Below are 57,671 nucleotides of genomic sequence, written 5' to 3' on the forward strand. Positions count from 1 at the left end.
GTGGCCGACCGGTGTTGACGCCGTACTCGCCGGAACTCTTGCGGAGCAGGTCGGCCCACTCCCCGGACTCCTCGGTGACGAAGGGGCCCTCGCCGACGCAGGTGGAGAACGCCTTCATGACGCCGGTGACCAGGTTCAGCGGCCGGCCCGGCAGCCCCGCCCCCACCGGCGCGTATCCGGCCAGTGAGCTGGAGGAGGTGGTGTAGGGGTAGATGCCGAGCAGGATGTCGCGGAGCGCGCCGAGCTGGGCTTCGAAGATGACATGCCGGCCGGCCCGGTCCGCCTCGGCGAGTACGGGGGTCACATCGCAGATGTGAGGGCGCAGCCGCTCGGCGTAGTCCAGCGCCCACTCGGTCATCGCGTCGAGCGAGATCTCCGGCCGGCCCGGGTAGAGAGCCCGATTGGCCAGGTTCTTCCACTCGACGACGTCTGCCAGCCGGCCGCGCAGGTGGTCCGGGTCGAGCAACTCGCCCAGCTGGAGGGCCTTCTTGAGGTAGCGGTCGCCGTAGACCGGTGCGATACCGCGCCGGGTACTGCCGTACGACTGGTCGGCGAGCCGGTCCTCCTCCCAGGCGTCCTGGTCGCGGTGGAAGGGGAAGCAGACCGTCGCCCGCTCGGAGAGCAACAAACCGGACGTGTCCACGCCACGCTTCCGCAGCTCGGTGAGCTCGGCGTCGAGTGATTCCAGGTCCAGGACGGTCCCGGGGCCGATCACGTTCACCGTTCCCGGGTTCAGGATTCCGGAGGGGATCAGCCGGAGCTTGAAGGTGCCGAGATGATTGATGACGGTGTGACCGGCGTTGTTGCCGCCCTGGTATCTGACCACCAGGTCCGCTTCCTGGGCCAGATAGTCGATCATCCGGCCCTTCCCCTCGTCACCCCAGTTGATGCCGACGACGGCGTGCAGCGCCATATGTCTGATTCCTCGTGTTCATCGTGCTCGCTCGGATTGCGGGGCATGCGCGGTACGGGCGCCGCGAAGGCTGTCAGGCCCGGTCGACCCCGTCCCGGCGGGCGGCGTCCGCGACCGCACGGGTGACGGCGGGGGCGACACGTGCGTCGAAGGAGTCGGGCAGGATGCGCTCCACGGTCAGCTCGTCCGCCACCACGTCGGCCAGCGCGCGTGCGGCGGCCAGCTTCATGCCCTCCGTGATCCGCGACGCGCGGACCTTGAGAGCACCGGCGAAAATGCCCGGGAACGCCAGGACGTTGTTGATCTGATTGGGGAAGTCCGACCGGCCGGTGCCGACGACCGTGGCGTAGCGGCGGGCCGCGTCGGGCAGGATCTCGGGGTCGGGATTGGACAGCGCGAAGATGATCGCGTCCGGGGCCATGTGTGCGAACGCGGGCTCCGGGACCGTACTGCCGGACAGGCCGATGAACACATCGGCACCGTGCAGGGCATCGGTGAGGTCCCCGGTCAGCCCGGCGCGATTGCTGTCGCGGGCCAGGGCGGTCTTCGCGGTGTTGAGGTCGGTGCGTCCCTCATGGACGACGCCCTTGCTGTCGCCGACCACGACGTCGCCGATCCCTGCCTCCAGCAGGATCCGTGCCACCGCGATGCCGGACGCGCCCGCGCCGGCCACCACCGCGCGCAGATCGGCCAGCCGCCGTCCGGTGACCGTGGCAGCGTTCCACAGGGCGGCCAGGGTGACGACGGCGGTGCCGTGCTGGTCGTCGTGGAAGACCGGGATGTCCAGCCGCTCCTGCAACCGGCGCTCGATCTCGAAGCAGCGCGGTGCGGAGATGTCCTCCAGATTGATACCGCCGAAGGCCGGTGCGATCCGCACCACGGTTTCGACGATCTCGTCGACATCGGTGCAGTCCAGCGCAATCGGGACAGCGTCGACGTCCGCGAGCTGTTTGAAGAGGATCGCCTTGCCCTCCATCACCGGCAGGGAGGCCTGCGGGCCGATGTTCCCCAGGCCGAGCACCGCCGTCCCGTCGGTGACGACCGCGACCGAGGACGACTTCCAGGTGTAGTCGAACACCAGTTCAGGCCGCTCGGCGATGGCAGTGCACACGCGTGCGACGCCTGGCGTGTAGGCCAGGGACAGCTCGTCGGGACCGGTGAGCGGGACCGTCGCGCGGATCTCCAGCTTTCCGCCCCGGTGGTAGGTCAGCGCCCGCTCACGGGCACCCTGCCGGTTCGTCATGTTGCCTCTCTCCCCCATTCCCACCATGGCGTGACGCCTAGTGGGCCGCAGAGAAGCTAAGCGGAATTGCCAAATCTTGTCAAGTATTACCAAGCTGGTGAAGCTGACCTGCGGTCCTGCCGCGCCCAGCGTCGTTCCAGTCGCCGACCACCCCGGTTCGCGCCCAGCGAGGCAACGTCACGAGAACCGGACTTCCCGTGGTCGCATTCACCACACCCACCCTGTTCTGCATCTATTCGCGATCAACTCGACCACTACCGACCTCGGCACGCATCCGATCGCCATCGCCGGCGCGGCGACCGGCGCCGCGACCGTAACCGTGACGCCAGTCGTCGACAGGCCGTCACTCCTTCGGTCCGCAGTCCGGCGAAGTCAACTCCACATCTGCCGTTTGCCAGATATTTGCCAGCTGTAGGCAATGTTTGCCACGCTCCGCAGACGCACCGGACCGGTGCGGGGGAAGCGTGAGGCTCCGCCCCCGCGCGCCTTCCTTCGACGACCGCGAGGACGCTCGGGAGCCACTTGACGGACCCGAGGAAGAGCGACTGCCTGGCCACGGGCTGCCGGTCGGCGCCCACGAGGTCGATCTCGACGCCGTTGCCACGGGTCCGGTACCCGCCGGTCGCCGGGGCGGCGGGCAGGGGCCCGACCGGCAGGAGGCGCGCCAGGGATTCCCGTACCAGGGGCTCGATCGCGCGGCCCCGCCGGCTCGTCCACCGCTCCTTGATCCGGCTCGGCGTGAGAGCTTCACTCCTACGAACGCCGTCAGGGGCCGATCTCCGAGCACGAGCAGGAGCGGGCACGCCGGGTCTTCGGCGAGGTGTTCGCCGAGGTGTTCGCCGAGGAGGGGCAGTGGCCCGCCGCAGGCTGAGCCACGAGGGCACCCTCGTTCTCGACTGGGAGGGCCTGTCGAAGTTCGTCGGCGATCACGAGCCCGTCGTCGCCCTCGTCTCCGAAGCCCGCAGGCGGGGCATGGAGGTGGTCATCAGCGCGCTCACCATCATCGAAGCGGTGCATCGCCGGACCGACAGGGCGCGGCTCGCCCGGGTCCTGTCGGTCCGGCGTACGGATCGTGCACATCGGCGACGAGGAGGCCAAGGCCGCCTCAGCCATGCTGATCAACGCTCGACCGCATGGTCACAAGTACGCCATCGACGCCGCCGTGGCCGAGACGGCGCTGCGCCGGCGCCGCCCGCCTCACCCCGAGGCAGACGTTCGGCCCGCAGCCGTACCCGCGATCATCCCGCCCAGACCACCGCCTGCACCTCCCCGTACGCGTGCAGCGCGTACGACCCCACATCGCGCCCGACGCCGCTCCGCTTGAAGCCGCCGAACGGTGCCTCCATGTTCCGCCCGACGGTGTTCACGCCGACCCCGCCCGCCCGTAGTCGGCGTGCGACCCGGAAGGCGCGGGCCACATCGCCCGACCAGACGTAGTCGATGAGGCCGTACTCGCTGTCGTTGGCCAGCGCGACGCCCTCCTCCTCGTCGTCGAAGGGGATGACGGTCACCACCGGCCCGAAGATCTCCTCCCGGGCCACCCGCATGTCGTTCGTGCAGTCGGCCAGCAGGGTCGGGGCGACATAGAACCCCCGGTCGTACGGAGGCCGTTCGCCACCGGCGACCACCACCGCGCCCTCTTTCCGGCCCAGTTCGACGTACGCCTCGACCCTGTCGCGGTGCGCCGCCGAGATCACCGGCCCGACCACCGTGCCCTCCGCACGCGGGTCGCCCACCTTCAAGTGACCGGCATACGCGGCGAGTTGCTCCACGAGCCGTCCGTACACGCCCCGTTGGGCCAGCACCCGGGTCGGTGCCGTGCAGATCTGGCCGCTGTAGAACGAGAACGTCGTGCCGATGCCCGCGACCGCCGAGCGGATGTCCGCGTCGTCGAAGACGAGTGCCGCGCCCTTTCCGCCCAGTTCCATCAACTGGCGTTTCATGCTCCGGCCGCACACCTCGGCGATCCGTTGCCCGACCGCCGTCGAACCGGTGAAGCTGACCATGTCGACGTCCGGGGAGCCCACGACCGCCTCGCCGACACCGACGCCCAGCCCGCTGACCACGTTGACGGTTCCCGGCGGCGCGCCCGCCTCCTCCAGTGCCTCCGCCATCCTGTACACCGACAGCGGGTCCTGCGGAGCGGGCTTCACGACCACCGTGTTGCCCATCGCCAGGGCGGGCGCGATCTTGCCGGCCGGGTTGGCCCAGGGGTTGTTGTACGAGGTGATGCAGGCGACCACGCCCACGGGCTGGCGTATCGCCAGCGCACCCATCACCGCGGCCTTCCCGAACGGGCCCCCCTCGTTGACCTGCGGCGCGATCGCCCACTCGGCCGGCTCCACCTTCGCGTACCGGCGGAAACGGGCCGCGCCCACGCCCACCTGCATCCCGCGCGCCGTTCCCGTCGTGGCGCCGGTCTCCGCCTGGGCGAGGGCGGCGTACGGCACCAGGTGGCTCTGGATGATGTCCGCGGCGCGGGCCAGGACGGCGGCCCGTTCCTCCGGTGACGTGCGCGACCACGGTCCGAAGGCCTCGCGGGCCGCCGCGGCGGCGGCGTACGCCTGCTCCCGTGAAGCCTCCGGCGCATACCCGACGACTTCCTCCGTCGCCGGGTCGATCACCTCGTAGTGCCCGTCGGCCGGTTCCACCCACGAACCGCCGACGAACAGCCGCTGTGCGTCGCTCACTTGGTGCTCACCGTCGCCGTGTCCCGGCCCGAACGAAGCACCCTGCCCGGTACCGCACCCGTCACCGTGTCGTCCCGGATCGTCTCGACGCCGTTGACCCACACGGCTGTTACGCCGATCGCCTTCGAGTCGAGACGCGGGCTGTCACCCGGCAGGTCGTGCACCAGGGTGGCCTTGTCGGCGGCGATCCGCTCCGGGTCGAAGAGGACCAGGTCGGCGTGGAAGCCCTCCTGGACACGCCCCCTCTCGCGCAGGCCGAACAGTCGCGCCGGGTCGTCGGTCAGCATCTGCACCGCCCGCTCCAGCGGCACCAGTTTCCGGCCGCGCAGACAGTCGCCGAGGAAACGGGTCGTGTACGGGGCCCCACACATCCGGTCCAGGTGCGCGCCGGCGTCGGAGCCGCCGAGCAGTACGTCCTCGTGCCGCCAGGTCTCGGCGCGCAGCGCCCAGGACGCCGGGTCGTTGTCGGTGGGCATGGGCCACAGGACCGTACGCAGATCGTCGGCCACGCAGATCTCGACGAGGCAACTGAAGGGGTCGAGGCCGCGTTCGGCGGCGATGTCCTCCACCACCCTCCCGGTCAGGCCCTCGTTCGCCGCGCTGTACGTGTCCCCGATGACATAACGCCCGAAGTCCGTCAGCCGCCGGAAGACTCCGGCCTCCTCGCTCTGCCCCTGGCGGACCATCTCGGCCCGTACCGCCGGGTCGCCGAGCCGGGTGATCCGCTCGGCGACCGGCAGGCCGAGCACCGGTCCCCAACCGGGGATCAGGTTCAGCGCGCAGAAGGTGCCGAGGGACATGTTCATCGGCGTGAGGATGGGCATGGTGAGGGCCACGACCCGGCCACCCGCCTTACGGGCACGCTCACTTGCCTCCAACTGGCGGGGTACGCGGGCCGGCACGGACGCGTCGATCGTGAGCACGTTCCAGTTCAGCGGGCGTCCGGCAGCCGCGCTCATCTCGACGAACAGATCGATCTCGGCGTCGCTGAACTGGTCGAGGCAGCCCGCGACGATCGCCTCGATCTGGGTGCCCTCGTGCTCGCCGACCGCCTGGGAGAGGGCGAGGAGTTCGGCGGGCAGCGCATGCCGGGACGCCACCGGCTCACCGTCCCCGTCGGAGTGGGAGGACGACTGCGTGGTGGAGAATCCCCAGGCGCCGGCGTCCATGGCCTCGTGCAACAGCCGCAGCATGTCGTCGAGTTGCTGTTCCGTCGGCTGTCCGCCCACCGCGTCCGGCCCCATGACGTACCGGCGCAGCGCGCAATGCCCCACCATGAAACCGGCGTTGACCGCGATCCGCCCCTCCAGCGCGTCCAGGTACTCCCCGAAACCGTTCCAGGTCCAGGGCGCCCCCTCCTCCAGCGCGACCAGGGACATCCCCTCGACCTTGGACATCATCCGGCGCGTGTAGTCGGCGTCGTCCGGCCGGTCCGGGTTCAACGGGGCCAGCGTGAAACCGCAGTTGCCGGCGGCGACCGTCGTGACCCCGTGATTGAGGGACGGCGTGGCATACGGGTCCCAGAAGAGCTGGGCGTCGTAATGCGTGTGCGGATCGACGAACCCGGGGGCGAGGACCAGCCCGGACGCGTCCTCGGTCGTCCGGGCGTCCTCGGTGATCCGGGTACCGATGGCCGCGATGCGACCGTCCCGTATCCCCACATCGGCGACGTAGGCGGGCGCGCCGGTCCCGTCGACGACGGTGACGCCCGCGATCAGATGGTCAAGCACGACTGCACCTCTTCCCAAGGCCCGCAGGGACGCGCCCCTCTTTTAGGGGCGCGGGACTGTATCGATTTGCGGCTCCGCCGCGTGGGCGCGAACAACCACGACGGCCCCGCGCCCGCCAACGAACCTCAAGCCGCCCCCCGGAACCGCGAAGTCCGATGCACAGGGTCGGTGTCGATCTTCGGAATCACATGCTCACCGACCAACCGGATCGTCTGCAGCGTGTCCTCCCTGGAGATCCCGATCGGCATACCGAAGCTCAGCTGATCCGCCCCGGCCTGCTCCCACCGCTTGCACTGCGTGAGCACCTCGTCCGGGTCCCCGCAGATCAACAGCTCCTCGGCGATGAGCAGTTCGATGATCTCCTCATTGAACTCGGGCAGCGTCTCCGGCCACACCGGGAACCCCTCGGGACGAGGGAACGTGTCGTGGTACCGGAAGAGCAGCGACTGCAGATAGTGCAGCCCACCGCCCGCCGCGATCCGTACCGCCTCCGCGTGTGTCGGCGCGCAGATCGCCGTCGACGTCACCATCACGTTGTCGTTGACGTAGTCCCCGACCGGTTCGGCGTCCACGATCGCCGTCTTGTACTGCTCCAGCACCCACTCCATGTCGGAGACCCTCTGCACGCTGAAGCCGAGAACTCCGAGCCCCTTGCGGGCGGCCATGGCGTACGAGGGCGGCGAGCCGGCGGCGTACCACATCGCGGGGTGCGAGGGACCGTACGGCTTGGGCAGGATCTTGCGGGGCGGCAACGACCAGTGTTTGCCCTGGAAGCCGACGTACTCGTCCTGCATCCACATCTTCGGGAACTCGGCGATCGTCTCCTCCCACAGCTCCTTCGTGTGGTTCATGTCGGTGATGCCGGGCATGAAGCCGAGGATCTCGTGGGAGCCGGCGCCCCGGCCGGAGCCGAACTCGAAGCGGTTGCCGGTGAGATGGTCGAGCATGGCGACCTTCTCGGCCACCTTCACCGGGTGGTTGACCGGGGCGAGCGGGTTGAAGATGCCGGAGCCGAGGTGGATGCGCTCGGTGGCGTGGGCGAGGTAGCCGAGGTAGACGTCACTGGCCGAGATGTGCGAGTACTCCTCCAGGAAGTGGTGCTCGGACACCCAGGCGTACTTGAAGTTCGACTTGTCCGCCTGAATGACGTACTCGGTCTCCTCCATCAGCGCCTTGTGCTCCGCGAGCGGATCGGTCTCGGCCCGCTTGCCCACGTATCCCTGTACAAAGAGCCCGAATTCCAAGGAGGTTCACCGTCCCCAGTAACCGTTGCTGACGTTCCCGATGTTTCTGACGCAGCGTCAGATTTGATGAGTCGACTGTTCCACCGGCCCCTGGGACCGTCAATAGCTGACGGTCAGTCAGGTACGGAAGTCGGGTCGCTCAGACGACGGAGACGCCCGCGAGCCAGCCCCCGTCGATCACGAACGGCTGTCCGGTGATGTACGAGGAGTCCTCCGAGGTGAGGAACAGCGCGAGCCGCGCCACCTCGTCCGGCCGCCCGATCCGCCCCAGCGGCACGAGCTTGCGGTACAGCTTGTCCAGCCCCTGCGAGGCACCCTCGGCGTCGGCGTCCGGGTCGAGTACGGCCGGGTTGGACATCGCGGTGTCGATCGCGCCCGGGCACACGGCGTTGACCCGGATCTTCCGGCGCGCCAGTTCCAGCGCGGCGACCCGGGTGAGCCCGACGATGGCGTGCTTGCTCGCCGCGTACGCCCCGACCGCCGCCATCCCGGTGAGCCCGGTGTACGAGGCGGTGTTGACGATCGTCCCGCCGCCGGCGTCGGCGATGCGCGGCGCGACCGCCCTGATCCCGAGGAAGCAGCCGACCTGGTTGACCTGCACGACCTGCATGAACTCGTCGAGGGGTGTGTCGAGAAGGGTGTTGAAGCGGAGGATGCCGGCGTTGTTGACCAGTCCGTCGATCCGGCCGTACGCCTTCTCGGCGGCGGCTACGGCAGCCTGCCAGCCCGCCTCCTCGCGCACGTCGAGATGGACATACAGGGCGCCCAACTCCTTTGCCAGCTTTTCCCCTTGGTCGTCGAGCACATCCGCTACGACCACTCGCGCACCCTCCGCCACGAAGAGCCGGGCCTCCTGCTCCCCCTGACCGCGTGCCGCGCCGGTGACGATGACGACCCGTCCGTCGAGCTTGCCCATGCGGAACCCCTTCGCAGCGTTCACATCGGTGGAGGTCAGCATCGTACCGCCGCATCTGACGATGCGTCAGACTCGACGGCGAGTGTGCTGTGTGTGCGATAGCACACCTTAAGTGACTGGGGAGTAGGGATATTTGACCCTGTCGCGCACCCACAGGTGACACCAATAATTCTCCACGAACAGGTAAAGCGAACACCAAGGAATCCCAGGGACGGAGCGGCATGGCCAAGAGGCGCCTGAAGAACAAGAAGGTCCGGATCGTGGCGATCGGATCGGCGCTCGCGACCGGCGGCGTGATCATCACTCTCCTTCCGTCGGCGAACGCGGCCGAGGAGAAGACACCCGAGCAGATCATCACGATGTGCGAACGGGCCAAGGTACTCAACGGTAAACAGCAGGACATTTTCGACTTCGGCGGACACCCCATCGCCGGCCCGAGTTTCGAGTCCGACAACTGCAACTACGTCGAGACGAATTTCGAGTTGTTCGACGGCCCCACCGAGAAGGCCTCGATCGACTTCCCGAACTGCGAGCCGAACGCCACCGAACCGTCGAAGGTCTCGATCACCTGGAAATCGACCGTGGCCCAGGGGTCGGGCAAGTACACCGCGACCCAACAGGGCGCCGGCGGAGGGCTCTTCGGCTTTCTCAGCGGGTCCTGGCTCAAGCACAAGGGAACGACCGACATGACCGTCAAGTCGGTGACCGCCGGCGACACGGAGAACCGGGAGGTTCCGGTCGGCAAGGTCCTGCACATGGAGTTCACGCCGAAAATGCAGCGCATGACCGGCGAATGGCGGGTACGGATCGACGCCAACCCCGGCAGCTTCGCGGTGAACCCCTCACCGGAGAAGAACTTCGTCGCGTCGGAACTCGTCGAGGGACCCGCGGTCCTGCCGGGCGCCGCCGGAGCCGCGGGCATCGCGGACGGGGTCGCCAAGCCCGTCCTGACCGACTGCTGACGACGCCCTCCCATGTCCCGCGCATCCCCCCACCCCACTCCCCCCACCTCCTCATCACTCGTCCCACCTGGCCGAATGCCCTCAACTCCCCCCTTCCCCGCAAGGAGACGCACGATGACCCGCACCAGCCGCAAGGGCAGTCACCGGAGCAAGAAGAAGCGCATCGTCATGGCCATGGCTCCGGTGGTGGCCATCGCGGTGGCCGTTCCGCTGATGAACCAGGCGGGTGCCGCGACCCCCTCCGAAGTGACCAGGGACTGCGCGGAGAACTCCCCGAAGCTGGACGACTGCGCATTCGTCGACGTCCAGTTCAAGAGGGACAACCTCGGGCCCAACAAGCGCGTTTCCACCATCAGCGACAACTGCGGTTCCACAAGCCCCCTGACGAAGACCTTCAGCGTGTCCGCGTCGGTGACGAGGTCCATCACACTGGAGGACGGATTCACCGCCTCCGCCGACTCGAAGCTGGGAAACTCGTTCTTCGAGATCGGCGCCAAGTTCAACACCACGGAGATCGACCTAAAGCGTGACGACACGGGAACCGGATTCGACTTCTCCCGGACCGACACCGTGAAAGCCGACCACATCGGTTTCTTCATGTGGTCGGAGAAGCGAACCGACGTGAGCGGATTCCTCAGGGCCACGTACAAGGACGAGCAGGACGGCCAGAAGGTGTTCTTCTCGCCGAGCGAGGGCGGCACGAGCGTGCACGTCTTCTATCCGCAGCTCCTGAAGAACGGCACCCCGGACGGCCGCCTCTGGCTGCGCAACGTCGAGTGCGAAACCCCCCAGGCAAACGGACTTCAGAACTCGGAGAACAGCAGCAGGGCGGAGCCCGGATTCGGCGAGGGCGGCGCGAACGTCACGGACGTCGAAATCCCGGTGTCGGAGATTCCCGCACCGTAGCGAGATCCGGGACCGAATTCAGCGAACAGAGCACAGCGGAAAACGGCGGCACCGGTTGTTCTCACACTTCTCATGTGCGAACAGCCGGAGTCGCCCCCAGCCATCTCAGGACCGCGTCCGTACTCCCCCGAGCGTTCAGCTTGGCGTAGATGTTGCTGAGGTTGTTGCGGACGGTCTTCTCGCTCAGCCTCAACCGCAGCCCGATCTCCTGGGCGCCCAGGCCGGTCGACAGCAACTCCATGATCTGCCGCTCGCGCGGTGAGAGCAGACTGCGCAGCCGCTCCATCGCCGCCCCCGCGACGGACGCGCTCTTCGTCCCCTCCCCCGAGACCCGCTGGGCCCCCTCCCGGAGGGCTGCGCACGCGACCGGCGAGAGGTAGGTGTGCCCGACCGTGGCCGCCATGACCGCCGAGGCCAGCATGCAGGTGCAGTAGTCGCCCTCGACGAGATAGCCGGCGCCGCCCCGGAACACCTCCACCACGGTCTCGGTGTCCCGGCGCGGACTGACGACGATCACCGGAACGCTCACGGCACCCATGGCCTTCAACAGCACCGGAAAGTCGGCCGTCGGCTCGTCGCACCGCAGGACGACGACGTCCACCGCGCCCTGCTCCCCCAGCTCACGGTAGGGCGGGGTCACGTGCAATGCCCGTCCCACGTACGGGTCGTCGGGGTCCGGCCAGTCCTGGTGCGGCCACTCGCCCTCAGCGCAGGCGAGGGCGACGGACAGCCTGGGTGAGGGGTGGTCGACGAGCCGGGAAGCGTGCACCGCGCATGTCCTTCCGCCGGAACGATGACGTCCGTACGTCCCTACGTACGCGCCCCAGCATGGACATGTTCAAAGGTTCAAAGAGATCCAGGAAAGCTGTCAGACAGGTCCCCCAGCAGCGGGCCCACTTCCGCCCCGAACGCGCTTATTTGGTCGGTTAGTTCAGTGAGACCCCGGCTCCGGAACCGCACCTGGATCTGGTCCACCCCCATCTCGCCGTACGCCCGCAGCGACTCGGCGAGCACCTCGGGCGGCCCGCTGATCGTCCGCCGCCCGACATCCCACCCGGGCTCACCGACGTACAGCGGCTCGGTGATGGCACCGACGGTGAACGGCCCCTGGACGGCGGCCTCTTCGCGCAGTCGCCGGATGCGGGCGATCTGGTCCGGGAGGCGGTCGCGGGGGTCGCCCTGCGGCAGCCAGCCGTCGCCCTTGAGCGCGGCCCGGCGTACGGCGGCGGGGGACGACCCGCCGACCCAGAGGGGTACGCGTTCCTGGGCGGGCCGTGGCCGCTGGCCGAGCCCTTCGAAGTCGTACAACTTGCCGTGATGCTCCGGGAACTCGTCCGGGCCGAGCGCGGCGCGCAACGCGTCGATCGTCTCGTCGAGCACGGCACCCCGGCGTTCGAAGTCGACCCCCAGCGCCTCGAACTCCTCCTGTACGTGGCCCGCCCCGACCCCGAGGATCAGGCGCCCGCCGGAGAGGTGGTCGAGGGTGGCGTACTGCTTGGCGGTGAGGAGGGGGTGACGGAGGCCGACGACGGCCACATGGCTGAGGAGCCGTACGCGCTCGGTGACGGCGGCGAGGTGGGCGAGGGTGGCCACGGGGTCGTACCAGACGGTGCTCATCGCGGGGGCGAGACGGCGCGGGATGGCGACGTGGTCGCAGCCCGCGAGGTAGGCGAAGCCGGCGCGGTCCGCGGTGCGGGCGATGTCGACGAGGTCGGCGGGGGTGGCCGAGGTTTCCCAGGGTTCGGTGTAGAGGGTGGACTGGGACTGGATGGGGAGTTGCATGCCGTAGGTCATGGGGGGCTTCCCTCTCCCTGGCTGGTCATATCTGACGATCCGTCACTTCAGGCCGCGATGGCCATCGTTGCGGCTGACGCATCGTCAGGCAAGGGGTTGCGGACCTTCCTTCCGCGTCCCCGCCGGTGACATGTCCTCTTACCGTCCGGTCAGCAGGAACCGTACGTACCTGCCCGCCCCCAGTGGCCCCCGCGTCTCCCTCCGCGCGACGCCCAGCTCCGCCTCCACCCTGACCCGTTCCGCCTCCGCGCCCGCCAACTGCTTCTGCCGTTGGAGGAGTTCCGCGCGCTTGCGCTGCGTGTCCATCGCTCGCTGCTGGCGTTGCGTGGTGAGGCGGGCTCGTTCGTCGGTGATCCGTTGCTGCAGGGCGGCCTTCTTCTGCAGGGCCTCGGCCTCCGCCTGCTTGATCTCCGCCTTGTGGGTCCGCCGGAGCACCGCGATGTCCGCCTTGATCTGGGCCTTGGCCGCCGGCGGCACCGTGGTGGGCGCCGATGCCCTGGCCCGGCGTTCCAGTCCCTGGCGCCAGTCGCTGAGGGCGGTGGCCCGGGCCTCGCCGATGCCGGGCACCCGTATCCGCTGGCCACTGGGACGCACCAGGTACACGACGGACGGGTTGTTCGAGAAGTCGACGCCGATGAAGTCCGCCGCGGTACGGATCCCCGCGTCCTGGAGCGCCTGCACCATCTTGTTGCCCATGTTGCTGAGCGACCGCGCCTCCTGGATCGACGTCCTGCGCAGCTTGTCCTGGATGTACGCCCTGATCGCGGGCTCCAGCGCCTTGGCGACCCGGCGCTGCTCCTGCGCCGCCAGCCCCGCCAACTGCTGCTGGGCCTGGTCCGTACGCCGGTTGAGGTCCATGGTGATACGGGCCTGGGCGTCGCGCAGTTCGAGCTGCAGGGCCTGGATGCGCTGGTCGGAGGCCGTGTTGTCCTTGGCGAGGGCGTCGTCGAGGAAGTGGATCTCCTTCTCCAGGCGCTGATGGGCGCTCGCCGGGTCGGCCAGCTCGCGGGAGCGCCGTTTCAGGTCGCGCATCCGCTTGCGCGCCGCCCGGTACTCGGGGCGCCGGCGTCGGCCGAACCCGATCACGGCGACGGAGGTGAGCAGGGCCACGCCCTGTGCCGCGGGCAGGACGTCCAGCGGCTGCGCCGCGGCGAGGACCAGCGCACCCGGCACGGACGTACTGAGCAGCGCGCCGAGACCCGCGAACAGGTCACCGGCGCTGCGCCCGCCGAAGCCGGAGAGCCCGGAGAACGCGGCGAGTCCGGCAGCGGGCTGCTGTGCCGAGGGCTGGGCGGCGGCGGAGGGAGCGGTCGACGCGGCCATGCGTCCCGCCATCCAGGCCGGCACCCCCGACGTGGACGCCCCGGACGCGGCCGGCGTCCAGGACGTGACCGTAGGACGGCCGCCGCCCAGGCCGCCCCCGGCCGCGTAACCCCCCGCACCCGTACCCGACGCCGACGCCGATGCGGTCCGTTGCGCGGGGAGCTTCACGGCGCCGGCGGTCAGGGGCGGCAGGGCGGACGCCGGTTTGCCGAGGAAGCCCTTGACCCGGCCGGCGACGGCTCGTACCCGCTTGTCCGGGTGGCTCAGCAGGACCGGCCAGGCCAGTGAGGTCGCCGGTTCCTTGAAGTCCGCCTCGGAGAGGATCAGGAACTCGCCGTGTCTGTCATGGAGTTGGGTCCACAGGCCGGGGTCCGTGGCGACGGCGAGCAGGGCCAGTTCGATGCTCCAGGCGGAGAAGCGGTCCATGGCGGGGCCGAAGTCGGCGGCCGTACGGGAGGGCGACTGGTAGTTGCGGTGGCCGTTCTCGGTCGGCTGTTCTCCGCGCAGAGCGGGGACGTACATGCCGTCGTAGTCGACGAGCCGGAAGGTCGCGTCGGCGGCGACGAGGAGGTTGCCGTGCTGGAGGTCGCCGTGGGCGATGCCGTTCCTCTCCAGGTCGACGGTCATGGCCAGGAACCTGTCGGCGAGCGTGTGCAGGGCGGCCGGGTCGTGGAGGTTGCGTTCGATCCAGTTGATGAGGCCGGTGCCCTGGACCCAGGTCATCTTGACCGCCGGGTACCACTCCCGGCCGACCAGAACGCCCTGCTCCAGGAAGTCGAAGCCCACCGGCCACGGCTGGGACAGCCCACCGGTGCCGACACCACCGAGTCCGCCGAGCGCCGAGCTGATGGCCGAGTAGCGCTTGCCGAGCGTCGCGCTGTCCCGGGTGAAGCACTTCAGCGCGTACCGCTGCCCGTTCGTCGCCGTGACGGAGAAGACGCTGGCGAAGTTCCCGGAGATCGCCTTCGGGCCGAGTACCGGGCTCTGTTGGACCGTGCCGTGCTTCAGGTCCGGGTCGCTGAAGCACAGTTCGGGGTGCTGCAACGCCTCCGCGTAGTTCGCTCCCGTCGGGAACTTCCTGGTCGATCCGGTGCCGGGACCTTGAGCGGGTCCTTGAGCAGGCCCTTGACCGGGACCGTGACCGGGGCGACCGCCGCGGGACACCGCCATTCCTGTCTCCCCTCTCGCTCTCGCTCTCGCCACCGTCCGGAAGAACGCCGCATCGTGACACGGCTACACAGGTATACGGATGAACGTCACACTCCCGCTCGGACGAGGGTCACATCGTCGTTGCGCATCCGGGCGCGCGCCCGCTGGTCGTCCACCCACTCGGCGAAGTCCTGCTGGTCGAACGCGGCGAAGGCCGGGAAGGCCGCGGCCTCGCCCCCTGCCTCCCGTGTCTCGCGGGACAGCAACCAGGCCGCCAACGCGTCGGTGGTGAGCAGGAGTTCGTCGCCCGGCAGCAGTTCCCCGTGAGCCACCCGCATCCGGTCCGCGACCAGCCGTACGTCATGGTTACGGCTGCCCAGCAGCTGGGGCGTGATCCCGAACTCCTCGACCGTGCGCAACGGAAAGGAGTCGAGGAGGCGCCCGTCGCGCAGCTGGAACAGACAACTGTCGCCGAGGGCGAAGGAGTACCAGAACCAGCGGGTCGTGCCGTCCTCCAGGACGGTGGCCCGGATCTCGGCCCCCAGAACCGTGGCGAACGCCCCTTTTTCCAGGCCAGGTTGCTCGTACCAGGTGATGGGCCTGCCCTGGGCGGCGCGCTCGGCCTGGTAGCGGGTGAGGAAGGCGTCCCAGTGCAGTGCGGAGCGTTCCATCAAGTCCCGTACGAACGTGTCGAGTTCCTCCCACCAGTCACCGGCGAGCCGCATGGACTCGACGGCGTCGGCGACGAGGAGCATGGCCCAGTCGCGGGCGAGCAGGCTCTCCGAGGCGCCGTCGGACACGGCGGCGTACAGCGACGCGACGGCCCGTCCGGCGCTGTCGACGCCCGCCTCTCCGGACTGCCAGCAGTACGCGGCGTCCTCGCACTCCCGCTCGCTGCTGCCCGACTTCTGCGTCCACAACCACTGCGCCTGCGGCAGCGCCGGGATGTCCCCCATGGTCAGCGCAGCTCCGTCGCACGGGTGCCGATGTCGAGGAACTCCACTATGGAGACGATGTCGGCGTTGTACACGAAACCCCGGGTCGTGTCGCTGACGCGGTGGCCCTGCGAGGCGGCGTACGAACGCATGTGGCCGGGCAGGACGCTGGACATCTGGAACAGCAGCTTGGCGTACGTGTCCGGCAGCGCTTCCTCGGCGTCCGGGAATGTGATGGGGGCGCCGCCGCTGCCGGAGACGTGCAGGTTGAAGAGGAGGACCGGGCCGTCGGCGGTGGCGTGCGAGGCCAGGTTGATGGCGGCGCTGGTCGGGTCGCCGTCGGTGGACTCGCCGTCGGTGAGGTTGAGGACGATGGGCGGGAAGCCGCCGGGGTGCATGTCGACCCAGTGCCCCACCAGGGTGTTCGCGTAACCGAGGGCCCGGGTCATGGGCGTACCGCCGTTGGTGACCGGGTCCATCCACACCGGGAACTGGACGGACGTCTCGACGAGACCGCCGGCGCCGTCCGACACCTTTTTGGTACGGCTCTCCACCCGCGCCGGGTTGTTGGCGACCTCGCTCAGCGGAACGAGGTCGCGGCCGGCGAGGGTGCCCTGATAGGCGGAGCCGACGCGGTTGTGGCCGTAGCCGATCACCGCGACGTGGAAGTAGTCGCGTACGCCTTCTTCCTTGGCGCACTTGACCGACAGTTCCGTCAGCAGCCGGTTGATGGCGTTGGACACGACCTCGGCCCGCGGCTGTGTCGTCTCACCGTTCTCCATGGGGTCGCCCATGGAGGCGGACTGGTCGACGAGGAAGATGAAGCATCCTGGGTTGGTCCGGCTGATCTCTGCGGTGTACGGCAACGGACGTCCCCCGATTTTCCCTGCGCGGTCGCTGTACAGCAGCGGTGCGGTCGCCGGGGGACAGTCGCGTTCGGCAGTGCGTCTTCACCATCCGACCACTTGGCCCCCCAAGGGAGTTCACGGTACCGGATGACCAGCCGTTCTACGGGGGGCTACGGGGGAATCCACTGATACGTGCCCCGTACTGCCCGCGCACCGTTCAACTCCCGGGATTCCACAGCCCGTCCGGCGTCAGCCCCAGCAGGTCGATCGCGTTGCCCCGTACGATCCGCTCCACGACCTCCGGGTCCAGATGCCCCATCTGCGCCTCGCCGACCTCGCGCGAGCCGGGCCAGGTGGAGTCGGAGTGGGGGTAGTCGGTCTCGTAGAGGACGTTGCCGACGCCGATCGAGTCGAGGTTGCGCAGCCCGAAGGCGTCGTCGAAGAAGCAGCCGTAGACGTGCTCGGCGAACAGCTCGGAGGGCGGCCGGTGGACCTTGTCGGCGACTCCGCCCCAGCCCCGGTTCTCCTCCCAGACGATGTCCGCGCGCTCCAGGATGTACGGGATCCAGCCGATCTGGCCCTCCGCGTACATGATCTTCAGCTGCGGGAAGCGTTCGAACTTGCCGCTCATCAGCCAGTCGACCATCGAGAAGCAGCAGTTGGCGAAGGTGATGGTGGAGCCGACGGCGGGCGGGGCGTCGGCGGAGGTGGACGGCATCCGGCTGCTGGAGCCGATGTGCATCGCGATGACCGTGCCCGTCTCGGCGCAGGCGGCGAGGAACGGGTCCCAGTCGTCGCCGTGGATCGAGGGCAGGCCGAGGTGCGGGGGGATCTCGGAGAAGGCGACCGCGCGGACGCCCCGGGCCGCGTTGCGCCGGACCTCGGCCGCCGCCAACTCCGCGTCCCAGAGCGGGATGAGGGTGAGCGGGATGAGACGGCCCTGCGCGGCCGGGCCGCACCACTCGTCCACCGTCCAGTCGTTGTAGGCGCGTACGCAGAGCAGTCCGAGTTCGCGGTCCTTGGCCTCGGTGAAGGTCTGGCCGCAGAAGCGCGGGAAGGTCGGGAAGCAGACGGCGGACTGGACGTGGTTGATGTCCATGTCCGCCAGCCGCTGCGGGACGTCGTACGAACCCGGGCGCATCTGCTCGTAGGTGATGACTTCGAGCTTGATCTCGTCCCGGTCGTAGCCGACGGCGGTGTCGAGGCGGGTGAGGGGGCGGTGCAGGTTCTCGTAGATCCACCAGTCGCCGATCGGGCCGTCGTCGCCGGGTTCGCCCATGACGGGCTTGAACCGGCCGCCGAGGAAGGACATCGACTTCAGCGGCGCCCGGACTATGCGCGGGCCGATGTCCAGGTACTTCTTCGGCAGCCGGTCCTGCCAGACGCCCGGCGGCTCCACCGTGTGGTCGTCCACCGAGATGATCTTCGGGAAGGTGTCGGTCGTCTCCGTACCCTCCACTGCACTCTCCACAGTCGTCTCCATAAAGGGCACGGTAGCGCTGATCTGACGAACCGTCAGCTACGCGTCCGCACGTCCCTTTCGCTCCCAGGTCTGTGATCGCTGTCCCCGGAGCTGACGCACATGCCATGGACAAGGCAAACTGCTGTTCTAGTCATGATGTTCGGCAGGGAGCGGTGATGGGTGACATACCGGCTGTACCGCGGGTGCCGGCACAGCGGGATCCCAGGGATACGCCGGTGAGATCCCCGGCGGAGACCTCGGCTGATTCCCCGGCGGCGCTGCGCTTCAGCGTGCTCGGGCCGGTACGGGCCTGGCGCGACGACGAGCTGCTGCCCACCGGTTCCCCGCAGCAACGGGCACTGCTGGCCGCGCTGTTGCTGCGCGAGGGCCGGACGGCGACGGCGGCCGAGCTGATCGACGCGCTGTGGGGCGACGAGCCGCCGCCGCAGGCACTGGCGGCGGTACGGACATACGCGTCGCGGCTGCGCAAGGTGCTGGGCGCCTGGGTGCTGGTGAGCGAGTCGGGCGGGTACGCGATCCGTTCGCTCGCGGAGGGCGCGCTGGATCTGACGGTGGCGCAGGAACTGGCCGCGGAGGCGGAGAAGTCCAGGAGCACCGGGGATCTGTGCCATGCCCGGAGTGTCCTCAACCAGGCGCTGGACCTGTGGGACGGAAAGCCCCTGGCGAGCCTCCCGGGTCCGTACGCGGAGGCGCAGCGCGTCCGGTTGGAGGAGTGGCTGCTCCAACTCCTGGAATCCCGCCTCGACATGGACCTCGAACAGGGCTGCCACGCGGAGTCGGTCAGCGAGTTGACCGCCCTCACCGCCGAACACCCCCTCCGCGAGCGCCTGCGCGAGCTGCTGATGCTGGCGCTGTACCGCAGCGGCCGGCAGGCCGAGGCGCTGGCGGTGTACGCGGACACGCGCCGCCTCCTAGCCGACGAACTCGGCGTCGATCCCCGGCCCGGTCTCAGGGAGTTGCAGCAGCGCATCCTCCAGGCGGACCCGGGGCTCGCCGAGCCCTCCGCCCCGCTCGCCCCGGAACCGGCCCCCGCGCCCGTCCGTCCCGCACAACTCCCCGCCACGGTCTCGGACTTCACGGGTCGCGCCGCCTTCGTCTCCGAGCTGAGCGGGGTCCTGGCGTCCGCGTCGTCGGCGCAGGGCCGGGTGATGGCCGTGTCCGCGCTGGCCGGTATCGGCGGCGTGGGCAAGACGACCCTCGCCGTACATGTGGCCCACCAGGCCCGGTCCGCCTTCCCCGACGGCCAGTTGTACGTCGACCTCCAGGGCGCCGGCACGCAGGCGGCCGAGCCCGAGACGGTCCTCGGCGCGTTCCTGCGTGCCCTCGGCACGGCCGACCCGGCGATCCCGGACTCGCTGGAGGAGCGTGCGGCCCTGTACCGCTCGGTGCTGGACGGCCGCCGGGTCCTGGTCCTGCTGGACAACGCCCGCGACGCCGCTCAGGTACGTCCGCTGCTGCCGGGCACGGAGGGCTGCGCGGCCCTGGTCACCTCCCGGGTACGGATGGTGGACCTGGCCGGCGCCCACCTCGTCGACCTGGACGTCATGTCCCCCGAGGAGGCCCTCCAGCTCTTCACCAAGATCGTGGGCGAGGAGCGGGTCGCCGCCGAGCGCAAGGCCGCCCTGGACGTGGTGGCGGCCTGCGGTTTCCTGCCGCTGGCGATCAGGATCGCGGCGTCCCGGCTGTCGGCACGCAGGACGTGGACGGTGTCCGTCCTGGCGGAGAAGCTGGGCGACGAACGCCGCCGCCTGGACGAACTCCAGGCCGGCGACCTGGCCGTGAAGGCGACCTTCGAACTCGGCTACGGCGCCCTGGACCGCCAACAGGCGCGCGCGTTCCGCCTGTTGGGGCTGGCGGACGGCCCCGACATCTCGCTCGCGGCGGCAGCGGCCGTACTGGGCCTGCCGGTCGACGAAGCGGAGGAGGTCCTGGAGTCCCTCGTGGACACCTCACTCCTGGAATCGGCGGCGCCGGGCCGCTACCGCTACCACGACCTCGTACGCCTCTACGCGCGTTCCTGCGCGAAGCGGGACGAACACCCGCCCGGCGAACGGGCGTCGGCCATGTCGCGCCTCCTCGACTTCTACCTCGCGACGGTCGCCGCGACCTACCGGATCCAGCGCCCCGAGGACAGGCTCGTCGACCATCTGGAGCACGCGGAGTACCCCGGGCTGACGTTCGCCGACAGCCACGCCGCGCAGGACTGGGTGCACGCGGAGGCGGTGTGCGTACTGGCCTGCGTCCGGCAGTCCGCGACCCGGCCGGACACACTGCGCCGCGCCGCCGATGTGCTGTGGGCGGCGGTCGAGCTGGCCGAGTCCGGCACCAACTCCAAGGAGTACGAGGCGGTCGCGGCGATCGTGCGCGACGCGGCGCGGGCCGCCGGTGATCACCGCACGGAGGCCCGCATCCTGACCGCGCTGGCCTTCGTGCACTGCTTCTCCAGCAGCCGTTTCGATGTCGCCATCCAGGAGTCGGAACGCGCAACGGAGTTGGCGCTCGCGGCCGACGACCGCCTCACCGCCTGCTGGTCGTCCAACATCAGCGGTGTCGTGGCCCTCTACCAGAACCGGCACGACTCGGGCGAGGCACACCTCACCCGGGCGATCGAGAGCTTCCGCGACTGCGCGGACCGCCCCGGCGAGGCCAGCGCCCTGTGCAACCTCTCCCGCATCCACCTCGCCACGGGCCGCACCGACAGCGCGGTCGCCCTGGCCGAGCAGGGCACGGCGATGTACGACGCGATGGGCCACGCCCTGCGGGGAGCGAACGGCCGCTACGCACTCGGCCTGGCGCTCACCCAGAGCGGCCGGTTGACGGAGGCCGCCGGCCATCTCGACGAGGCCCTGCGGGTGTTCCAGGACAGCAGGCAGCGCCTGTGGGAGGGCATGACCCTGTTCCGCCTCGCCGAGGTCGATCTCGCGGCGGCCCGTTCGGCACGGGCGGCGACCAACGCCGAGCTCGCGCTGACGGTGCTGCGCGGCATCGGCGGCGAGTGGCGGCGCGGCAACGTCCTCACGGTCCTCGGCCGCGCCCTGCACGGCATCGGCCAGCTGGACCGCGCCCAGGTGTGCTGGCAGGACGCGCTCGGCATCTTCGAGTCACTGGAGGCACCGGAGGCGGACGCGGTGCGGGAGCTGCTGGGGCGGGCGACGCGTACGAACTGCTGAGGGTCGCCCGGACGCGGCCGGGGACGAGGGGCATGAGCGGCGTTCATCATTCGTTTATCGCGCTCCGGCAGGCTCGTCCCTGTCGAGCCGTCGCGTCGGGGGGCAGGCGGAACGACAGAGGGCCGGACCTTTATGGTGAACCGGCCCAGGGCCCGCCCCACAGTCCGCGGGGGAGTCGCGGGGCGGGCCCTCCGTACACCGGTCACCATCACAGGGGAGACAGCAAGATGAGCGACGAGACCAAGACGAACGACATCCACGCGACGAGCGAGCCGGTCACCGCCACCACCCTGGGCGACATCCACGCGACGACCGAACCGGCCAAGCAGACCAAGGCCACGGCGACGATCCTGGGCGACATCCACGCCACGACGGAACCGGCCACGGCCAAGACGGACGACATCCACGCGACGGACGAGCCGGTCTGAGCCACTGGCTCCGGCTCCCACAGACGTACACCTGCACACGGGGAACGACCGCGGCGGCGCGGAGGGGGAGCCGCCGCGGTCGTGGTGTGTCCGGGGCTCTCATACCGCCCTGATCGACACGCGCCCCCCGCACAGCTTCTTCATGTCGTCCACGTCGGACGTGTAGAGCGCCACGTTTCCGAGCTGGCGCTGCGCGATAACCGCCAGGGCGGCATCGATCGCGTACTTGTGGCCGTGCAGCCCAGTTTCCTCCAACAGCGTGACCGCCGCGTCGGCGACCTCGCGTGTCACCGGCTCCACGACGACGCGGGACATCGCCCATGCCCAGGCCGGTCGCCGCACTTGGCCGTGAAACGCCTCGATCAAGGTCATCGAGCTGGTCACCACATGGATGCCCTTGCTCTGGGCGGTCGTCAACAGAGCCGTCATCGTGCGCTCGCGGAGCGCCGCTCGCGACAGTCCTTCGCTGTCCAGCACCAGAGAGTCGATCACCATTTCAGCCCGCCAGAGGAAGATCGCCGCCAGCAGCGGCTCGGGGTTCGGCGAAGTGCTGTCCTGCCTCGCGCAGCTCGGCCTCCGCCGCCGCCAGTTCCTCCTCCGTCAGCGGCCCGCCCTCCTCCTGCATCCACGCCACCAGCTCCCCCAGCCGGTCCTGTTCTCGCTGACGCTCTATGGCCCGCGTGACATAGGCACTGAACTCGCCGGGACCGACCTCGCTCCGGATCTCCTCGGCGAGCTCCTCCGGCAGTGTCACGGTGTACTTCTTCGTTGCCATACCAATCACCATACCGCCCCTTTCCGCGCCTGGCCGGTCACCCGCCACCTCGCACCACACCGTCTTGCCCACGCCCCTCACGTCCACGCCCCACCGCACAGCGAGGGCGCCGAGCAGGGCCAGCCCACGCCCTGACTCATCAGCCCCCGTGGCGCTGAGCAGCACCGGAAGAGCGCGCGGGTCGGGATCACCCACCTCCACCCGGATACGGGCACCGTCCACGCAGCCCACCCGCACGGAAACGGGCGTCCCCTCGCCCACATGCCGGATCACGTTGCCGACCAGCTCGGTGACGCACAGCTCGACGTCCGCACCCACTCGCCCGTACGCCTCCTCCCCGAACCACTCCCGCACGGCCCGCCGCAGCTCCGGCACCGCCTTGGCGACGGCCAGCAGTTCGGCACCGAAGTCCGCCACCGTCGTCGCGTTCACTGCTCGGCCGCGTTCCTGAGCACGGCGGCCAGCTTCCGCGCGGTGCCCGCGTTGCAGCCACCCAGCTCGACCAGTCCCATGGGCGGGCGGTAACTCCCCGCGAAACTCGGCAGATCGATCCGCAGGGACGGCAAGGTGATGCCATGCGCGCCGAGGGCGGCACGCAGTTCCTCGACGCAAAGGGTGACGTCGTAGACGGTGGGGTTCGGCTGCGTCGGCTCCACGGGGTGACCTCCCTGTTCAGCGCACACCCAAGTGCGCTCTGTGACGATTCCCTCACAGAGTGACGTGACTGTGCGTACGGTGGAAGGGATTCACGTTGCGCAGCGCAACTGAAAAGAGGCGGTGGTGAGTTGTGCCTTCCCGTAAGGACCCCGACGCGTCCGCGAACGTCCCCTCCTTCTACGGCGCGGAGTTGCGCTACCTGAGGGAACAGGCGGGCCTGACCCTGGAACAGTTGGTCGAGGGAAGCTGGCGCGGCATCTCGTTCCTGAGCCAGGTCGAACGCGGCGAACGCCGGATGACGGACGACCTGGCCCGCCATGTCGACGCGAAACTCGGCACGGACGGCTTTTTCACTCGGCGTTGTGAAGACGCGCGCAGGGCGAAGCAGTCGGGGCATGCGGAGTATTTCGCGGATGTCGTCGAGATGGAGACGAGCGCGGACACGATCGAGGAGTGGGCGCCGATGCTCCTCCCCGGCCTCCTCCAGACCAGGGAATACGCCAAGAAGGTCATCGAGACAGGGATGCCCTGGCTACGCCCGAGCACGGTCGAGAAGCAGGTCAAGGCTCGGGGGGAGCGCGCCAAGCTTTGGACACGCGAGGAGCCGCCCGCGTTCTGGGCCATCCTCCATGAGTCCCTGATCCGTGAACCGCTCCTGCCGCCCAAGGAGATGGCGGAGCAACTGGAGCACATCGCTCACGTGATCCGTTCGACGCAGGGCATTCTGCAGATCCTGCCGAAAACGGCTGTCGCCCACCCTCTCATGATGGGCATGATCAAACTCATGACCTTCCCGGACGCTCCCCCGGTCGTCTACACCGAGGGACTGCACAGCGGCCAACTGATCGACTATCCAGCCCTCGTGAGCAACTACCGCAGGTCGTACGATCTGCTCAGGGCCGCAGCACTTCCTCCGGAAGCGTCCCTGTCCATGATCGAGCAAGCGGCAGAGGACTACCGAAATGGCAAGCATCCAGCGTGACTTGAGCACCGCAGTGTGGCGCAAGAGCAGCTACAGCAATGCCAGCGGCGGCGACTGCGTAGAACTCGCCGGCGCCTTCCCCGGAGCAGCCCTCTGGCGCAAGAGCAGTCACAGCAACGGGAGCGGCGGCGACTGCGTCGAGGTAGCCCTCGCCCACCCCGAAGCCACACGCGTCATCCCCGTACGCGACTCCAAAACCGCCCCCCACAACGGCCCCGTACTCCTCTTCCAGGCCGGCGCCTGGGCAGCCTTCCTCAGCGACGTGAAGGGCTGACCGCACAGCACGTCGGCATCCCTCGGCTCGAGCGGACGCCCGCCGCACAGCTCCGTACCGCTGACTACACGGCACGGACCGTCGACCATGGCGAACCCGCCTGGCATGACGCCATGGACGAGATCCGGCACCTGCACTTCACCGCCCGGGAGTCCGCCACCGGTGAGCAATTGGCCACGGCCCCCCTCCCCGAAGTTCTCTCAGAGTACGTAGGTACTATCTGCTCCCCGGTCGTCATGATCCGCCCGAATCACCACTCGGCGCGGGGCCGGACCACGTGCGCGGACGTACGCACACTTACGCAGAGGGGGGCCTCGTGGCGATCGACATGCGCCGTACGGGCACAGCATTGACGGCGCTGGCCACATTGGTGACTGCCCTGTCTCTGGCCGGTCCGCCCGCCCTGGCGTCGGGGTACGCCTCAGCGGTCGGCCCTTGGAGCTCCACGGCCGCCCTGACCGGGACCGACGGCCAGCAGAGCCTGATCGACGTCAAGGTGGCTGCCGACGGCACCGCGTTCGCGCTGTGGCGGAACAAGGCGGCGGGCGAGACGACCTGGGAGTTCCAGGCCGCGGTCCGGCCCGCCGGGAGCAGCACGTGGGGCGCCGCGCACACGCTGGCCACGGGCCGTGACAAGACGGCCGGGGCCACCCTGGTCACAGCGGCGGACGGCCGGGCCACGGTGGCCTGGCAGGAGGGCAGTTACCTGGACGGCTCTCTTGCGCTGCTGGCCGCCACGTACGACCCGGGGACCGCGAGCTGGTCGGACCCGGCAACCCTCACCTCTTACGCCGGGTCCAACATTTCGCCGCCGCAGCTGGCCGCCGCATCCGACGGCACGCTCACGGCGGTCTGGGTACAGGGCGAAAGCGCGAAAACCCAGGTGATGACGGCCACCCGCGCCGCGGGCTCGCTGACCTGGTCCACGGCCGAGCCGCTCACCTCGCTCTCCACCGACTTCGTCTACGACCTCGGGATCGCGGTCGCCCCCGACGGCGCCGCCACGGCGGCCTGGGACGAGTACGACCAGTTCGCCGCGCAATCAGTCGCCAACGCCGTCACGACGGCGACCCGGACCTCCGCGGCGGCGGACTGGGGCACCCCGTCCGTGGTCCCCGGCAGCGACGGCACATCGGGCAACGTACGTGTCGCGATGGACGCCCACGACGCCACCACCGTGCTGTGGGTGACCGCCGACGACGGCGACGGCAACGCCGGCACGGGCGACCTGAAGTCGGCCACCAGGACGTCCCCGTCCGGGGTCTGGGGCAGCGCGCAGACCGTGGCCTCCTCCTTCGCCTACAGCACCGACAGCGCACCGCTGACCGCCCCCGACGGGGACGTCACCTACGTCTGGGCCAACACCATCGGCTCGTCGAGCGTCGAGGCCGTCACGCGCTCGGCGAGCACCGGCACATGGTCCACGCCCAAGGTCCTGTCCACCGGCCCGGCGCGGCAGGTCTCCGCGTCCATCGGCGGTGACGGCACCGTACAGGCCGTGTGGCGACAGGTGCCCAGCGTCGACAACGGTGACGACCTCTACCTGGAGTGGGCGGTCCGCGCTGCCGGTGCCTGGACCGAGGCCGCCGCGCTCAACACCACCCCTGTCGCCTACCTCGCCAACACCGACGCACTGGTGGGCCAGGTGGCCGCCGGTCCCGACGGCCGGGCCACCGTCGTCTGGACCCAGGCCGCGTCCGCGTCCGGCGGCAGCTACACCTCGCAGGTCCTGACACAATCCCAGACTCTCCTGGTCAAGCCGGTCATCACCACCGCCGCCGGTCTGACCGGCACCGCCCGCACCGGCCGCATCCTCACCTGCGGCGCGGCCTGGACCGGCACCAACGCCACCGCCGGCTACGCCTGGCTGCGCGACGGCAAGGCCATCAGCGGCGCCACCGCCAGGACCCGCACCCTGACCGGCGCCGACTACAAGCACAGCCTCGCCTGCCGCGTCACCGTCTCCAACGGCGCCGGCTCCGTCTCCTCGACCTCCTCGCCGGTCACGGTGGCCGTCGGCGTCACCCTCAAGGTCGTCACGGCCCCGTCGATCACCGGCACCGCCCGCGTCGGCAAGAAGCTGTCGGTGGCGCACGGCACATGGTCGCCCTCCGCCACGTCCTACACGTACGTGTGGAAGCGCGCCGGCAAGGCGATCTCCGGCGCGACCAAGTCCACCTACACCACGGTCAACGCCGACCGCGGCAAGAAGATCACCGCCACGGTCACCGCCCACAGCACCGGCTACGCGAAGGGCAGCACCACCACGAAGTCCGTGACCGTGCGCTAGGCAGGGCCTCCGCCGGTGTCCGCCCGGGCGGCTTCGGGATCGTCGAAGAGCCCGGCTCCGCCGCACACCCCGCTCTCCGCCCTCCGCCTCGACCGCAGCGGCGGCGGCCGGTGATCGTCGGCTCCCCTCTCTGCCGACGATCACCGGCGACACCAAGGGCATGCACCGGCCCCAGGACGGTTTCCGCACACGTGTCACGTGTTCCGTGTGCTTCGGTCCGCAGCAGCCCCGTCCGGGTCGGGACACGGACGGCGTGCTGCCCCTCCCCGCCCACACTGCGGTGCCCACCCCTCAACCCCCCGCCCGCAACTCCCCCTTGACCACCTCCCCGCTCGCGTTCCGAGGCAGCCCGCCCACGAACTCGACCGCCCTCGGCACCTTGTAGAGCGAGCATCGCAACCGTGGCCGGGCCAAGCCTCGGCGTCGACCGTGCCTACGGAGAGGCCGAAGGCACCCAACCGCCCTGCCCCGGCAGTCGGGGCAGGGCGGTTGGGTGGGTCATGAGATGGGAGGCGGTTGTGCCGTCATGCTCGCTCAGGCCATGTCGAGGCCGAACTTGCAGGTCAGGGTCTGGTGGTAGGTGTGGCCTGCCTGGGTGTAGTCGGCCTGGCAGCCCGAGAGGGGCTTGGTGATCTGCCCGGTGACCTTGATCCGCGCGACCGCGTACTTGTCGCTGAGCACTGTTGGCTTGATGGTGTAGGGGTGCCCGGCATAGTTCGTGTACTTGTCGAGGTCCACATCGCCGGCGGTGGGATGCGCGGTTTCCTGGTAGCCCAGGCGGTAACCGGGCGTTTCCTTCACGGAGTAGACGGAGTAACCGAGAACCTTGGCCCCCGCCGGGATGTTGAGGAGCTTGATCCCGGTGACGGAGACAGGCTGCTTGGACGTGTTCCTCGTGAGAGGGAAGGCCAGGCGGTAGACGTCACCGACCTTGACGTCCGAGAAACCGAGGGCACCGGTGGTTCCCGGCCCCTCCGCTTGCAGCGCCGTCCCCGGGGTGACCCCGCCGCCAGTACTCGTCCCTGCGCAGCCTGCTGTGAGAGCCAGCAGGGCCGTCACGGTGAGCGCCCGGCTGCGACCGCGGCGGCTAGTACGAGTAGATGACACCGGGGTGCCCCGAAATCTTGCCCTTGGCGCCCCAGATGTCATGCTCCTCGCCTCCCGACCCTGCGGTGATCTTCTGGAAGTGCGAGGCACCGTACTCCGTGTCGAGGCTGATCGACACCCCGAACACCTTGGCGGCAATGCCATAAGTGACCGAGTTACCAGAGGTGATGGTCACGTACTGCTTCTTGCCGAGGACCGCACGATAGGCGGGATTCGATTTCCGGTATGCATCCAGGCCGTCCTTGGAGCTGACATCGGCGCCGTACCTCGCCACGGCGCCCCCGGCCGGGATGTCGTAGCCCACTGGAACGATGGAGTACGAATGTGTGACCTTGCCCTCAGGGCAGGCGTACTGGTGGTCGATGTCCTGGTATTTGACGGGAATCTGGAAGCGCTTGGCCCAGCGGGGCCCCTGGTTCGCGAAGCCGACCGCGTGGCCGGTGGTGTTCTTGCGGGAGATCTTCGAGGTGATGGACCAGTCTTTCCCGTCGACGCTGGTCGCGACCCCCCAGGTGCTGGACAGGGTGTTGTTGTACTCGAAGGCGGCCGTGGTGTCGTAGTAGGCGTGAGCCTCGCCGATGGTGGTGTAGTAGTCGTGCTGCTTGATCACGTGCTTGCTGGGTACGCACCCTCCGCCGAGCTTCGGCGTCACGGCGCTGTAGTCGACGCCGTCGACCACGTCCGGGGAGAAGCCGGTGGTGGACGCGCCGTCCGCCGACTGCCAGGTGTTCCCCGACGTGGTGGGCGAGCTGTCCGTGCCGTCGGTGCTGTCCGCGTTGTCGGTGGTGTCCGCGCTGTCGACCAGCGTCGAGTCTGCGGGCGTCACCAGCGTCCCGTCCACGTCGGGGTGGATCGCCACAGTGTCCGACGTCTCGGCGCGAGCAGCGACCGACCCTTCCGTGGTCGCGGAACCAGTGGCCACTCCGGCATCCACGTAGTCGGTGCCGGTCAGCAGTGTGCCGTCCGCGGCCTGGCCGTAGAAGGACGCCTCCAGGGAGAGCACCCCGCCGTTGTTGTCCGCGTAGGTCTGCAGCGTGCTTGGCAGGGTTGAGGGCAGCGTGAACGACCAACTGCCGTCCGAGGCCGTGGTCGCCGTACCCACCGTCGTCGGCGTGATCGTGCTCCCGTCCGCCGGCACCTCGTCCACCGGCGTCAAAGTCACGGTCGCGCCGGCCAGCGGTGAGCCGTTGCCCAGGGTGAAGACCCCCTTGACCGTCGGCGCTCCGGACACCGCGGTCAGGGTGCTCGGGCTGGGCGCGGCGGTGATCGTCGGACCGCTGCTGGGAAGGGCCGCGGAGTCCGTCGGCTTGACGTCGCTCGCCGTCGGCGAGGGCGTGGGGCTGCTGGTGCCCGTGGAGCCGCAGCCAGGCGTGTCCAGTGCCGCCGTGCAGGCGGCGTGGGCCGGTGCGGAGATCGCCAAACCCATGACGGCCGAGGCCGCGACAACACTGAGTGCAGTGGCCAGAGTCAGCCGTCTGCCAGATATTTCGGCCATGAATGAATTCCCCAATTCCCCGATTTTCCCCCGGAGTTCCACGGATTCCCGGGTCCCCGTTGGGGCAAGTGAAGCCTCACGAAGTGCGGCTGCGAAATGCGGCGGGGCATGATCGATCGCCTTTGGCGCGTTCCCCCGCCTTGCGCCGCGCTGGTCAGGTCGTTTGCGGCTTGACTGGAAGCTAACGCGGCAAAACTCAAAGGGTCAACGAGCTTGGGGATCGTTTTGCCATAGAGATCAACTTGCTTTGCCGGTGAGCTCAAATTGCGCTCAAGTCCTGCGGAAATTGCCGGATCCCGCCGCAGTACCGGGTGCTCCGCCCCCGGAACTGGAGGAGTTCCTCGACGCCGGTGAACCGCCCGTCTACTCCGGCTTCGGCAGCATCCGGGCCCCGCAGTGCCTGAGTACGAGCATGATCCGCGCCGCCCGCGCCCACGGCCGCCGCGCGATCGCGTCCCGAGGCTGGGCCGACCTCGCCCTGCTGGACGGCGAACCCGACCGCCTGTCCATCGACGAGGTCAACCAGCAGGCACCCTTCCGACGAGTCGCCACCGTCATCCACCACGGCGGCCCGGGCACCACCACCGCGGCGGCCCGTGCCGGGGCACCCCAGTTGGTCATCCCCCAACACGTCGACCAGCACTACTGGGCAGAGCGCCTCCACGACCTCCGGATCGGCACCGCCCACGCCCTCACCACCCCGACCACCGACTCCTTGACCGAGCCCCTCGCCCACACCCTCATGCCGGCCATCGCGCTTGGCCGGAACACCGGAGGCGACGAGGTACGCGTAAGCAACCGCGACGGCCACCGTGGGATTCGACCGCTCCAGTCGGCGCATTCGGCCAGCTCCCGATTGCGCCCCTGGAGTTCCTTCAGACACGCCCGCGCCCTACTTCCAGGCGCGCTCGACGGTGACAAAATTGGAGACCGTCTCAACGCCGGCCGGGAGCTCGAACGCGCAGTCGCCCTGCAGATTGGCCACCAATTCCTGCTCCTGATCGGTGGTGACCTTCAGGTAGTAGAGAGCACGCTTGCAGTGGAGTTCGGACTCGTGGATGTCGCGCGTCGTGGTGTAGACCCTCCTCTCCTGCCCCGAGGCGATGGGGTCCCTCGGACAGTAGACGGTGTGCTCGGCGCTCGGTGCCCGGGTCGCCGAAGTTGTCCAGCTGGGCGACCAGGTAGTACTTCGTCCCGTTGGGCGGCGGGCAGTTCAACTTGGCCGTCGTCTGGAAGGTGCTGCCGACCTTGTCCGGCGCACGGAGCCACACTGCCGGGAAGGAGCACGAGGGGGACGCGCTCAAAGGTGATGTGCCCGGAGGCTCCGTGCCGCCGTCCCGGGCGGCCAGGACGAACGTGACGACTGCGGGGATGACGGCCGCGATCACGGCCGTCATCACGATCTGCCATCGAGAAGAACCGACGCGGCGGCACCGAGGAGCAGGGGCCGGGTTCTGGGGAGTGAGTTCCGTACGCGCCCCCTGTGCTGGTTCCGTTACAGAGGGGGACGACATGTCCGCTTACATTCGTTGCAATTGAGCGAGGTGGGTTTCGGTGGATATAAAGAGGCGTCACCCAGTCATCTGATCGCGTATCACACGTAGGCCCGCCGCACCGCACACCTTCCGGCTGCTGTACCCCCAGCCGGACACCTTTGGCCAGCCCTCAGCGGGAGTCGTCCGGCCCGCCTATCGAGGTGGCATTGCCGATCTTTGCCGTTTCCATGACAAACACCTGATTCACCTTGGTACTGCTTGTGTAGTTTTTGTACCGGCGTGAACATCATCGCCGCCGACAATCCGGGTATCGGGCGCGCACGCATCGCCGCATCGCCGGATACACCCCGAGCATGGATCCGTCGCCTACGACCGCCAGACGGGAAACCACTACCTCCGGAGCGCCCGGGTCACCGACTACGTCGACGTCCGATAGCCCCTGTCACCCAGCGTGCGTGAGCCTCTGTCGCCCAGCAGGAAGGTCGATTCCCCTCAACCCCCCGCCCGCAACTCCCCCTTGACGACCTTCCCGCTCGCGTTCCGAGGCAGCCCGCCCACGAACTCGACCGCCCTCGGCACCTTGTAGTTGGCCATCTCACGCCGGGCCCAGGCGATCAGGTCGTCCCCGGTGAGCGACACCCCCGGCCGCCGCACCACGTACGCCTTCCCGACCTCCCCCAGCCGCGCGTCCGGTACGCCGATCACCGCCACGTCCGCCACGTCCGGATGCAGTCCGAGCTGCTGCTCGATCTCCGCCGGGTACGCGTTGAAGCCGCCCACGATGAACATGTCCTTGAGGCGGTCGGTGATCCGCAGGTTGCCGTCGCCGTCCAGCACGCCGACGTCCCCCGTCCTCAACCAGCCCTCCCCCGTGATGGCTTCAGCCGTGCTCTCCGCGTCCTCGAAGTACCCGCGCATGACGTTGAAGCCCCGCACCAGCACCTCACCGGGTTCACCCAAAGGTGCCTCGACCCTCAACTCGACCCCGGGAACGGCCCGCCCGGACGTCGACGCGATCACCGGTGCCGCGTCGCCCCGACGGCACATCGTGACGATGCCGCTCGCCTCGGACAGGCCGTACGCCGTCAGGACCGTGCCCACACCCAGCTCCGTACGCAACCGTTCCACCAGCCGCAACGGCACCACCGCTGCCCCCGTCACCACCAGTCGCAGGCTGGACAGGTCGTACGCGGCCCGGGAGGGGTGGTCCAGGACCGACTGAAGCAGCGTGGGCGGGCCGGGGAGGACCGACACCCGCTCCGCCGCCACGTTCGCCAGCACCGTGTCGACGTTGAACACCGGCTGCGGGATCAGGGTCGCGCCCCGCATCAGGCACGCCAACACCCCTGCTTTGTAGCCGAAGGTGTGGAAGAACGGGTTCACGACGAGATAGCGGTCACCTTCCCGCAGTCCCGCCAACTCGCTCCAGATCTCGTACGCCCGGAGGGACTGCGCGTGCGTGATCACGGCCCCCTTCGGCCGTCCCGTCGTACCCGAGGTGAAGACGATGTCCGAGGGGTCGGACCCCTTCACCGCCTCCGCCCTCGCCCGGACGGTCCGCACGTCCACGCCGTCGCCGCCCGCCAGGAAGTCCTTCCAGGTACGGAACTCGGCCGGCGCGTCCTCCCCCAGCACCACCACGTCCGTCAGCTCAGGGAGCCCCGCCAAGGGGCCGCCACCGACGCCGCCTCCCGCTGCCCTCCGCAGCGAGGCGACGTACGACGTGCCCAGGAACGTGCCCGTCACGAACAGCAACCTCGCCCGGCTGCGCGCCAGTACGTACGCCGCCTCCGCGCCCTTGAAGCGGGTGTTCAGCGGTACGAGTACCGCGCCCGCCGACACGGCGCCCAGCGCGGACACCATCCAGTCGAGGGAGTTGGGCGCCCAGATCGCCACCCGGTCGCCTGCCTCCACCCCGCTCGCGACGCAGGCCGCCGCCGCGCGCTCCACCCGCGCGCCCAACTCCGCGTACGAGATGCGGGTACGTCCGTCCACGACCGCCTCGGTGTCGCCGTACCGCTCCACCGCCGCCCGGACCAGCCCCGGAATGCTGCCCCACTCCACGTCACCGCGCACCGCGAGCCTCCCCACAACACCTCACCGCACAAGAGCTGACTGACCGTCAGATTAGCTGTAACCTGACGCCCTGTCAGCAGCCGGGCACGCGTGCGGAGGTGTGTGCAGTCGTGGCAGTCGCACCAGTTATAGCCGGAATCAGGGGCGTCACCGGTATCAAGGACGCCACCGCAATCGCCGGCATCGGACAGACTTCCTTTGCCAAGCAACTCCCCGAGAACGAACGGACGTTGGCGTGCCGGGCGATCCTCGCCGCGCTCGACGACGCGGGTGTCGCACCCTCCGAGGTCGACGCCCTCGCCTCCTACACGATGGAGGAGACCGACGAGGTCGAGGTCGCCAAGGCGCTCGGTCTCGGTGACCTCACCTTCTTCTCCAAGGTCGGTTACGGCGGCGGCGGTTCCTGCGCCACCGTCGCCCACCTGGCCGCCGCGATAGCCACCGGGCAGGCCACGGTCGGCGTCGCCTGGCGGTCGCGGAAGAGGGGTTCCGGACCCCGGCCCTGGCGGAACACCAGCGCCCAACTCCCCACCCCCGCCCAGTGGACGCGCCCCTTCGGGCTGCTGCGCCCCTCCGACGAGATCGCCATGCTCACGCGCCGCCACATGCACGAGTACGGCACGACCCGCGACCATCTCTTCAACGTCGCCCTCGCCTGCCGCAACCGCGCGAACCAGAACCCGGACGCGATCATGTACGACCGCCCGCTCACCCGCGAGATGTACATGACCTCCCGCTGGATCAGCGAACCCCTCTGCCTCTTCGACAACTGCCTGGAGACGGACGGAGCATTGGCCTGTGTGGTCGTCTCCGCCGAGCGCGCCCGGGACTGCCGCCGCGCCCCCGTCTACATCCACTCCGCCGCCCAGGGCCTGCCCGCCCAGCACCACGGCATGGTCAACTACTGGAACGACGACCCGCTGACCGGCCCGGCCTGGACAGCCGCCCGACACCTCTGGAAAAACGCCGACTTCACCCCGGACGACGTCCAGGTCGCCCAGCTCTACGACGCGTTCACCGCCCTCATCCCCCTCTCCCTGGAGGGCTACGGCTTCTGCGGACGCGGCGAGGGCGGCGCCTTCACCGAGGGAGGCGCCCTGGAGAGCGGCGGCCGACTGCCGATCAACACCGGCGGAGGCGGCCTCAGCGAGGCGTACGTCCACGGCTTCAACCTCATCACCGAGGGCGTACGGCAACTGCGCGGCACCAGCACCGCCCAGGTCCCGGGGGCCTCCACCTGCCTCGTCACCGCGGGCGAGGGCGTCCCGACTTCGGCCCTGTTGCTGAGAACCTGAGAAGTTGCGAACCTGAGAAGTTGAGGAGCTGAGAGATGCTGACCCCTGTCGTCGACGAAGACGGCGCCCCCTTCTGGGAGTACGCGGCCCGGGGCGAACTCCGCGTCCAGACCTGCGCGGACTGCGCCGAACCCCGCTTTCCGCCCCGCCCCTGCTGCCCCCACTGCCAGTCCTTCGCGAGCGAGTGGCGCCCGGTCAGTGGACGCGGACGCGTCTGGTCGTACGTCGTCCCGCATCCGCCGCTCCTCCCGGACTACGCCGAACTGGCCCCGTACAACGTGATCGTCGTCGAGCTGGCGGACGCACCACGCATCCGGCTGGTCGGCAACCTGGTCACCGGGCCCGACGCACCACTCAACTCCCTTCCCCCCGAACGGATTCGCATCGGCGCACGCGTACAGGTCGTCTTCTCCTCCGCCGGGCTTCCGCAGTGGATCCTGGAGCGCCCGTGAGCCTGCTCGTATCGACCGACAAGGAGACCGGGGTCGCCGTCGTCACCCTCGACCGGCCGGGGAAACTCAACGCCATCGACCTCGCCACCGCCACCGAACTGGCCTCCGTCTGGCGGGAGTTGCGCTTCGACGACACCGTGCGGGCCATCGTCCTGACGGGGTCCGGGACGCGCGCCTTCTGTACGGGCCTCGACCGCGGTGCGACCGTCCCCCAGCCCAACTCGCCCTACATGGTGGACGATCCGCTCGACATGATCGGCCCGAAGGCGAACGACCTCTGGAAGCCGGTGATCGCCGCGGTGAACGGTATGGCGTGCGGCGGCGCCTTCTACCTCCTCGCGGAGTCGGAGTTCATCGTCGCCGACCCGAGCGCCACCTTCTTCGACCCGCACACCACGTACGGCATGGTCAGCGCCTACGAGTCGATGGGCATGGCGCAGCGGATGCCGTACGGGGAGATCGCGCGGATGGCGCTGATGGGGACGGCGGAGCGGGTGTCGGCGGCGCGAGCGTACGAGATCGGGCTGGTGAGTGAAGTCACCGAGCCCGGTGGGTCGTTGGCGGCCTCCGTCGACCGCGCCCGCGTCATCGCGTCGTATCCGCCGGAGGGGGTGCAGGGCACGGTTCGGGCGGTGTGGGCGGCGAAGGAGGCGGCCCGCGCGCACGCCCTCGCGTTCGCCCCGCACCTGGTCCGTCTCGGCAACCTCCCGGGCGACCGGCAGGCGGAACTGTTCTCGGCAAGGACCCCGGGTTTCCGGTTGCGATAGCAACGCATACCCTTTGCATCATGGCTGAGAACCGCACAGTGGTCGAGCACCACAGGGTCGAACACCAAAGGGTCGAACACCACAACGTCGAGCACCGCATGGTGGACGTGAACGGCGTCCGGCTGCACATCGCGGAGGCGGGCGAGGGTCCGCTCGTCATGCTGCTGCACGGGTTCCCCGAGTCCTGGCACTCCTGGCGCCACCAGTTCGAGCCGCTGGCCGCCGCCGGTTTCCGGGTCGTCGCCCCCGACCAGCGCGGATACGGCAAGAGCGACCGCCCCGAGGACGTGTCCGCGTACAGCATCCTGCACCTGGTCGGCGACGTGGTCGGGCTGATCCACGCGCTCGGCGAGGAGACGGCGTACGTCGTCGGGCACGACTGGGGCGCGCCGGTGGCCTGGCACACCGCGCTGCTGCGCCCGGACGTCGTGCGCGGGGTGGCGGGTCTGAGCGTGCCGCCGCCGTTCCGGGGCGAGCGCCGGCCCCTGGGCGTGATGGACGCGATGTTCGGCGGCCGTTTCTACTGGAACTACTTCGACCTCCCCGGCGTAGCCGACGCCGAACTGGCCCGCGACCCGCGCACCACCCTCCGCAAGGCCCTTTACGGCGCCTCCGGCGACAACCCCGACTCGGGCACCGGCAAGCAGCCGCTGGTCGAGCCCGGCCAGGGCTGGCTGGACAGGATGAGCGACCCCGAGAAGCTCCCGGCCTGGCTCACGGAGGCGGACCTCGACTCCCTCACCGAGAGCTTCGCGGGCAGCTTCACCGGCGCCCTCAACTGGTACCGCAACATCGACACCAACTGGGAACTGACGGCGGCCTGGCACGGGGCCGTGGTCAGCCCGCCCGCGCTGTACGTGTACGGCGACAAGGACCTGGTGGCGGCGTTTCCGGGTACGCCCCAACTCATCGAGCAGCTAACGGAGTTGATGCCCAACCTGCGGCGCGCTCCGGTGCTGTTGAAGGGCTGCGGCCACTGGACGCAGCAGGAACGCCCGGACGAGGTCAACGCGGCGCTGATCCCGTTCCTCACGGAGTTGAGGGACTCCGCGAGCTGAGTGCGTTGCCGCAGACGGAACTCCTGCTCGACGGGCAGGAGTTCCGTCACCCGCATCGGGCCTGGACTGGGCCGGCCTGGCTTGGGCTGGGCCTCAGAGCTTGCCCAACTTCGTGTTGAAGACCTGGGCTGCGACCTTGTCACCCAGGGTGAGGCCGTCCTCCGCGTCCCACGGGAAGTGGACTCCGAGCCAGACCCTGCTGTAGGCGTCCTCGGTGGCCGCCGCGCTGAAGCTGGTGAAGTGGCGGGTCTTCACCGGTGACTGAGGCTCGTCGGTGGTCATGTCGAAGGCGATGTTGTCGCTGCCGAAGTAGCGCTTCATCACCCCTGCCCAGGCCGCGCCGAACGTCGCGTGCCCCGAGGCCCAGGCCGGGAAGCACGGGCTGACATTCACGCCCGTCCGGGTTTTCAGCAGCGGCTTCCACTCCGGGTCGAGCCCGCCTTCCCGGATCGCGGACACCGGCCGCCACAGGTCGATCGGTGTCAGGAACTTCACGTCCCGTACCGCGATCCCGGCGTCCGCCATGGCGATGGAGACGAGTGCGAACAGCCGAGCGTTCTCGTAGGTCGTCAGGTTGCGGGCGTAGGAGACCTCTCGGGTCGCCTGAAGCAGCTGGCCCGGCGGCTTGTAGGTGCCGTCCAGGTCGTTGGCCCAGAACCAGGCCGCCGCCTCCTGATCCGGGGTCCGGTCGACGACGGGTGTACGCGCGGTCGGCTTGTCGGCGCCGGCCGACCGCACCGCCTCGACCTGAGCCTTGTAGGCGTCGCTGGCCAGCAGTTTCTCGTACGTCCCGTACAGGCCCGGGGTCGCCGGGCGGAACTGCGAGCCGGAGCTGAGGGCGAAGGGCTTCAGCTGGCCCCAGAACGGTGTGACCGCCTGACTGTCGCGCTCGCACGAGGGATCGGGCATGTCCGGGTAGCTGGTGGCCCGCCACGCGCCCGGCTTGTTGTCGCCGACGTACACCTGGTCGTTGTCGGAGCCGTCGCCGTTGCGCGCGTTCCTCATCTGCGTGACCATGCGGTTGACCACCGTGACGTCGAGCAGATCGAACTCGGTGGGCTCGGTGCCGAACCGCTCACGGAACTTCGAGTCGAGGAACTGCGTCTGGTTCTTGCCGTACAGCCCCAGCAGGATGTTGTACGCCGTACGGCCGATCACTCGCTCTTCTTCGTCGGGACCCTCGATCCAGCCGTCGTACTTGTGGGCGTAGATGTACGGCTCCGAGGTGATCTTGCCCTTCCACTTCAGCTGGTACGAGCTCTCCGCGTCGTAGACCGCCGCGTTCAGCATCGCCGCGGAACGGGCCATCGGCCCCGGTCCGCCGCCCTCACGCCGGATGGCCTGGAGCAGGACGTCGTTCCAGTAGTGGACGGGATCGGCGATCTGCTGTCGCGGCAGCGCCGCCTGTGCGGGCTGCGAAGCGACGGTGAGCGCGCTGCCGGTGGTGGCCAGCACCGCCGCCGTGGCCAGTACCCGGCGCCACATCCCCGTACTCGGCCGGACAGATCTGACACTCGTGGACATATCAACCCCCTGTTTGTGTCGAGACGTTGGTCGTGCGGCTCTGCCTTTCCGGTCGGTCCGGGCTCGCGCCCGCCGGACGATCCGTTCGACCGCGACGGGCGGTTTCCCGCCGGCGGCACCGTGTCGGCGCTTCGTGGTGGAACGACTCAGCGGCGGCGTTGTCCGCGGCCCACCCGACTCGCCCCATCGACTACGCCGCTCCCCCGCGGCGGCACAGTTGTCGGAACGCCTCGGACGGGTCAGTGGATTCAGTAGGTGACGTGCACACCGCCGGCGAACGGCCGCGCTGCGTCGTGGTGCTGGTCCAGGACGCTATGGGCGGGGAGCGTGTGGCGTCGTCCCACGCTGGTTGGCACTCCGGGTCGACCCAGGGGGGTAGCCGCGCGGTTCCTGCAACTTCCGTGGTACCGCGGAAGGTTGACGCCTCGTCGGCTCGGCCGGCCTTACGCTGCTGCGATGCGGATCCGTCCCCTCGCCGTCGACGTACTGATCGTGGCGGCGCTGACCGGTGTGGCCTTGCTGCTGGGGCCGGAGGCCGCGCGTCAGGGGCAGAATCCGCTCGACGCGACCGCCTATGTGCTGGTTGTCCTGGTTCACCTGCCGCTCGTGCTCCGCAGCCGGGCCCCTGTCGTGGTCTGGGGTCTCGTGCACGCGATCTGGCTGGTGTACATCACGGCCGGTTACTGGCCCGTGGTGTGCAGCTTCGGCCCCATGCTCGCCGTCTACACCGTCGCCTCCCAGCGCGTGCCGCGTGTCTCCGTCCCCTGTGCCGCGCTGATGGGCGCGGTCTGGATCTACGCGGGTGCGGTCAACGACACGGCCTCCGGGGCGTCCGTCGTCGGACAGGCGGTCGTCTACCCGGCGATGCTGTGGCGCTTCGGCGTCCTGGCCCGCCGCTCGGCCGAACTGGCCCGGCAACTGCGCCGGGAACAGGCCGCCCGGGCCCGGCGCGAGGTGGCCGAGGAACGGAGCCGGATCGCCCGTGAACTGCACGACGTGGTCGCCCACCACATCTCCGTGATCTCCGTACAGGCCGGTCTCGCCCGGTTCGTCTTCGACACCGACCGCCACACCACCCGTACCGCGCTCGACACCATAGAAGCCACCGGCAAGGAAGCCCTCGACGAGCTGCGCCGCATGCTCATGCTGCTGCGCGCCGCCGACGACAGTGCCCCGGCAGGTCCGATGCCGGGCCTGGCCCGCCTCGGCGAGATGACCGAACGCGTCCGCGCCGGCGGCATCCCGCTCACCCTGACCGTCGAGGGCACCGAACGCCCCCTGGCCCCCGGCGTGGACCTGTGCGCCTACCGGGTCGTGCAGGAGGCACTCACCAACGTCCTCAAGCACGCGCCCGGCGCGAGTGCGCGCGTACTGCTGAGGTACGAACCGCACCAGGTGACGGTTTCGGTCACGGACGACGGACAGGGGGTGATTCCGGACAGAGTACGAACCGGCGGCGGACACGGCTTGCCCGGCATGCGGGAGCGGGCCAAGCTCTACGGCGGGCAGATCGACATCGGCCCGCAGGACCAGGGGGGCTTCGCCGTACGGCTGATCCTGCCGACCTCCGCGCGGACCGCACCACAGGGGGACGACACCACCACATGACCACCGTGCTCGTTGTGGACGACCAGTTCCTCATCCGGGCCGGCCTCGTCGGGCTGCTGCGCGCCGCGCCCGGCATCGAGGTGGTCGGCGAGGCGAGCGACGGCGCGGAGGGCGTGTTCCTGGCCGCACGGACCGCCCCCGAGGTGATCCTGATGGACGTCCGGATGCCCCGCATGAACGGCATCGAGGCCACCGAACGCATCCTCGCCGAGGCCGGCGACCCCCCGCCCCGGATCCTGATGCTGACCACCTTCGACCTCGACGAGTACGTGTACGGGGCACTGCGCGCCGGAGCCTGCGGATTCCTGCTCAAGGACTCCGGACCGGAACGGCTGCTCGCCGCCGTGACCGCCGTCGCCGGCGGTGACGCGCTCTTCGCGCCCAGCGTCACCCGCCGCCTGGTGGAGGCCTACGCTCGCCAGACCGCCTGCCGACAGCCCCCGGAACTGGACACGTTGACCGCCCGCGAACGGGAGGTTCTGAAACTGATCGCCCGCGGCCTGTCCAACCAGGAGATCGCCGACCGCCTCTACATCAGCGAGGCGACCGTCAAGACCCACCTCAACCGCACGATGAGCAAACTGGACCTGGACAGCCGGGCACAAGCCGTGGTCGTGGCGTACGAATCAGGACTGGTGACCCCGGGCGGATGACGACCGGGCGCGTCGGCAGCCCCATGGGCTGAGCCCCCACCCCGACCCCCACGCACGGCTTTGCCATCTCTTTACAACCTGTCCGGCTGCCGAGTCGTCTCTCCGCTCGATCCGTCACTCAGCCCGCCCAGCCCAACCCGCCCTCTTCCGGGCGCGGTTCGGGGCGGACGACGAAAGAGAGCGATTAAATGCGCCGTACCGTGCGCCGTACCGTCCTCAGCGCCGTGGCACTCGCGGCCACCGCCGTACTGGCGGGCACCGCCCCCGCGTTCGCCGACGGGGCGAGCCCGACCCAGACACCCAGCGTCGCGGCGACCGAGGCCACCCCGGCGACGAGCGCCGAACCGACCCAGGACCCCGCCACCGAGGCCTCCCCGGTGCCCAGCGAGGCCCCCACCACCTGGTCCAGCCCGTCCCAGGTCGCCGAGGTTCCGGGCGGCGCGCCCAACACCGGGGTGACGCAGACGTCGACGGACTCCGGAACGCCGGGGGCGCTGATCGGCGGGGGCGCCGCCGCCGCGTTCGCCGTGGGCGGCGCCGCGCTGTTCGTCGTACGCCGTCGGCGGGCGACCGGGGCGTGACCGTGCTCTCCAGGCGGGCGTTCGGTACGGGAGCCACGGCTGCCGCCGCCTCGCTGCTCGTGGGCTGTTCCTCCGACGGTGGGGGCGTACGGACGACGGGAACCGCGAGCCCCGACGCCTCCTCCCCGCCGCCGCGATCGACGGCCGGCAAGCACACCTCCTCCGCCAAGTCCGTGCGGGCCGTGGGGCGTTCGGTCCCGGTCCGGCTGCGGATACCGGCCCTCGGGGTCGACACCCCGGTCATGCGGCTGGGCCTGGCGTCCGACGGGACGGTGCAGGTCCCTCCGATCAGCGATCACGACCAGGCCGGCTGGTACGAGCACTCGCCGACGCCGGGCCAGACCGGCCCGTCGGTGATCCTCGGGCATGTCACGGTCGGCGCGTACGGGGACGGCGTCTTCCACGGCCTCTCGCGGCTGCGCCGGGGCGAGAAGATCGTCGCGCGTCTGGAGAACGGTACGGAGACGGAGTTCACGGTCACCTCCCTGCGTACGGTGGCCAAGGCCGACTTCCCGACCGACGACGTCTACGGGAACGTGGACCGTCCGGAACTCCGGCTGATCACGTGCGGCGGCCCGAAGGACGAGACCGGTTACCTCGACAACGTGATCGCCTTCGCCGCGCTGACGTCGTCCACGACCCCGTGAGCACACTGGAACACAAAGGATGGCGGGCCGCCGGAACGTACGCCGCCGGTCCGCCGTCCTCCCCCACGAGTGCCACACCGGTGGCGACAGCACCATGGAGAGCGTTGAAACGGTCCCGCGACAAGGCAGCGTCCGAGCTGTTCGCCGCCCTCTATCCGCGTCTGGCCGGCTGGTGCCGCCGTCTTGTCGACGACGACGAGACGGCCCACGAGATCGCCTCTGAGGCGTTCACCCGGCTGTGGGCCCGCTGGACGTCGGTGGAGGAGCCGCGCGGCTTCCTCTATGTGACGGCGGCCAACATCGTCCGGGACCACTGGCGCAAAATGGAACGCGAACGCAAGGCCATGCGGCACGTGACGACGGAAGCGGCGCTGCGCCCCCACACCGAGGCGTCGGACCCGTCCGTCCGCCTGCTGGTGCAGTCGCTGCCGGAACGACTGCGCGTGCCGATCCTCCTCCACTACTACGCTGACATGCCCATCCGGGAAGTGTCCGCACTGACCGGACGTAAGGAAGGAACCATCAAGGCCGACCTCCACGCGGCCCGTGAACAACTCCGCGCCCACCTGAGGAAAAGTCTTGACCACACGCTTTGACGACGACGAAGACCCGGAATTCGGACCGCTCGACCCCAGCTCTCCCGACCACGACCTCGACGACCCCCTCCTGGTCCTCCTCGGCCCCGCCCCCGCCTATCTGGGCGCGCCCGCGGGCCGCTACGAGGAGATCCGCCGTACCGCGACCCGTCGCCGACGCACCCGCACGGCGGCCGGAGTGGGCATGGTCTGCGCCGTCGCCGCTCTCATCGCCCTCCCCCTCAACCTGACGACGGCCGAGAGCCCCCGCTCCCCCACGGTCCCCCAGGCCCCGCCCGCCGCGACCAGCCCGTCGGCGCCCCCCGCCGACCGCTCGCCCACGCCCACGCCTGCCACACCGCAGCCGTCCGAGCCCGCCCCCACCCAGACACCCAGCGAGGAGCCGCACACCCCCAGCCAGGCACCCCGCGAAACGTCCGAGGTCCCGGCCGCCGAGTCGCCGGTGCCCACGCCCGCGGCCTCGACATCGCCGACCACGGCGGCGATCACCCCATCGACGAGCGGAACCGAGGACGCCGCCTCGCCCGGGAGCACGACGGCTCCGTAGCCGGACCGGCCTGCCTGTCGTCCCCGTCGTACCCACGCTGTCGGCATCCGGCAGGTACAGCGTTCAGCCTGGCCTACCTCACCGACGCGGGGGATGTGACGGTCAAATGGCCGCGGGTGACCACCTCTCCCCTTGCCGTCATCGCGACCGACAGCCCCGCCCGCGTGGATCTGCGCGCGGCCGGCAGCAAGTACACGGGGGTGTGGCACCTGTCGAAGCCGGCGGCGAGCTGGAAGCTGACGATCGTCTCCGCCGCCGGCGGAAAGACCGTCCGTACCCTCACCGGCGGTCCGGCCGCAGGCAAGATCTCCGCGACGTGGGACGGCACCGGCCCAGGCGGCAGGAAGGTCCCCACGGGGACGTACCGCTGGACCCTGACCGCACCGGCGGCCGACCACGTGGGACGGTCCGCGACCGTGAAGGGTTCGGTCGCGGTGCGGTCGTAGGCGGCGCGGCGGCCTCCATCCGTCGGGTCCCGTTGACGAAGGCGCAGGTCAAGCAGCTCGCGCACATCGGGCAGCGCGTGCTGCGGGCCATCGAACCCGGCTGAGACTCTCTCCTGATCCCCCGCTCACACCGCGCCCACCCGGACAGAGAGTCCGGGTGGGCGCGGTGTGAGCGGGTGGGCGTGAGGTGGGCGGGTGGCGGTGGGGTGCGCGGGTGGCGGTGGGATCAGGTCACGGTCAGCGACAGGTCGGCCGTCGTGGCGCGGCCCGGAAGCAGGGTCACCTCCTTGGATGCCGGGCGGTGACCGGTGGCCGAGGCCGTGATCCGCAGCGGGCCGGGGCGGGCGTCCAGCCAGAGGTCGTAGTGGCCGTCGGAGTCGGTGCGTACCGTGCGTACGGTGTGGACGCGGCGGTCGCAGCCGGTCGCTCCGGCGTGTGCCGCCGGGCAGATCTGGACGGTGGCCCCGGCGAGCGGCGCTCCCGTGCGCCTGTCGGTGATCGTTCCGGAGAGATGGCCCCAGGTGCGCGGGATGGTGACCTTGAGGCTGACCTTGACCGATGCTCCGGCGTAGGGGCCGTCGGTGCTGTAAGTGAGCCGCGCGGTGTAGGTGCCCGCCGTGGCGACAGCGGAGGCGTCCGCGCGGACGGTGACCGTGGTGGAGCGGCCGGGGGCGAGGTCGAACGAGGTCCGGTCCGCCGACAGCCAGGTGACGTCGTCGCCGTCGCACTGGTCGTGCCCGGGCAGGACCTCGGCCGAGGAGGCGGTTTCGGAGAGCGAGATCATGCCGCCGACGCGGTAGATCCCGCAGCCGCCGCCGGCCCGGAAGACGGCGGAGCCGGAGTTGGGCAGGTCGGACCAGGTGTTGGACACCGGGTCGTATTCGACGACGGTGTTGACCGCGTCCTGTGCGGCGATGCCGCCGACGGCCTGGAGCCTGCCGTCGTTCCCACTGGCGATGGCGCCCCAGCGCGGGTCGGGCATGTCGGCCGCACGGGTCCAGGTGTCGGCGGAGGGGCTGTAGCGGTAGGTCTCCGCCTTTGCGTCGCTGCCCGAGAGGCCCCCGGCGCAGACCAGTTCACCGGTGATGCCGGCGCAGGCCGCGCGTTCCATGTCGAACGGGTAGTCCGCGAGGCGGGTCCAGGTGTCGGTGGCCGGGGTGTACCGGTAGACGGTGCTGACCATGTCGTTGCAGCCGGATCCGGTACAGCCACCGATGACGTACAGGCTGCCGCCGAGGACGGTCACGTTCGGCATGCCGACCGCCTGGGGCAGATCGGCGAGGCGGGTCCAGTCGTCGGTGGTGGGGTGGTACGCGTAGAGCGTGGCGTGGGCACCGTCCGCGGCCCAGCCGCCGGCGACGTACATGGTCCCGTCGATGAACGCCCCGCCGGGTGACTCCAGGGCCTCGGGGAGGTCCGCGATGGGTGTCCAGGCGTCGGTGGACGGGTCGTGCACATAGCTGTGTTTGAGGTACTCCCCGCCGAAGATGCCGGAGACTCCGGCGACGGAGTAGACCTTGCCCTGGTAGGTGCCCACCGCGTTGTCCATGACGGGCCCGGGGTAGTCGGCGATGCCGGTCCAGGGCCCGGTCGACGCTGCTCCTGCTGCTGCCGCCGCTGCCGTGGCCGGCAGGTCGCTCGGCGTGCTCTTCGAGGCCGAGGCGGTGGAACTCATCGGTCCGGGTGCGTAGTTGCCCTTGACGCGCAGCGTCGGGGCGCCTGCCGAGGAGTCCGACGTGGTCGTGGGGGTGCCGTCCGGTGAGGTGTAACCGGTGCTCTGCTCACCGAGGTTGACGTGTATCGGCGCCTGCCCCTTGTTGGTGAAGGTGACCTTCTTGCTGCCTGATCCGCCCAGTGACTCGCTGACGGAGAGTGCGTCCGAACTCACCTTCAGGAGGCCCGCCTTGAGCGTGCGGTCGAACCGGTTGACCTTGTCCGGCCGGGTGGTGAGGGTGCCGGTCGAGGTGGAGTAGCGGGCGGCGGCCGTCCGGTAGGTGTGACGTCCGGTGGGCTCGCTGAACAGCCAGTAGTAGCCGTCGGCCAGCGCCAGGTCGTCGGGGGTCGCGACGGTGGTCGCCGTCGCGTAGCGGTCGGCGGTGTCGGTGACGGTGGCGGGCGTGATGGCGTCGCCCGTGTTGCCGTCGACGACCTTTCCGGCGACGATGCCTCCGCTCACGGCGGCGCAGGAGCCGACCGTGACGGTGTCGAGCTGCCAGAGCGACAGGCCGCTGCCGGAGTAGTGGAAGCGCACCTTCACGTGCTTCGCGTTTGCCGCCTGGGGCAGGGAAACCTCGGCGTGGCCCAGGTACTCGGCCGTGTCCCGGTGCCACACCGTGGTCCACGTCGCGCCCGAATCGAGGCTGAGGTCGACGTCGGCCACCGAGTCCTTGCTGGGGGCGTAGGCGGCGTTGAAGCCGAGGACGGGTGAGGTCTGGCCTGCCAGGCTGAAGGTGGGGGAGACGAGTTCGGTGTCCTCCGGGACGCCCCGGGTGTAGGGGGACGCGGAGGCCCAGTTCCCGGTTCCGCCCGTGAAGTTCCACACCGATTTGTCGGCGAAGTCCCAGGCGGCGCCGTCCGTCCCGTGATTGACGACGGTCCAGCCGTGCTCCGGCGTGGTGCCGGTCCAGCCCTCGAAGCCGGTCTCGGCCGGATAGGCGTGGCCGGGTGCGACGCAGGACGCCAGGTCCACGTCCGGGGCCACGTCGGTACGTACGTCGGCCGTGCCCACCGGGACGCGTCGGTCCGTGCTTCGGTAGCCGGGGTAGACCGGGGCCACGTGGACGTCGTAGGTGGCCTCCTCCGGAAGCTCCACGCTGTACTTGCCGGTGTAGGGGTCGGTGTAGAGGGCGCCGTTCGGGTAGCCGTCGATGGTGATCTTCGAGTACAGGGGCCAGCCGTGCCCGCTGCCGTCCTTCACCGTGCCGGACACCGTGCGGGTGGGCAGCTTCACCAGGGCCAGGTCGGCGGTGGTGCTCTGGTTCTCGGCGACGCTCACTCCGGAGCGGGTGATCTCCCGGTAGCCGAAGTCGGTGGCGGTGATCCGGTAGTCGCCCACCGCGACAGGAAGGCTGTACGCGCCTTCGGCGTCGGTGGTGATCCGGTACTCCCGGCCGTCCGTCCCCTCTTCGGAGATGGCCAGCCCCGCACCGGCGAGCGGGGCGCCGGACTCGCTGTCGGTGACTCGTCCGGACAGCGTTCCATGGACGCCGAAGGCCAGCGCGGACACGCCGACCGGGGTGCCGAGACCGGTCGGCCCGTCCCAGCCGGCGCCGGCGGTGCACACCACCGTGCCGCAGTCGTCGTTGGCACCCTCGGTGACATCGGTCAGCCCGGAGGCGTTGATGTACGGGTAGGTCACCGGGTAGGTGTCCTCGACGGGGGTGCCCGCCAGCGCGTACATCGCCGCGATGAGCGGCGCGGAGAGGCTGGTGCCGCCGACCTGGAGCCAGCCGTCCTGGCCCGCCGTGCTGTACACGGCAAGGCCGGTCGCGGGGTCGGCGACCGCGGAGACGTCAGCCGTCGCCCGGGTGTCGCAGCCGGTGGCGAGCCCCCTCTGATAGGCGGGCTGGGCCTCGTACAGCGAGCAGCCCGAGCCGCCGGAGGTCCAGGCGGACTCCGTCCAGCCGCGCGCGGTGTCCTCGGTGCGGGTCAGCCGGGTGCCGCCGGCGGCCACCACGTTGGGGTTGGTGGCGGGCCAGTTCTGGACATGGCCGGTGTCGCCGGTGGACGCGACCACGGCCACCCCGGGATGGTCGTAGTGGTGGTCGTACGCGGTCTGGAAGGCGCCCTCGCCGGGCAGACCGTAGGAGTTGGAGACGTACTTGGCGCCCAGGCGTACGGCGGTGTCGACCGCGGTGCCCAGGTCGTCCAGCGTTGCCGAATCACCCTGCACGAGAAGGATGTTGCAGGCCGGACAGGCGGCGGAGACGGCGTCGAGGTCGAGCGCGGTCTCCAGTGCCCAGCCCGCGTCGTCGACGGGGTAGTCCGTGCCGCCGTTCTGATCGACCTTGCGGAAGCAGCCGTTGGCGGTGGTGCACTCGGGCAGCCCGTAGTGCTTGCGGTACTCGGCCAGGTCGGCCTCGGCGTGGGAGTTGCCGTACGCGTCGACGATCGCCACCGTCCGGCCCTCGCCTCCGGCGGGAAGGCTGTAGGCCGCCTGGATGTCGGCCGGGCCCAGCGCCGTGGACGGGGGCGCGACCGCCTGCGGCTTGACGATGTGGTCGGAGCCGGTGCGCACGTCGGCGAAGCACTGGGCCACGCCGTCCTCGACGCTCGGGTTGTTGCAGCCGGCCGGGACGTAGTTCTGCGGGACGTTGTCCTGCGGCACGGCGTTGAGCAGGTCGGAGGCCCTGGAGGAGTCGGCGGCGGAGGAGGAGGCCGAGGAAGTGGGGGTGGCCGCGGAGGCGGTGGCCGGTGATATCGCGGCGAGAGCTCCGGCGCCGAGACAGCCGGCCATGAGAAGGGAGAGGGGTGCGCGTACGCGCGCACGTCTTGAGGACAGCAAGGGGGACAGCAAGGAGCACCCTTTTCGTCGCGTTCAGGACCCGGTCGGGCCGGGATCAGAGAGGTTCGTAGTCGCTGTACGGGTCGTCCCCGCAGGCGGGGTCTGCCGTCGTGTCGTCGGCAAGTACGCCCGGTGCGGCGGGCGTTGGTTCGGGGTGTCGCTCTCCGGCGGGCGGCACGTCGGACTTCGGTTCAGGAGGTGTGCTGCTCATCCGACGGATGGATGCCTCTCCGGTCATGTCCAGGTGAAGGCGGGCTCGCGGACCCTGCGCGCACTGAGTATCGACGGCTGCCGCGTGTCCTCGCGATGGGGCGGATGACCTAAAGATCGGACTCCGCGCCGGTGACACGGCCTTCCGCCGGTTCCGCCGGGGTGATTCCGGCCTGGGTCAGGCTGACCGCCAGTGCGGTACGCGAGGTCACTCCGTATTTGCGCATCGCGGAGTTCAGTTGCGCGGCGATGGTCTTCGGGGAGCGGGAAAGTGCCCGTGCGATGGCCGGGTTGGTCAGACCGGTGAGCATCAGCCGGACCACTTCCAGCTCGCGCGGGGACAGTTGGTCGCCGTAGCCGCGCCGCCCGCCGCGCCACACCTCTCGTACCGGCGCCCCGGCCGCACGGCGCGCTGCGTGCACCCGGGCGGCGTCCGTCCGGGCTCCCAGAGCCGTGAACCCGGCCTGCGTGCGGGCGAGTTCGGCCAGTCCGGTGTCCCTGTCCCTCGCTGTCAGCAGGCAGGCCGCCCGTCCGTCAGCCCCAGTGCTCTGCGGCCGACCCCTCGGCGAGCGGGATCCGCACCAGGGCTGCCGAGGGCTCCAGCGGCAGATCCACGCTGCCGCGCCGCAGCCCCGCGTCGAGCACCTGGCGCAGCCGCTCTTCGGCGGTCCCGATCCCGCCTTCGGTCACCGCCGCGGTGCCGGTATCCGCTGCGCTGCCGCCGACCGCCCCGTCCAGCAGGGCCGTGATCAGCATGGCGTCACGGGTCCCTCTTCCACCGTTCCTGTGAACTGAGCGGGAGTGAGCCCCTCAGCCGCGCGCCCCGAACGGTCTTGGGCGAGCTGGTCCCCGGCGTACTCGACCCCGGGTGGCGACACGCATCCTGTGCGTGGTCCGGGCCCGGGAGGCCAGTTCCCTGCGCGACCTGGCCAGGTGGGTACGGCCAGAGGCGACGGGGAGGCCCTGAACCATCCTCTGGTAGAGCAGGGGCCCCGCACGCTGACGCCGTACCCGGTGTCCCAGGTCGCACGACTACGTTAGCCCGATCGGCCCAGGGCTCCGCAAGCCCACAGGCGGACGATCACACGATCGAGCTAATTCGACCTCGTGCGCACTCCTTGGCGAGCAGCTACGACCCCTGCCAGCGCGGCGGCTCGTTCGGCCAGTCCGTCCCAGGCGCCGGTGAACCAGTCCAGGTGCACCAGCGTCACCCGGATCATGTCCTGGAGCCGCTGGTACCGGTGTTCTTCGGCCCTGGCCAGCCCGGTCGTCAACAACTGTCTGGCCTCGTCGTAGTGGCCCCAACGCATGGCCGAGTTACCGATGTTGAGTCCGCCGCGGGCCAGCTGCATCATTCCTTCCGGGGTCGTCGCGGTGTCGGGCAGCTCCGCGGCCACGGCCCAGCCGACCTCATCTCCCATTTCCAGCAAGGAAGTTGCCCGGTCCCCCACCAGAGCCAGCCGCTGGTCCGCCGTCATCGGCAGCCGGGCCGCGTCGGCTGCCCGGTCCAGCCAACGGCGGTGCTCCTCGGCGGACATCATGGTGCTCGGCGGGCTGCCGAGCGTGTTCATCGCCCAGGCGGCCTGGAACGGATCGCCGACCAGATCCGGCAGCGCCCTCTCCAACTCCGCTGCTGCGGCGGCGTACTCGGCCACCTGCAGCAGCATCCTCCCCAGTTGGATCCGGACGGCCGCGCGGTCGTGCGGGGCGAGCGCCTCCCCGTCCAGCACCCCACGCAGCGCGCGGATCAGGTCGCCGCGGGCGACGAGCCCGGCGTAGGCCAGGACCGGCATCTTCTGCGCCCACCGGGCCACCACCGAGGCGGCGGGCGGGTCGCTCCCGGTGAGCAACTCGTGCAGCAGTCCGACGGCGGTGCGGTGGTCCCCGGAGGCCAGCGCGAGGTCGGCGGTCCGTTCCGCGTACTCGCGCCACCGCCCGGTGTCCCCGGCCTCCCGGTAGTGGTGGGCGAGCCGGGCCACCGGCTGCGGTGTCATGGCCCGCAGTGAGCTGCCCGCTCCCCGGTGCAGAGCCCGGCGGTCGGGCGCCGGCGTCATGTCGTAGACGGCGCGGGCCGCCAGCGCGTGCCGGAAACTGACCCGACCGGCCCGGTCCTCGCCGAGCAGCCCACTGCGTACGGCGGCGTCGACGGCCGACCCGGCAACGTTGTCCGGGAGCCCGCTCACCGTCGCGAGGACGGCCGGGCCGACCGGTTCGGCCAGCACGGAGGCAGCCCGCAGCACGCGTTGTGCGTCCGGGGTGAGGCGCGAGGCGCGCTCGGCAACGGCGTCCCGGATGGTGGGCGGCACCGCGATGTCCGCCAGCGTCCTGCGCACCCACTCGCCGTCGCGCCGGACCAGATCGGCCCGGTCGCGCAGCAGCCGCACGGACTCCTCGATGGCCAGCGGCACACCGTCGGTCCGTTCCTGGAGGAACGACGCGAAGGTCTCGGAGACGTGTTCCCCGTCCAGCATCGACGACATCAACTCGGCGGTCTGCGGCACGTCCAGGGCGCCGAGACTGATCCTTACGTACCCGGTGCCGGCCGGGGGCCGGGAGGTCAGCCGCATCAGCGCGGAGTCCGGCGCCACGTCCTCGGGACGGTAGGTCAGCACGAGGCTCATCCGGCGGGGCCGACGGGAGGTGAGGAACAGCAGGAAGTCCAGGGTGGCTTCGTCGGCCCAGTGGACGTCCTCCAGGACCAGCACGCCTACGCCCATGGCGTCCAGCAGTTCGGCCAGTGCGCGGAAGAGCCGGTGCCGGGCGGCGCCCGCGTCCGACAGCGCCTCGGGGGCCGGCGGCAGGTCCTGCCCCCACTCCGGGAACAGCGGGCGCAGCACCCCGGCGAGCGGAGTGAGGGCCAACTCGGCCACATCGGGCTGGGCATCGCGGGCGGCATCGACGACCGGGCCCAGGGTGAGGGCCTCCCGGAACGGGGGACACATGGCGGCCAGCGGCCGTCGGGCGGCGATACCGGGCTCGTCCAACGCCTCCTGAACGAGCCGGCTCTTGCCGATTCCGGCCTCACCCTCGACGAGAACCGCGGCCGGCGGCCGGCCCAACGCGTCTGTCAGCCGCTGCAGTTCGGCAGCCCGTCCGACAAAACGCGGAGCACCGAGGCTGGGCAGCACAGGCGGAAGGCCGTCCTCGACAGAGCGCTCCATCCGACCCGCCTTCCCCACCCCGCCCAGGGTCTGCACGCCCGGAGCACCGAACGCCCGTACGAGCGTCGACACCGCAGCATGCCACGATCGCGGCAGTGACCGGGCTCGGCACGTCGACTGCGGCCGTCCCGACCCGACGGTCATGATCGGCGAACGTCCCGCCGAGGCGGAGGACCGGGCCGTGCCCGGACGCTGGGAGGGCGACCTCATCATCGGCAAGGACGGGAAGTCCGCCATCGGCACCCGGGTCGAGCGCGCCACCGGACACCGGGACCGTCCCCGACGCGACGGTGCCGCCGTTGGCCTTGGCCGACAGCGGCACCGCCTGGAGCACACACGCTCCCCCTTCCGGGGACGGTCCCCGTGTCCCGGCAGCCGCCGGTCGAACAGCTGTCAGTTGCGCATCTGCCAGCTGCAGACCAGTTCATACCTACCGCCGTGCCCCGCGTACACCACCGTGCGCTCCGGGCTGTCCGAGCTGCCGTTCCAGCGGCTGGTCAGGGACGGAACGACCGTGCTGACGGTGACCGGCTGGAAGTACTCGTTGCCCCACCAGCCCTTCAGGTACTCGAAGATCTGGCTGACCACCACGCCCACGGCCATACCGATGGCGATGCCGATCGGCCCTCCGGGTGAACCGAGCGCCCCGCCGACGGCGGCCGCGATCGCGGCGACGACCTGCGTCTTGACCTTGGCGAGCAGGTCGTTGAGGAAGTCCGCGAAGTCGCCCGAGTCCACTTCCGCCAGCACCATGGTGACGAAGTACGACTTCGGGAACTGCACCGTGCTCTCGGTCAGGCTGAAGAAGGTGACCTGCTTGGCCGGCGCATACGTCTGCACGTCCCCGTCCTTGAAGCTGCGCACCCTGAACGGGGAGATCTTCCTGGTGTCGCCGCTCTCGTCGATCTCGCAGGCGCCCCAATCGATCTCGTCCGCCCCCAGTTCACTTGTCGCCTCCACGCACTTCACCCGGTGGAGCCGCAGGTTCAGCTTGTTCAGCGGCACCGCGGTCACCGCCTGCGCGCTCTCCGGGACCGCGGTCGCGGGCACCTCGCGCAGTTCGTCGGCCGGGAACTTCAGGCTGTCCGGGAACGGGATGCTCCGGACCTGGGCCTCGACCGGAGTCGGGGACCGCAGATCGACCTTGGCGAGGTCGCCGAGCTTCTTCGAGCGGGCAGCCCCGTTCTTCAGGTCCGCCGCGACCCGCCCCGCAGCCTCCTTCTTCTGACCCTCGGTAAGGGTCTTGAACCGCCTGGCCAGCAGGTGTTCCGTCGCGGAACTGCCGCTGGGCATCGGGAACTTGTCAGGTTCCCCATGGTGTGCCGCGACCTTGTCCGCGGCGAGCCGGAACTCCTTCACCACGCGCTCGGCCACTGCCTTGACCTTGGCGTTGGGAATGGTGGTCACGATGAAATCGGTGTTACCGGGCACTTCGGCACGCTCCCCCGAGTCGGACTTCCCTCCGGGGGCGTTCCCCCGAAGGCACTACCGACGCTAGGCGGCGGGCCGCGTGGCGGCACCGGGGAGCGTCCCCGGGAACTCCCTAGTCCTGTCCGTCGGCGAGCCGGGAGGCGAGTTGGTGGCGCGAGTCGACGCCGAGCTTCGGGTAGAGCCGGCCGAGATGGTATTCGACGGTCTTGACGCTGATGACGAGTTCGCGGGCCACCTGCCGGTTCGTGAGCCCGGAAGCCACCCTGCGGGCCACCGCCACCTCCTGCGGGGTGAGGAGGGCCGCCCCGCGGGTCCCGCGCTCCCCGGTCTCAAGACCGCAGGCCGCCAACTCCCTTTCGCAGCACTCCAGGTCGGGCTTGGCATCCAGCCGTACGAGAATCTCCCTGGCGGCCCGCAGCTGCTCGCCCGCCAGGGTGCGCTTGCCGGCCCGGCGCAGGAACTGTCCGTGGGCGAGGTGCAGCAACGCCCGGTCGAACGGCGCCCGGGCGTGCTCGGCATGGCTGTGAGCGGCCCGGAAGGCCTGTTCGGCCGCAGCGGCGTCGCCCCGCGCGGCCTCCAGATTTCCGCGGCTGCGGGCGGCGAGGGCCAGAGCGCCGTGATGGACACGCTCGGCCGCCAGCTCTTCGTACGGGGCCAGGGCTTCCTCGGCGCGTTTGTGTTCGCCGAGCGCCGTCCAGGCGTCGGCGAGGAGATCCGGCCAGGGAATCAGCCCCGGTTCCTCGAACGGGCCGCGCCGACCGAGTGCGAGCAGCGGTTCCAGGGCGGCGACGACTTCCTCGGGGCGCCCGCGGGCGCGGGCCAGGTAGGCCGCGGCGAGAGCCGCCTGCACCAGGGGATAGGGGTGGCCCGAGGCCGCGTACTCCCGGGTGACACGCGCGTGTCCGGCGGCTTCGGCCCAGTCTCCGCGGGCGGAGCGGACCAGCGCGGCGTTCACATGGCAGCTGAAGGCGATGTGGGGCTGGTCGGTGTCGGCTGCCAGGGACAGCGCCAGATCGCAGTGGACCATCGAGTCGTCCCAGTGGCCCGACTGGTACTCGTACCAGGCGAGTATGTTCGCGGCGATCACCCGGAACATCGCCGAGCGCGAGTGGCAGGCACCGAGGACTCCCGTCAAGTCCCGTACCGCGCCCGCCAGATCGTCGGTGTGCCCGCGCAGTACGCCCCGCCCCATCAGCTCCTCGAGTTCCGCGGGGGAGGCGACGGCGGGGTCGGCTTCCAGTCGGCCCAGCGCGGTGAGTGCCTGCGCGGCCCGGCCGCTCATCGCCTGCCCGCTGATCGCCAGAAAGCGGATCATGTCGGTGGCGGTGGAGTCGGGCGCGAGCCGCACTGCCAGTTGCGCCCATTCGGCCTGGTCGGTGCCGCGCAGCATGCTTCCGTACAGCGCGGCGAACTGGCCGGCGATCCGCGCGCCGAGCACCGGCTCAATCTCGGGCTCACAGCGTTTCCACGCATCGCACAGCAGCGCCTCGGACCGGTCCATGTCGAACAGGGTGAGCCGGCCCAGGAGGTAGCTGCGCCAGGCACTCTGGGCGAACCCCTGGATCCGTTCGACGGCTTCGGCGGTGTCGGGCACCTCGCCCGCGAGCACCCTGCATTCGACGGCCTCCAGGGTGAACTGTTCGTACGCGGCCCGGTCGGGGCTCAGCCCGGCGGCGGTGGACAGCTGTCCGGCGGCGCTCGACCAGGCCCTCTCGGAGGCGAGCCGACGGCCGAGCGCGGCCAGGTCCGCCGCCAGCGCACGATCCGGACCGGTCGCCGCACAGGCCCGATGGCGCAGGGCCAGCGACTCGTCACCGGTGAGGCCGGCGGCGCGCAGATGCAGCGCGGCCCGCCGGGCGGGGCCGAGTCGGTGGTAGACGGCGGCATGGATGAGCGGGTGCGGGAAACGCACCACGAGATCGCCCACCCGCTCGGTCAACAGCCCTGCGGACACGGCCTGTTCCAGGGCAGGCAGCGGATTGTCCTGGCCGGCGAGTTCGGCGGCCGCGTCGAGAGCGCCGTGGACACCGAGCACGCTTGCCGCGCTCACCAGGGCCTCGGTCGCGGGGGCACAGGCGGAGAGCCTGGCCAGCACGAGCGCGGTGAAGGACTTCGGCGCGGGCAGGGTGCTGCCGGAACGCTCCAGGTCGTCGAGCAGACCGAGGCCCGACTGTTCGAGCAGTGTCTGGGCGTACAGGGGGTTGCCCGCGGTGTGCGTGTGCAGCCGCGCGGCCGCCCTGGCCGTGAGCCGTCCCGTGCCCAGTCCGCGGCTGAGGAGGCCGAGTTCGGCAGGGGCCAGCCCTTCGAGTCTGATCCGCACCACGTCCGCGGCCGTGCACAGCCGGCGCAGCCCCCCCGGCAGCAGCACGTCGTGGATGTCCCGTACCACCACGATCGCGACCACCCGGTCGGCGCGCAGTCTCCGTACCGCGAAGGTCAGGGCCTGTAATGAGGGACGGTCCGCCCACTGCGCGTCGTCGACCACGACGGCCACCGTGTCCCCGCCGGGCCCCTGCGCCCTGCCGATGACCTCGACCAGCGCCGCCCCCGCCGCCGACGAGTCCACCCATCCGTCGCCGCCCGCCGGCGCGCCGGGAGCGTCGGCCAGCAACTGGCCCAACACCCCGAAGGCTAGGCCGGACTCGGCCTCGTCCCCCTCGGCGTACAGCACACGCGGCAGGCCCGCCAGGGCCATGAACCGCCGTACGAGAGCCGTCTTGCCGATGCCCGCCCTGCCCTCCACCAGCACTCGTTGCGGGACGCCCGTACGCGCCCGGTCCAGCGCCTGTTCCAGCAGTGCGAGCGCCTCAGTGCGTCCCACGAAGGGGGCATCCACGGTGCACCTCCATGCCGTCGGTCCCAGCGCATCGTCGCGGGGAAGCGACACGCCGTCCATGGCCGGGACGTCCGCGAAACCGACGGCCCCGTTCGTCCCACCTCCTACGCCGCCCACGCCTCGTACGCCTCATTCGGCGGGCCGTTCGCGGCAAGCTCAGGGTCTCGGGACGGGGTCCACGGCACGGCCGACTCGATGATCAGCGCACCCAGAGGTTCCTTCGAAATCCCGCACGATCATTCAGGCACAGGCCGCCGCGCCCATTCCTGGTCGAGGATGCCGAAGACCTCGGAGTCACGCCAGCCGTCCCGGATCAGCGCGGTGTGCCGGTGCCGGCCCTCGTGGGCCATGCCGAGCTTGCCCAGCACCCGGGCCGACGCGCCGTTGCGAGGATCGCAGGTCGCATAGATCCGGTGCAGTCCCAGCAGCTCGAACCCTGTGCCGAGAAGTTCCCCGCCGATGACTGTGCCCACGCCTCGACCCCACACCCGAGGATGCACGAGATAGGAGATCTCGCCCTGGCGGTGGGCCGGACTACGAACCTTCAGCTCGCCGATACCGACGAGTTCACCGTCGAGACAGGCCGCGTACACGAATCTCGCCTGCGGGGACCGCAACCGGGCATCCACCGCGCCTTGGACGAAGTCCCGCGTCTGTTCCTCGGTGTTCGGCCCCCACACCTGGTAGCGGCAAGCCTCCGGCAGGCCGGCGAAGGCATGAACAGCGCGCCAGTCACCGACAACGAGCTCGCGCATGGTCACCGAGGCTTTGATCACGAGGCGATCCTGTCAGCCCTGCACCACCACGATCCGCTCACCGCGAATGTCCGTCAGGTACGCGAGCATGAGCAGCCCTCGGCTCTCGGCCCGCGCACCGGGTCCCGGCCCGGCGCAGGCGACTCCCTCCAAAAAGACCAGCAATCCCCCGGCCTACAGAGCAGAAGTCACTCCCCGTGGTACAGCCGAAGCAGGTCGATCAGTTGGATCGTGTGATCGTCCTTCGCGAGGTGCCGCAGTTCGTCGGTGAAACCGGTGCCGCTGAAGCAGTACAGCCGTGTTGCCTCGGTGGCCGCGCCGCTCCTGGTCAGGAGGGAGCGGATGTGCCGGAGACGCTCCAGGTGGCCGACCCCCATCACGTCGCTCCACTTCGCTTCTCCGATGGCGAGCAGTGCTTGGCGTCCGTCATCGGTTTCGCCGTGGACGGCGACATCGACCTCATGACTGGTCCTGGCAGCGGGGTCGTTTACGGTGCCACCGGCAACCCGTGTGGCGTGTCCGCCATGAGTGCCGGGCGCCGCGTGCCAGCGGGCCCATTCCCGGCAGATCTGTTCGAAGTGCGGGCCCACGACTTTGCTGCGGAACGTGGACTGGGCGCGGCGCCATACGTCGGCCGCCCGCCCGGGTCGTTCCAGATCGCCCCAGGCCGGACGCATGACCGCGTGGTAGAAGGCCACGAGGGGCTCGGCGATGCGGTAGGCGGAGCGGTTGCGGCGAAAGGCGTCCGCCTCGTGGGTGATCATGCCGACGTCCTGGAGGACGGTCAGCGGGTGGGCGAGGTCGGTGGACTTGCGCCCCAGGTAGTCGGCGATGCCACCACGAGCGGCGTTGCCCGCGGCGATGGCGGCCAGTACGGAGTGGTAGAGCGCGGTGTCGTGGAGTTCGGGCTCTTCGGCGAGCAGGTAGCGGGCCTCCCGGAAGAGCGGACGCGCCGGGTTGAGCACGGCACGGACGACCCAGGCGTCGAAGTCGTCCGGCCCCGCCGGGGTGTCGCCCTGGGTGAACTCACGGCGGTAGGCAGGCGTGCCGCCGACGACGGCGTTGGTCAGCAGCGCGGTGCGCGGGTCGTCGATCTGCCAGAACTCTGCCGCAAGACGGAAGTCCAGTGTGGGCACCACGAGTTCGAGGCCGGCTCGGCCACGCAGCGGAGCATTGCCGGACAGTAGCTTGCCCATGAAGGACAGCGCGGAGCCGCACAGCAGCAGCCGTACGGGAGTGTTGGTGTGCTGGGCAGCGGGGTCCAGGGCGCGCTGGATGATCGAGGGCAGCGAGGGGGAGGCTTTGGCGAGGAAGGGGAACTCGTCGATGACCGCCACCCTGGGGCCGCCCTCGTCGGCGATGCGCATGAGTTCGTTGACCGCCTCGTCCCAGTGCGCGAAGCGGAACGGGGTGGGCTGGCGCCGGTACCGGGCGAGGGCCTCACCGAACTGACGCAGGGCATCGGCCTCGGTGGTCTCGGTCGCGGTGAACATGAAGCCGCCACTGGCCCGGGAGACCGCGTCGAGCAGGAACGTCTTGCCCTGACGACGACGGCCGGAGACCACCCCGAGCGTCGCCCTCGGACCGGGCAGGGCGGCAAACCGGGTCAGCTCGGCCCACTCGAACTCGCGGTCGAACATCTCGGCGGGCTTGTCCACGGCACACACCCCCGAAGTTGTATAGGTGGAGTTATTGTAACTGGGATTATTGTGTA

47 protein-coding genes and 4 pseudogenes (1 of these 51 cut by a window edge) are annotated in these 57,671 nt (G+C 70.1%); 21 read left to right on the top strand and 30 right to left on the bottom strand.

The features are described 5' to 3' along the window. From G3I71_RS11910 to G3I71_RS51030, 3 genes and pseudogenes are all read right to left on the bottom strand, one after another. Positions 1-913: the 5' portion of an adenylosuccinate synthase gene (locus G3I71_RS11910; protein WP_164313947.1), read on the bottom strand. The gene continues 374 nt to the left of window position 1, outside the view; the window shows 913 of its 1,287 coding nt (coding positions 1-913); it begins with the start codon at positions 911-913; its stop codon lies beyond the left edge, outside the window. Between the two features lie 73 nt (positions 914-986). Further along, positions 987-2,156 carry an NADP-dependent malic enzyme gene (locus G3I71_RS11915; protein WP_239149087.1) on the bottom strand — a complete coding sequence of 390 codons (1,170 nt, stop codon included), beginning with the start codon at positions 2,154-2,156 and terminating at the stop codon, positions 987-989. A gap of 509 nt (positions 2,157-2,665) precedes the next feature. Beyond that, positions 2,666-2,899: pseudogene (locus G3I71_RS51030) on the bottom strand (ATP-binding protein); the annotation flags it as partial. 109 nt (positions 2,900-3,008) lie between these two features. Here G3I71_RS51030 and G3I71_RS51035 point away from each other — a divergent pair. Continuing rightward, positions 3,009-3,351 (top strand): annotated as a pseudogene (locus tag G3I71_RS51035) (DNA-binding protein); the annotation flags it as partial. A 43-nt stretch (positions 3,352-3,394) separates the two neighbouring features. Here the strand turns inward: G3I71_RS51035 and G3I71_RS11930 are convergent. The 4 genes from G3I71_RS11930 to G3I71_RS11945 form a co-directional block, all read right to left on the bottom strand. Continuing rightward, the gene (locus G3I71_RS11930) at positions 3,395-4,846 is read right to left on the bottom strand and encodes an aldehyde dehydrogenase family protein (RefSeq protein WP_164313949.1); all 1,452 of its coding nucleotides are present in this window, start codon (positions 4,844-4,846) and stop codon (positions 3,395-3,397) included. Then, on the bottom strand, positions 4,843-6,576 hold the full coding sequence (locus G3I71_RS11935; RefSeq protein WP_164313950.1) for a D-aminoacylase: 1,734 nt from the start codon (positions 6,574-6,576) through the stop codon (positions 4,843-4,845). Before G3I71_RS11935 ends, G3I71_RS11930 begins: the two co-directional genes overlap by 4 nt. 125 nt (positions 6,577-6,701) lie before the next feature. Further along, complete coding sequence (locus G3I71_RS11940) at positions 6,702-7,820, bottom strand: LLM class flavin-dependent oxidoreductase (RefSeq protein ID WP_164313951.1); 1,119 nt, start codon at positions 7,818-7,820, stop codon at positions 6,702-6,704. 139 nt (positions 7,821-7,959) lie between these two features. After that, complete coding sequence (locus G3I71_RS11945; protein ID WP_164313952.1) at positions 7,960-8,736, bottom strand: SDR family NAD(P)-dependent oxidoreductase; 777 nt, start codon at positions 8,734-8,736, stop codon at positions 7,960-7,962. A gap of 221 nt (positions 8,737-8,957) precedes the next feature. On the opposite strand from G3I71_RS11945, the gene G3I71_RS11950 reads away from it, so the two are divergent. Both G3I71_RS11950 and G3I71_RS11955 read left to right on the top strand, forming a co-directional pair. Next, entirely contained in the window at positions 8,958-9,698 is a 741-nt protein-coding gene (locus G3I71_RS11950; protein WP_203729981.1) for a hypothetical protein, read from the top strand. A gap of 114 nt (positions 9,699-9,812) precedes the next feature. Continuing rightward, positions 9,813-10,604: a hypothetical protein gene (locus G3I71_RS11955; RefSeq protein WP_164313953.1), complete on the top strand. Its 792-nt coding sequence runs from the start codon at positions 9,813-9,815 to the stop codon at positions 10,602-10,604. A gap of 70 nt (positions 10,605-10,674) precedes the next feature. Here the strand turns inward: G3I71_RS11955 and G3I71_RS11960 are convergent, their stop codons facing one another. The 6 genes from G3I71_RS11960 to G3I71_RS11985 all read right to left on the bottom strand — a co-directional run bounded on the left by G3I71_RS11960 (position 10,675) and on the right by G3I71_RS11985 (position 18,136). Next, positions 10,675-11,373 (bottom strand): LuxR C-terminal-related transcriptional regulator, encoded by a 699-nt coding sequence (locus G3I71_RS11960; protein WP_343242933.1) that lies wholly within the window; start codon positions 11,371-11,373, stop codon positions 10,675-10,677. A gap of 77 nt (positions 11,374-11,450) precedes the next feature. Next, the gene (locus tag G3I71_RS11965) at positions 11,451-12,398 is read right to left on the bottom strand and encodes an LLM class F420-dependent oxidoreductase (RefSeq protein ID WP_239149088.1); all 948 of its coding nucleotides are present in this window, start codon (positions 12,396-12,398) and stop codon (positions 11,451-11,453) included. Between the two features lie 138 nt (positions 12,399-12,536). Then, complete coding sequence (locus G3I71_RS11970) at positions 12,537-14,765, bottom strand: hypothetical protein (protein ID WP_164313954.1); 2,229 nt, start codon at positions 14,763-14,765, stop codon at positions 12,537-12,539. 212 nt (positions 14,766-14,977) lie between these two features. Continuing rightward, positions 14,978-15,826, bottom strand: a complete 849-nt coding sequence (locus G3I71_RS11975; protein ID WP_164313955.1) for a hypothetical protein — start codon at positions 15,824-15,826, stop codon at positions 14,978-14,980. 2 nt (positions 15,827-15,828) lie between these two features. Beyond that, positions 15,829-16,671 (bottom strand): vWA domain-containing protein, encoded by an 843-nt coding sequence (locus G3I71_RS11980; protein WP_164313956.1) that lies wholly within the window; start codon positions 16,669-16,671, stop codon positions 15,829-15,831. Between the two features lie 199 nt (positions 16,672-16,870). Then, entirely contained in the window at positions 16,871-18,136 is a 1,266-nt protein-coding gene (locus G3I71_RS11985; protein WP_164313957.1) for an amidohydrolase family protein, read from the bottom strand. Between the two features lie 155 nt (positions 18,137-18,291). On the opposite strand from G3I71_RS11985, the gene G3I71_RS11990 reads away from it, so the two are divergent. Together G3I71_RS11990 and G3I71_RS11995 are read left to right on the top strand one after the other, a co-directional pair. Continuing rightward, complete coding sequence (locus G3I71_RS11990) at positions 18,292-21,306, top strand: BTAD domain-containing putative transcriptional regulator (RefSeq protein ID WP_164313958.1); 3,015 nt, start codon at positions 18,292-18,294, stop codon at positions 21,304-21,306. A gap of 227 nt (positions 21,307-21,533) precedes the next feature. Next, positions 21,534-21,734 carry a hypothetical protein gene (locus G3I71_RS11995; protein WP_164313959.1) on the top strand — a complete coding sequence of 67 codons (201 nt, stop codon included), beginning with the start codon at positions 21,534-21,536 and terminating at the stop codon, positions 21,732-21,734. A 99-nt stretch (positions 21,735-21,833) separates the two neighbouring features. Here the strand turns inward: G3I71_RS11995 and G3I71_RS12000 are convergent, their stop codons facing one another. The 4 genes and pseudogenes from G3I71_RS12000 to G3I71_RS12015 form a co-directional block, all read right to left on the bottom strand. Beyond that, positions 21,834-22,211 carry a hypothetical protein gene (locus G3I71_RS12000; RefSeq protein ID WP_343242934.1) on the bottom strand — a complete coding sequence of 126 codons (378 nt, stop codon included), beginning with the start codon at positions 22,209-22,211 and terminating at the stop codon, positions 21,834-21,836. Positions 22,212-22,230: 19 nt separating this feature from the next. Next, complete coding sequence (locus G3I71_RS12005; protein ID WP_203730036.1) at positions 22,231-22,509, bottom strand: hypothetical protein; 279 nt, start codon at positions 22,507-22,509, stop codon at positions 22,231-22,233. Positions 22,510-22,623: 114 nt separating this feature from the next. Beyond that, positions 22,624-22,941, bottom strand: a pseudogene (locus tag G3I71_RS12010) (ATP-binding protein); the annotation flags it as partial. Continuing rightward, the gene (locus G3I71_RS12015; protein WP_164313961.1) at positions 22,938-23,165 is read right to left on the bottom strand and encodes a hypothetical protein; all 228 of its coding nucleotides are present in this window, start codon (positions 23,163-23,165) and stop codon (positions 22,938-22,940) included. The pseudogene G3I71_RS12010 and the gene G3I71_RS12015, both read right to left, overlap by 4 nt. A gap of 131 nt (positions 23,166-23,296) precedes the next feature. Here G3I71_RS12015 and G3I71_RS12020 point away from each other — a divergent pair, with 131 nt between their 5' ends. The 3 genes from G3I71_RS12020 (at position 23,297) to G3I71_RS12030 (ending at position 26,712) form a co-directional block, all read left to right on the top strand. Continuing rightward, positions 23,297-24,148, top strand: coding sequence for a helix-turn-helix transcriptional regulator (locus tag G3I71_RS12020; RefSeq protein ID WP_164313962.1), 852 nt, complete (start codon positions 23,297-23,299; stop codon positions 24,146-24,148). Beyond that, complete coding sequence (locus G3I71_RS12025; protein WP_164313963.1) at positions 24,129-24,422, top strand: DUF397 domain-containing protein; 294 nt, start codon at positions 24,129-24,131, stop codon at positions 24,420-24,422. Before G3I71_RS12020 ends, G3I71_RS12025 begins: the two co-directional genes overlap by 20 nt. A 316-nt stretch (positions 24,423-24,738) precedes the next feature. Continuing rightward, on the top strand, positions 24,739-26,712 hold the full coding sequence (locus G3I71_RS12030; RefSeq protein ID WP_164313964.1) for a hypothetical protein: 1,974 nt from the start codon (positions 24,739-24,741) through the stop codon (positions 26,710-26,712). A gap of 534 nt (positions 26,713-27,246) precedes the next feature. Here G3I71_RS12030 and G3I71_RS12035 read toward each other — a convergent pair. Together G3I71_RS12035 and G3I71_RS12040 are read right to left on the bottom strand one after the other, a co-directional pair. After that, positions 27,247-27,771: a hypothetical protein gene (locus tag G3I71_RS12035; protein WP_164313965.1), complete on the bottom strand. Its 525-nt coding sequence runs from the start codon at positions 27,769-27,771 to the stop codon at positions 27,247-27,249. 28 nt (positions 27,772-27,799) lie between these two features. Further along, on the bottom strand, positions 27,800-29,314 hold the full coding sequence (locus G3I71_RS12040; protein WP_164313966.1) for a hypothetical protein: 1,515 nt from the start codon (positions 29,312-29,314) through the stop codon (positions 27,800-27,802). Between the two features lie 412 nt (positions 29,315-29,726). Here G3I71_RS12040 and G3I71_RS52685 point away from each other — a divergent pair, with 412 nt between their 5' ends. Continuing rightward, positions 29,727-30,674: a nucleotide disphospho-sugar-binding domain-containing protein gene (locus G3I71_RS52685; protein WP_343242935.1), complete on the top strand. Its 948-nt coding sequence runs from the start codon at positions 29,727-29,729 to the stop codon at positions 30,672-30,674. Between the two features lie 628 nt (positions 30,675-31,302). Here the strand turns inward: G3I71_RS52685 and G3I71_RS12050 are convergent. After that, positions 31,303-32,886 (bottom strand): FadD3 family acyl-CoA ligase, encoded by a 1,584-nt coding sequence (locus G3I71_RS12050; RefSeq protein ID WP_164313968.1) that lies wholly within the window; start codon positions 32,884-32,886, stop codon positions 31,303-31,305. Between the two features lie 110 nt (positions 32,887-32,996). On the opposite strand from G3I71_RS12050, the gene G3I71_RS12055 reads away from it, so the two are divergent. The 4 genes from G3I71_RS12055 (at position 32,997) to G3I71_RS12070 (ending at position 36,458) form a co-directional block, all read left to right on the top strand. Continuing rightward, positions 32,997-34,181: a lipid-transfer protein gene (locus tag G3I71_RS12055; protein WP_343242936.1), complete on the top strand. Its 1,185-nt coding sequence runs from the start codon at positions 32,997-32,999 to the stop codon at positions 34,179-34,181. Between the two features lie 35 nt (positions 34,182-34,216). Then, positions 34,217-34,633: a Zn-ribbon domain-containing OB-fold protein gene (locus G3I71_RS12060; protein WP_164313969.1), complete on the top strand. Its 417-nt coding sequence runs from the start codon at positions 34,217-34,219 to the stop codon at positions 34,631-34,633. Beyond that, a complete protein-coding gene (locus tag G3I71_RS12065; protein WP_164313970.1) occupies positions 34,630-35,400 on the top strand; it encodes an enoyl-CoA hydratase/isomerase family protein in 771 nt (256 codons plus the stop codon). The genes G3I71_RS12060 and G3I71_RS12065 overlap by 4 nt, the downstream gene beginning before the upstream one ends. Positions 35,401-35,498: 98 nt before the next feature. Next, positions 35,499-36,458 (top strand): alpha/beta fold hydrolase, encoded by a 960-nt coding sequence (locus G3I71_RS12070; RefSeq protein WP_164314023.1) that lies wholly within the window; start codon positions 35,499-35,501, stop codon positions 36,456-36,458. Between the two features lie 93 nt (positions 36,459-36,551). Here the strand turns inward: G3I71_RS12070 and G3I71_RS12075 are convergent, their stop codons facing one another. After that, the gene (locus G3I71_RS12075) at positions 36,552-37,982 is read right to left on the bottom strand and encodes a vanadium-dependent haloperoxidase (RefSeq protein ID WP_239149089.1); all 1,431 of its coding nucleotides are present in this window, start codon (positions 37,980-37,982) and stop codon (positions 36,552-36,554) included. A 456-nt stretch (positions 37,983-38,438) separates the two neighbouring features. On the opposite strand from G3I71_RS12075, the gene G3I71_RS12080 reads away from it, so the two are divergent. From G3I71_RS12080 to G3I71_RS51040, 7 genes are all read left to right on the top strand, one after another. Then, positions 38,439-39,590, top strand: a complete 1,152-nt coding sequence (locus tag G3I71_RS12080; protein ID WP_164313971.1) for a sensor histidine kinase — start codon at positions 38,439-38,441, stop codon at positions 39,588-39,590. Further along, positions 39,587-40,243: a response regulator transcription factor gene (locus G3I71_RS12085; RefSeq protein WP_164313972.1), complete on the top strand. Its 657-nt coding sequence runs from the start codon at positions 39,587-39,589 to the stop codon at positions 40,241-40,243. Before G3I71_RS12080 ends, G3I71_RS12085 begins: the two co-directional genes overlap by 4 nt. A 200-nt stretch (positions 40,244-40,443) precedes the next feature. After that, complete coding sequence (locus tag G3I71_RS12090) at positions 40,444-40,824, top strand: Tat pathway signal sequence domain protein (protein WP_164314025.1); 381 nt, start codon at positions 40,444-40,446, stop codon at positions 40,822-40,824. Continuing rightward, entirely contained in the window at positions 40,821-41,471 is a 651-nt protein-coding gene (locus tag G3I71_RS12095) for a class F sortase (RefSeq protein WP_343242937.1), read from the top strand. The genes G3I71_RS12090 and G3I71_RS12095 overlap by 4 nt, the downstream gene beginning before the upstream one ends. Positions 41,472-41,575: 104 nt before the next feature. Further along, positions 41,576-42,067, top strand: coding sequence for an RNA polymerase sigma factor (locus tag G3I71_RS12100; protein WP_164313973.1), 492 nt, complete (start codon positions 41,576-41,578; stop codon positions 42,065-42,067). Continuing rightward, on the top strand, positions 42,051-42,614 hold the full coding sequence (locus G3I71_RS12105) for a hypothetical protein (protein WP_164313974.1): 564 nt from the start codon (positions 42,051-42,053) through the stop codon (positions 42,612-42,614). Before G3I71_RS12100 ends, G3I71_RS12105 begins: the two co-directional genes overlap by 17 nt. Before the next feature lie 116 nt (positions 42,615-42,730). Then, on the top strand, positions 42,731-43,060 hold the full coding sequence (locus G3I71_RS51040) for a FlgD immunoglobulin-like domain containing protein (RefSeq protein ID WP_164313975.1): 330 nt from the start codon (positions 42,731-42,733) through the stop codon (positions 43,058-43,060). Between the two features lie 226 nt (positions 43,061-43,286). On the opposite strand, the gene G3I71_RS12115 is transcribed toward G3I71_RS51040, so the two are convergent. The 5 genes from G3I71_RS12115 to G3I71_RS12135 form a co-directional block, all read right to left on the bottom strand. Continuing rightward, the gene (locus tag G3I71_RS12115) at positions 43,287-47,576 is read right to left on the bottom strand and encodes a carboxypeptidase regulatory-like domain-containing protein (RefSeq protein WP_164313976.1); all 4,290 of its coding nucleotides are present in this window, start codon (positions 47,574-47,576) and stop codon (positions 43,287-43,289) included. A gap of 43 nt (positions 47,577-47,619) precedes the next feature. Then, positions 47,620-47,775, bottom strand: coding sequence for a hypothetical protein (locus G3I71_RS12120; protein ID WP_164313977.1), 156 nt, complete (start codon positions 47,773-47,775; stop codon positions 47,620-47,622). Positions 47,776-47,884: 109 nt separating this feature from the next. Further along, the gene (locus tag G3I71_RS51045; RefSeq protein ID WP_203729985.1) at positions 47,885-48,196 is read right to left on the bottom strand and encodes a LuxR C-terminal-related transcriptional regulator; all 312 of its coding nucleotides are present in this window, start codon (positions 48,194-48,196) and stop codon (positions 47,885-47,887) included. A 112-nt stretch (positions 48,197-48,308) separates the two neighbouring features. After that, a complete protein-coding gene (locus G3I71_RS12130; RefSeq protein WP_164313978.1) occupies positions 48,309-48,530 on the bottom strand; it encodes a hypothetical protein in 222 nt (73 codons plus the stop codon). 338 nt (positions 48,531-48,868) lie between these two features. After that, complete coding sequence (locus tag G3I71_RS12135) at positions 48,869-50,935, bottom strand: AAA family ATPase (RefSeq protein ID WP_164313979.1); 2,067 nt, start codon at positions 50,933-50,935, stop codon at positions 48,869-48,871. 139 nt (positions 50,936-51,074) lie between these two features. Between G3I71_RS12135 and G3I71_RS12140 the strand changes: the two are divergent. Continuing rightward, a pseudogene (locus G3I71_RS12140) lies at positions 51,075-51,197 on the top strand (IS30 family transposase); the annotation flags it as partial. Between the two features lie 131 nt (positions 51,198-51,328). Here the strand turns inward: G3I71_RS12140 and G3I71_RS12145 are convergent. From G3I71_RS12145 to G3I71_RS12160, 4 genes are all read right to left on the bottom strand, one after another. Beyond that, positions 51,329-52,342, bottom strand: coding sequence for a hypothetical protein (locus tag G3I71_RS12145; protein WP_164313980.1), 1,014 nt, complete (start codon positions 52,340-52,342; stop codon positions 51,329-51,331). Between the two features lie 136 nt (positions 52,343-52,478). After that, positions 52,479-55,187: an AAA family ATPase gene (locus G3I71_RS12150; protein WP_343242938.1), complete on the bottom strand. Its 2,709-nt coding sequence runs from the start codon at positions 55,185-55,187 to the stop codon at positions 52,479-52,481. Between the two features lie 251 nt (positions 55,188-55,438). Beyond that, positions 55,439-55,978, bottom strand: a complete 540-nt coding sequence (locus G3I71_RS12155; RefSeq protein ID WP_343242939.1) for a GNAT family protein — start codon at positions 55,976-55,978, stop codon at positions 55,439-55,441. 167 nt (positions 55,979-56,145) lie between these two features. After that, positions 56,146-57,597 carry an ATP-binding protein gene (locus G3I71_RS12160; protein ID WP_203730048.1) on the bottom strand — a complete coding sequence of 484 codons (1,452 nt, stop codon included), beginning with the start codon at positions 57,595-57,597 and terminating at the stop codon, positions 56,146-56,148. Positions 57,598-57,671: the final 74 nt, after the last annotated feature.

The organism is Streptomyces sp. SID12501, from assembly GCF_010550245.1.
Taxonomy (GTDB): Bacteria; Actinomycetota; Actinomycetes; order Streptomycetales; family Streptomycetaceae; genus Streptomyces.

Coding starts and splice junctions, on each gene's coding strand:
- G3I71_RS11915 (WP_239149087.1), bottom strand. CDS start 2,156: ATGACGAACCGGCAGGGTGCCCGTGAGCGGGCGCTGACCTACCACCGG.
- G3I71_RS11945 (WP_164313952.1), bottom strand. CDS start 8,736: ATGGGCAAGCTCGACGGACGGGTCGTCATCGTCACCGGCGCGGCACGC.
- G3I71_RS11950 (WP_203729981.1), top strand. CDS start 8,958: ATGGCCAAGAGGCGCCTGAAGAACAAGAAGGTCCGGATCGTGGCGATC.
- G3I71_RS11955 (WP_164313953.1), top strand. CDS start 9,813: ATGACCCGCACCAGCCGCAAGGGCAGTCACCGGAGCAAGAAGAAGCGC.
- G3I71_RS11965 (WP_239149088.1), bottom strand. CDS start 12,398: ATGACCTACGGCATGCAACTCCCCATCCAGTCCCAGTCCACCCTCTAC.
- G3I71_RS11975 (WP_164313955.1), bottom strand. CDS start 15,826: ATGGGGGACATCCCGGCGCTGCCGCAGGCGCAGTGGTTGTGGACGCAG.
- G3I71_RS11985 (WP_164313957.1), bottom strand. CDS start 18,136: ATGGAGACGACTGTGGAGAGTGCAGTGGAGGGTACGGAGACGACCGAC.
- G3I71_RS11990 (WP_164313958.1), top strand. CDS start 18,292: ATGGGTGACATACCGGCTGTACCGCGGGTGCCGGCACAGCGGGATCCC.
- G3I71_RS11995 (WP_164313959.1), top strand. CDS start 21,534: ATGAGCGACGAGACCAAGACGAACGACATCCACGCGACGAGCGAGCCG.
- G3I71_RS12005 (WP_203730036.1), bottom strand. CDS start 22,509: ATGGCAACGAAGAAGTACACCGTGACACTGCCGGAGGAGCTCGCCGAG.
- G3I71_RS12025 (WP_164313963.1), top strand. CDS start 24,129: ATGGCAAGCATCCAGCGTGACTTGAGCACCGCAGTGTGGCGCAAGAGC.
- G3I71_RS12040 (WP_164313966.1), bottom strand. CDS start 29,314: ATGGCCGAAATATCTGGCAGACGGCTGACTCTGGCCACTGCACTCAGT.
- G3I71_RS52685 (WP_343242935.1), top strand. CDS start 29,727: ATGATCCGCGCCGCCCGCGCCCACGGCCGCCGCGCGATCGCGTCCCGA.
- G3I71_RS12060 (WP_164313969.1), top strand. CDS start 34,217: ATGCTGACCCCTGTCGTCGACGAAGACGGCGCCCCCTTCTGGGAGTAC.
- G3I71_RS12070 (WP_164314023.1), top strand. CDS start 35,499: ATGGTGGACGTGAACGGCGTCCGGCTGCACATCGCGGAGGCGGGCGAG.
- G3I71_RS12075 (WP_239149089.1), bottom strand. CDS start 37,982: ATGTCCACGAGTGTCAGATCTGTCCGGCCGAGTACGGGGATGTGGCGC.
- G3I71_RS12080 (WP_164313971.1), top strand. CDS start 38,439: ATGCGGATCCGTCCCCTCGCCGTCGACGTACTGATCGTGGCGGCGCTG.
- G3I71_RS12085 (WP_164313972.1), top strand. CDS start 39,587: ATGACCACCGTGCTCGTTGTGGACGACCAGTTCCTCATCCGGGCCGGC.
- G3I71_RS12120 (WP_164313977.1), bottom strand. CDS start 47,775: ATGAGCAGCACACCTCCTGAACCGAAGTCCGACGTGCCGCCCGCCGGA.
- G3I71_RS12130 (WP_164313978.1), bottom strand. CDS start 48,530: ATGCTGATCACGGCCCTGCTGGACGGGGCGGTCGGCGGCAGCGCAGCG.
- G3I71_RS12135 (WP_164313979.1), bottom strand. CDS start 50,935: ATGGAGCGCTCTGTCGAGGACGGCCTTCCGCCTGTGCTGCCCAGCCTC.
- G3I71_RS12160 (WP_203730048.1), bottom strand. CDS start 57,597: ATGTTCGACCGCGAGTTCGAGTGGGCCGAGCTGACCCGGTTTGCCGCC.